Below are 57,671 nucleotides of genomic sequence, written 5' to 3'. Positions count from 1 at the left end.
AAAGTGCTTAGAAAGCTTGAAGCCATGCTGATTGTGATGAATCAGGATACCTTGCTTCTCGTATCGGGAACAGGCGAGGTGATCGAACCAGATGACGGCATTCTCGCGATTGGATCAGGAGGCAATTACGCTTTGGCAGCCGGAAGAGCTTTGAAAAAGCATGCCGGTGAAAGCATGTCTGCAAGTGAGATTGCTAGAGCCGCGTTAGAAACAGCAGGCGAAATTTGTGTTTACACGAACGATCAAATCATACTGGAAGAGCTTGAATAGAAAGGACTTGAGGCGCATGGAAAAAAATCCGTTAACACCAAGACAGATTGTAGATCGGTTAGACCAATATATTGTCGGTCAGCAAAACGCGAAAAAAGCTGTCGCCGTGGCATTAAGAAACCGCTATAGAAGAAGTCTTCTGGATGAAAAGCTGAAGGACGAGGTCGTTCCGAAAAACATTTTAATGATGGGGCCTACCGGCGTTGGAAAAACTGAAATTGCCAGACGTATCGCCAAGCTTTCAGGTGCGCCATTTATTAAAATTGAAGCAACAAAATTCACCGAAGTCGGCTATGTAGGCAGGGATGTTGAATCAATGGTCAGAGACCTTGTGGAGACGTCCGTTCGGCTTATAAAAGAAGAGAAAATGAATGAAGTAAAGGAGCAGGCAGAAGAAAATGCCAACAAACGCATTGTTCGTCTGTTAGTTCCTGGGAAGAAAAAACAATCAGGCGTGAAAAATCCGTTTGAAATGTTTTTTGGCGGCAGCCAGCCGAATGGTGAAGATGAGGCAGAGAGTCAGGAAGAAGCAAACATTGAAGAAAAAAGAAAACGCATGGCGCATCAGCTGGCTTTAGGAGAGCTTGAAGACTACTATGTAACAGTAGAAGTCGAAGAGCAGCAGCCTTCTATGTTTGATATGCTGCAGGGCTCGGGTATGGAGCAGATGGGCATGAACATGCAGGACGCATTGAGCGGACTAATGCCAAAGAAAAAGAAACGGCGCAAAATGACCGTCAGAGAAGCCAGAAAAGTCCTGACAAATGAAGAAGCAAGCAAACTCATTGATATGGATGAAGTCAGCCAGGAAGCTGTTCAGAGAGCAGAAGAGAGCGGCATTATCTTTATCGACGAGATTGATAAAATTGCAAAAAACGGCGGCGCGTCATCCTCTGCCGATGTATCAAGGGAAGGCGTTCAGCGGGACATTCTCCCGATCGTTGAGGGTTCTACTGTTGTCACTAAGTATGGATCAGTAAAAACAGACCATGTGTTATTTATTGCAGCAGGAGCGTTTCATATGGCCAAACCATCTGATTTGATTCCTGAGTTGCAGGGGCGTTTCCCGATTCGTGTAGAACTGAGCAAACTGACGGTAGACGACTTCGTGAGAATTTTGGTTGAGCCGGATAATGCGCTGCTGAAACAATACCAGGCTTTATTGCAGACAGAAGGTATATCTCTTGAATTTTCTGACGAAGCTATTCATAAGATTGCTGAAGTTGCTTATCATGTGAACCAGGACACAGATAATATCGGTGCGAGACGCCTTCATACAATACTTGAACGTCTATTAGAAGATCTGTCGTTTGAAGCTCCTGATGTAACAATGGAGAAAATAACGATTACACCACAGTATGTCGAAGAAAAGCTCGGAACGATAGCCAAAAACAAAGATTTAAGTCAATTTATATTGTGAAAAATTTAATAAGAGGAATGTTTAGGAGGATTATTTATCATGGCTTTATTACAAAAAACAAGAATTATTAACTCCATGCTGCAGGCTGCAGCAGGAAAACCGGTAAACTTCAAGGAAATGGCGGAGACATTGCGGGATGTAATTGATTCCAATATTTTCGTTGTAAGCCGCCGAGGCAAACTCCTTGGATATTCTATTAACCAGCAAATTGAAAATGATCGTATGAAAAAAATGCTTGAGGATCGCCAATTCCCTGAGGAATATACAAAAAATCTGTTTAATGTCCCTGAAACATCTTCTAACTTGGATATTAACAGTGAATATACTGCTTTTCCCGTTGAGAACAGAGACCTGTTCCAAGCTGGTTTAACAACAATTGTACCGATTATCGGAGGCGGAGAAAGATTGGGAACACTCATTCTTTCACGTTTACAGGACCAATTTAATGACGATGATTTAATTCTTGCTGAATATGGTGCTACGGTTGTTGGAATGGAGATCCTGAGAGAAAAAGCAGAAGAAATCGAAGAGGAAGCAAGAAGCAAAGCTGTCGTGCAAATGGCTATCAGCTCTCTTTCTTATAGTGAGCTTGAAGCGATTGAACATATTTTTGAAGAGCTTGACGGAAACGAAGGTCTTCTCGTTGCAAGTAAAATCGCAGATCGCGTCGGCATTACCCGCTCTGTTATTGTGAACGCACTCAGAAAGCTGGAAAGTGCGGGTGTTATCGAGTCAAGATCATTAGGAATGAAAGGTACGTATATCAAAGTTCTTAACAACAAATTCCTAATTGAGTTAGAAAATCTAAAATCTCATTAATGACAGAAAGAACCCCTTAAAAAGGGGTTCTTTTTTATACTCAAATAAAGGAAATTGATAAGCTTTATTTCCTGGGTTTAAAGTCTTTCTTTGTAATAATTTTAATAAAGCTTACAATTATCTTCAAAAAAACTCAAAAATGTCGAAAATAATAAAGAAAAAACAGAAATTCTGCTATTTTCAGGCTTATATCAAAGCGGGAAACATAGTTCAAATAATCTAGGACTATATACCTAGTTATAAAATAGATAATTGTGAGCACATTTTTTTACACGATCTTCATAGACTTTATGCCTGTTATTTCTTACAATAAGCATATAGTTTTACAATTCTCGACAAGGATATTGAGGGTGAAAAAAACTGAAATGGAGGTAAGTGGATTTGGGCTTATTTTCTGGAACGATACAAAATCTTGAAAATGCCTTGAGCAGAGCGGATATTAAGCAAAAAGTCATAACTAATAATATCGCTAATATAGATACACCGAACTATAAGGCAAAAAAAGTTTCTTTCCAAAATTTATTAGATCAAGAATCCTCTCGTCTTGATGCGATAAAAACAGACTATCGTCATGTTGATTTTTCTGATACTGATTCGAATTATTCAATCGTAACAAGCAAGAATACATCGTATCAGCAAAATGGAAACAATGTTGATGTTGACAAAGAGATGACAGAATTAGCGCAAAATCAAATCAACTATCAAGCTTTAGTTGAAAGAATGAACGGCAAATTTAATTCGCTGAAGACCGTATTAACAGGAGGAAAATGATGACAGCTTTTCATAGCTTAAACGTTTCAGCATCAGCTTTAACTGCTCAGCGTGTCAGAATGGACGTGGTGTCGTCTAACTTGGCTAATATGGATACGACAAGAGCTAAGCAGGTGAACGGAGAGTGGGTGCCTTACAGAAGAAAAATGGTTTCTCTTCAGTCAAAGGGTGAATCGTTCTCTTCTATTCTCAATTCACAGATGAGCGGAAGCGGCAATGCTGGAAGCGGTGTGAAAGTTTCAAAAATCACAGAAGATGATTCGAATTTTAATCTTGTTTATGATCCGACAGACCCTGATGCAAATGCTGAGGGATATGTACAAAAGCCTAATGTTGATCCATTAAAGGAAATGGTTGACCTTGTCAGCAGCACCAGATCATACGAGGCGAATGTCACTGCGATGAATGCCACAAAGGGAATGCTGATGAAGGCGTTAGAAATCGGAAAGTAAGGTGAATGAATGTGATTAATGCAATTTCTCCTTTTCAGGTTCAAAATACTCAAAACACTCAAAATGCAACAAATCAAGTAAACAATAGCCAAAAAACAGATTCTTCAAATCAAACAAGCTTTTCGGAGCTTTTAAAAAACTCTATTAGTTCGTTAAATGAGTCCCAAATAGCTTCTGACAACATGACTAATGCCTTAGCTGCAGGAAAAGATGTAAATCTTGATGAGGTCATGATAGCCGCTCAAAAAGCAAGCATCTCTCTGACGGCTGCAACAGAGTTCCGCAATAAAGCTGTGGAAGCGTATCAGGAGATTATGAGAATGCAAATGTAGGGGGTCTGACGATTAAGAGAAAGAGTGGAATGACCGGGGGTTAACATGAATCGTACTCTAATGCAAATGAAAAACAAAACGAGTGAGTTTTGGAAAAACAGATCTAAATCACAAAAGATTTTAATGGTTAGTGCTTTAGCGGCAGTTATTATTCTTGGAATTATTATTAGCGTTTTTGCTTCAAGCACAAAAATGGCGCCGCTGTACAAAGATTTGTCTGCCGAAGAAGCAGGCAAAATCAAAGAAGAGCTGGATGCGAAAAAAGTGCCGAACGAACTTTCGAATGGCGGTACAGTGATTAGCGTTCCGGAGGACCAGGTTGATTCATTGAAAGTCCAGCTGGCTGCGGAAGGACTGCCTAAAACCGGATCGATTGACTATTCATTTTTTGGGCAAAATGCCGGGTTTGGTTTGACAGACAATGAGTTTGATATGGTGAAAGTGAAAGCCACACAGACAGAACTGTCAAATTTGATCAATGAAATGGACGGTATCAAAAATTCAAAAGTAATGATTAACCTCCCGAAAGACGCTGTGTTTGTCGGTGAGGAGCAATCTGCAGCATCTGCATCAATCGTTCTGCAGATTCAGCCGGGCTATACACTTGATCAAAGCCAGATCAACGGATTGTATCATCTGGTATCGAAAAGTGTGCCGAACTTAAAAGAAGATAACATTGTCATCATGGACCAAAATTCTACATACTACGACAAATCAGACAGCGATGCAGGGTCCTACGCGGATAGTTATTCTTCACAGCAGGGAATTAAGTCCCAAGTTGAAAAAGACATTCAAAAACATGTTCAGTCACTGCTTGGAACGATGATGGGACAAGATAAAGTCGTTGTCTCCGTTACAGCGGACATTGATTTCACGAAAGAAAATCGTACAGAAGATATAGTCGAACCTGTTGATAAAGAAAACATGGAAGGCATTGCAGTCAGCGCGGAAAAGGTATCTGAAACATACCAGGGTGACGGTGCAGCCAATGGCGGAACCGCCGGAACCGGGGACGAGGATGTAACTAATTATCAAGCTGACGGTGAAAATACCGAAAGTGGGAACTACGAAAAAAGCAGTAATAAAATCAATTATGAAGTGAACAGAATCCATAAAGAAATCGCTGAAAGCCCATATAAAATCAGAGATTTGGGGATTCAAGTCATGGTAGAGCCGCCTGATGCCAAAAACACAGCGTCGCTATCAACTGAAAGACAGGATGATATACAAAAAATCCTTTCAACTGTTGTCAGAACATCACTGGATAAGGACGCAACACAAAACCAGAACCTTTCTGATCAAGATATTAATAATAAAATTGTGGTCTCCGTTCAGCCGTTTGACGGAAAAGTCAATTTGGATACAAATACGGAGAAATCATCTGGTATCCCGCTATGGGCATATATCGTAGGCGGTGTTTTAATCGCAGCGATCATCGTTCTCATTATTATGCTTGTCAGAAAGAAACGAGCGCAAGAGGATGAATATGAGGAGTATGAATATGAGGTTCCTCAAGAACCGATTAATCTGCCTGATATCAACGAAGAGGAAAATGAAACAGCGGAAACAGTCAGACGAAAACAGCTTGAAAAGATGGCGAAAGACAAGCCGGAAGATTTTGCAAAACTGCTGAGAAGCTGGCTGGCCGAGGATTAGGAGGAATTAGAAATGGCGAGACGTGATCAAGATAAGCTTACAGGAAAACAAAAAGCAGCCATTCTCATGATTTCCTTGGGGTTAGACGTGTCAGCTTCTGTATATAAGCACTTAACCGATGAAGAAATTGAAAGGCTTACCCTGGAAATATCAGGTGTTCGAAGTGTCGATCATCAAAAAAAGGATGAAATTATAGAAGAATTTCATAATATAGCCATTGCGCAAGATTATATTTCTCAAGGCGGTCTAAGCTATGCGAGACAAGTTCTTGAGAAGGCGCTTGGTGAGGACAAGGCGGAAAACATTTTAAACAGGCTGACTTCTTCTTTACAGGTTAAACCGTTTGATTTTGCCAGAAAAGCAGAGCCTGAACAAATTTTGAATTTTATACAGCAAGAGCATCCGCAGACGATGGCTTTAATCTTGTCTTATTTAGATCCTGTGCAAGCTGGGCAAATTTTATCGGAGCTGAATCCTGAAGTGCAGGCTGAGGTCGCGAGAAGAATTGCGGTCATGGACAGAACGTCACCAGAAATTATTAATGAGGTGGAACGGATTCTTGAACAAAAATTATCTTCTGCATTTACTCAGGATTATACACAAACAGGCGGAATTGAAGCTGTTGTGGAAGTGTTAAACGGGGTAGACAGAGGAACAGAGAAGACGATCTTGGATTCATTGGAAATTCAGGATCCCGATCTTGCTGAAGAAATTAAAAAGCGTATGTTTGTCTTTGAAGACATTGTTACACTTGATAACCGCGCCATTCAGAGAGTCATTCGCGATGTTGAGAACGACGATCTGCTCCTTTCATTAAAGGTTGCGAGCGAGGAAGTCAAAGAAATTGTATTCAGCAATATGTCCCAGCGTATGGTTGAAACCTTCAAAGAAGAAATGGAATTTATGGGCCCTGTACGTTTGAAAGATGTAGAAGAGGCTCAATCAAGGATTGTAAGCATCGTCAGAAAGCTTGAAGAAGCCGGTGAAATTGTAATAGCAAGAGGCGGAGGGGACGATATTATTGTCTAATATCATTAAACAAGAATCATCTTTTTCTCCACAAAAGGAAAGAAGAAAACTCTCTATACAAGAGGTGCGTATCGAGCATTCTCACCTTTTGCAGGCCGAAGAGCAGCCAGAAGCGCTTATGGCCAGAGTGAAAGAAGAAGCTGACCGGATTTCTCAGCAGGCCAACAGCCATATAGAAAATATTCGCCGCCAAATTGAACAGGAAAAAAATGAATGGGCTGCTGAAAAACAAAAGCTTATCGAGGAAGCAAAAGCTGAGGGCTTTGAACAAGGTGTGGCATTAGGCAAAGCAGAGGCGCTTCAGCAGTATGCTGAGCTGATCGACCAAGCGAACAGCATAACTAAAATGTCCAGAAAAGCTGTTGAGGATAAGCTTGAAGATGCTTCTGAAGAAATCGTTGAGCTTGCCGTTGCACTGGCTAAAAAAGTATGGCAGCAAAAATCTGATGATAAAGAGGCGTTTCTCCTGCTGGTGAAAGAGGTTGTAAACGAAGTAAAGGAATATGACGATATATCAATATATGTGGATCCATATTACTACGAGACGGTTTATCAGCAAAAAGATGAAATCCTGCAGCTTCTTTATAAAGAATGCCGGCTTGGCATATATGCTGATGAAAAAGCTCAAAAAGGATCCTGTTATGTAGAAACTCCTTTTGGCAGAGTAGATGCCAGCGTAGACACTCAATTAATGCAATTGAAAGATAAACTTCTGACAGCGCTGGAAGCGGGTGCAGCTGAATGAAGACACAGAGTCTGATCGATTGTATAGAAATAACGGACTCGTATAAACGATACGGAAAAGTGAAACGGGTGATCGGCCTGATGATTGAATCAAAAGGGCCTGCTAGCTCAATTGGCGACGTGTGCCTGATTTATGCAAAAGGGCAATCCGGTAAAGTCATTAAAGCTGAGGTTGTCGGCTTCCAGGAAGAAAATATTTTGCTTATGCCTTACTTAGAGGCTGCAAGCATTGCGCCCGGCAGTATTGTAGAAGCCACTGGTGAATCTCTTCGGGTTAAAGTGGGAGCTGGACTGATTGGACAGGTCATTGATGCTTTTGGTGAGCCGCTTGACGGAAAACTGCTGCCGAAAGGGCTATCGCCTGTATCGACAGAGCAATCACCTCCCAACCCGATGAAACGGCCGCCTATCCGGGAAAAGATGGGTATCGGGGTCAGATCAATCGATAGCTTGCTGACAGTCGGTAAAGGCCAGCGGATAGGGATTTTTGCTGGGAGCGGTGTCGGTAAAAGCACATTAATGGGGATGATCGCCAAGCAGACAGAGGCTGACTTAAACGTCATTGCACTTGTCGGGGAACGCGGACGTGAGGTTCGTGAATTTATTGAAAAAGATCTGGGAGAAGAAGGGCTGAAACGATCGATTGTAGTTGTGGCCACCTCAGATCAGCCAGCATTAATGAGATTGAAAGCGGCATATACAGCGACAGCTATTGCTGAGTATTTCCGCGATAAAGGCCAAAATGTCATGTTTATGATGGACTCTGTTACAAGGGTGGCAATGGCGCAGCGTGAAATTGGGCTGGCTGCCGGAGAACCACCGACGACAAAAGGCTATACACCTTCTGTGTTCGCTATTTTACCTCGTTTATTAGAACGAACGGGTGCAAATGAATACGGAACCATTACAGCGTTTTATACGGTATTGGTAGACGGGGATGACATGAATGAGCCGATTGCTGACACTGTTCGCGGTATTTTAGACGGACATATTGTATTGGACAGGGCGCTTGCCAACAAAGGCCAGTTTCCTGCAGTTAATGTGCTGAAAAGCATCAGCAGGGTGATGTCAAACATATCGACAAAACAACACCTAGACGCAGCAAATAAATTCCGTGAACTTCTATCGACATATCAAAATTCAGAAGATCTCATTAATATTGGAGCTTACAAAAGAGGATCCTCCAGGGAAATTGATGAAGCGATACAATTTTACCCGCAGCTTATTCAATTTTTAAAACAGGGAACGGACGAATCAGCATTATTGGAAGAAAGCATTGCGGCATTAACTAGTTTGACAGGAAATGAGGAATAAACGTGGCCTATCAATTTAGATTCCAAAAGCTGCTGGAACTAAAAGAAAATGAGAAAGATCAATCCTTATCAGAGTATCAGCAATCAGTTTCTGAATTTGAAAATGTTGCTGAAAAATTATATGAGAATATGAGCAAGAAGGAATTGCTTGAACAAAATAAGGAAAAGAAATTAAAAAGCGGCATGAGTGTACAGGAAATGAGGCATTACCAGCAATTTGTCTCAAACCTTGATAATACGATTTATCACTATCAAAAACTTGTCATGATGAAAAGAAATCAAATGAATCAAAAACAAGAAATTTTAACAGAGAAAAATATAGAAGTGAAAAAGTTTGAAAAAATGCGTGAAAAACAGTTTAAAATGTTTGCTCTTGAAGACAAAGCTGCAGAGATGAAAGAAATGGACGATATTTCGATCAAGCAGTTTATGATTCAAGGCCATTAGGAGCGAATGTAATGTCCGGCAAAAAGAAAGAATCAGGTAAGTTCCGTTCGGTTTTGCTTATCGTTATCCTCCCGCTGATGTTTCTTTTCATCGCAGGGGGGATTGTTCTTTGGGCTGCTGGTGTCAATGTCTTAAAGCCGATACAGGAAGCTGCGGCAAAAACGCCGGTTCTTAAAGAATTGGTTCCTGAAGCCGAAAATACTAAAGACACAGCATCAAGTAAGGATAGCAGTAATACAGCAGCTCTCGAAAAGACGATTAAGAATCAAAAAAGTGAAATCAGTATATTGAATAAAGATTTAGAGACGAGTAAATCTGAAATCGACAGGCTCAACCAAAAGATCCGCTCACTGGAAAAGACGGCGGAAGATCAAAAAAAGTCGTCAGAAAATAATAATGAAGGAACATCAGGTTCGAATTCATCTTCTAAGGATGACAAAGTGATTAGTGTTTATAAAAGCATGGACAGCGGAAAGGCTGCTAAAATTATTACCCAATTAAAGGAGCAAGAAGCGCTGAAAATATTGAATGGTCTAAGCAAAAAGCAGCTTGCTGACATATTGGCGAAAATGACTCCTGAGCAAGCGGCAACCTATACAGAAAAAATTGCTGCCAGCCAAGAATAGGGGGAATTAAAGGTGAAGCTGCTTGAATTGGCGGGACCTTTGCTGCAAACCACAGCGGGACCTGCGGCTAAAAGCCTGAAAAATAACCAGGGAGTTTTTCAAAACTGGCTGATGTCTGAGGCTGGATTGAAGGAAATCTCAGAAGAAGGAAAGGGAACTCCTAATTCCAGCGACCAGCTTTTGGCAGATTCGCTTAAAAAGATCAGTGATTGGCTAAAAGCAAGTCCCGAGGATCAGGACAAACAACACGCTGAACTTCTGCAAACATTAAGCAAACTAACAGGAATGCAGTTGGATACAACTGCTCAGCAAATGCTGGAGAACTTGTTGCAGACAGTTGAACTAAAAATGTCCGGCGGGACGGATGAATTACTTTCAGAAGCAGGGAAAATCATTTCAGAAGGTAAAACAGCCCTGGATGCCAATGATTCTGCTGCTGACACTAATGGAGAACTGAAGTCTGATACAGAGCAATCAAATCAAGAGAATGAAGGATCTGAGGACAAGAAAGAACTTATCGTTCTCCAGGTGTTCATTAGTCAGCTGCTGGAAGGGAATAAGCTGGCTGAACGCGGGAATGGCAATGAAGCTCATGTTGTTTATCAGAATGGAGATCAATTTCTTTCTTCTCTTGAAAAAAAAGGCGTATCTCAGCAGCTTATTCAGGATCTTAAACAGCAAATATTCACTAAAGATGAATCGAGCTCAAAACTTTACTCGATGACAGCGTCAGAGCTGAAAAGCTTTCAAAGCTTAATGGAACAAATGTCTATGCTTCCTCAAAAAGGGACTAAAGAATGGAATGTAGCAGAAAGTCAGCTGAAAGCTTTCTTGTTAACGAAATCATCCGAATCATCGCAAGACTTTGGAAAGCGTGTCCTCGCACCGCTCCCGCAAAGTTCATCCAGCAAACGTGCTTTGGATGTATCAGGAAGTATTCAGCCTGTAGATAGTAAATCAGGGCTCCACATGCTCTTTTCAGGGTATCGGGGCATTGGAGGAGTTCAAACATTTGATCTGCATCAGCTCTCATCAGATTTACCGACCGCAGAAACCAAAACGGTGGCTGATCAAGTGATCAATGCGTGGAAGCAGATGAAATATACGCCTTTCGGCAGATCGACGGGAAGTTTCACCATTCGGCTGAACCCCGAACATTTAGGATTTGTCACGATCAAGCTGACAAATGAAAATGGGATGTTCCAGAGTAAAATTATTGCATCTAGCCAATCAGCAAAAGAACTGCTTGAACAGCATCTTCCTCAGCTCAAGCAATCATTGCCGAATATGGCTGTCCAAATTGACCGTTTTACTCTCCCGGTTCAGAGCGCAGATCAGCCGATATACGGCCAGCTCTCAGATGAACAGAAACAGCAGCAAGAGGGGCAGAAACAGCAAAGACAGAAAAAACAATCAACTGATTTTGACGATCTGCTCGATGAAGTGTCGATGGTTGAAATGGAGGAAGAAGAATGACTTCTATAAGTTCAGAATATAAACTGCCTGAAAAAACGAACACTGTGTCGACTAACAACAGCAGCTTGGGGAAAGATGAGTTTTTAAAAATATTAATGACCCAAGTCCAAAACCAAGATCCGCTCAACCCGGTTGATGATAAAGAATTTATCAGTCAGATGGCGACTTTTTCGAGTCTGGAGCAAATGATGAATCTGAACACTACAATGACTCAATTCGTCGAAAAACAAGATCCGTTTACCACATACCTAGACTGGATGGGCAAAGAAGTTTCTTGGACTGCTGACGGAGGTGCAACAGAAAAAACAGGCACGGTAAGCTCAGTAAAGCAGTCAAAAGGAAAATATTATCTCGTTCTAAGTGATGGTACTGAAATCAGTCCGTCGCATGTGTTGTCTGTAGAACAATCTTCTAAATAAAAAATCTGGAGGAATACATTATGTTACGTTCACTTTATTCTGGAATCAGCGGTATGAAAAACTTTCAAACAAAGCTTGACGTTATTGGTAACAACATTGCCAATGTGAATACAGTTGGTTTCAAAAAGAGCCGTGTTACCTTTAAAGATATGGTAAGCCAAACGATTGCCGGCGGTTCTGCGGCTGGAGGGGCAATTGGAGGTACGAACTCTAAGCAAATCGGTTTAGGTTCATCTTCTGGCACAATTGATACAATTCATTCAACAAGTGCGACACAAAACACAGGAAGAACACTTGATTTAGCGATTGACGGAGACGGTTACTTTAGAATTGATACAGGCGACGGAACGGCTTATACAAGAGCAGGAAACTTCTATTTAGATAATACCGGAACACTGGTTACCGGTGATGGCTACCATGTGTTAAATATGACTGGGGGCACAATTCAAATTCCTACTGATGCACAAAGCTTCAGCATTGGTTCTGATGGAAAGGTATCAATCGTTGATGCAGGCGGTAAGACTCAAGACGGCGGGCAAATCGGGATTGTTACATTTGCAAACAGTGACGGTTTGGATAAAATCGGAAATAACTTGTATCGAGAATCTTTAAACTCTGGAACGGCGAGTGCAGCTAACCAGCCTGGTGATGGGGGTACAGGTTCCCTTAAATCAGGGTTTCTCGAAATGTCTAACGTTGATTTAACTGACGAATTTACTGAAATGATCGTTGCCCAGCGCGGATTCCAATCAAACTCGAAAATTATTACAACATCTGATGAAATCCTTCAAGAACTGGTTAACCTTAAACGTTAAGGAGGGAGGGGAGGCGAGTAATCGCTTCTCCGCTGTTTTATGATTAAAGTAACCCGTTTGAATGGGCAGCCCTTTACACTGAATGCGCTATTTATTGAACAGATTGAATGCTTTCCGGATACTACAATCACTCTGTCAAATGGTAAGAAGTTTGTAGTAAAAGAAGATGAAGAAGCTGTTCTGGAAAGGATCGCATCTTTCTACCGAAACATACAAATATTTTCAATGGATCAAGGAATAGAGGAACCGGAATGAAGAAAAAATTAATGATCATTTTACTAATTATTCTTATCATAATTGGTGCTCTCGGTGCTGCGGCTTATTTTGTTCTAGGCGGTAAGTCCGAAAAAAGTGAAGCGAAAAAAAGTATTGATGAAATCGTTGCATCTTCTGTTGATGTAGAAGAGATCACAACAAATTTAAAGTCTGATAATATTATCCGTCTTGCTATTAAACTTGAAACTGATTCTGATAAATCAAAAGAAGAGCTTGAGAAACGTGACTTCCAAGTGAAGGATGCAGTAATATCACTGCTGGCAGATACGAATGCTGATGAGATTGAGGGAGACAAGGGAAAAGAAACCTTTAAGAAGGAACTAAAAGATAAAATAAATAGCTACCTCCAAGAAGGAAAAGTAGAAAAAGTGTATATTACCTCCTTTAATCTGCAATAAAGCATAATTTGACAGAATACGGAGGTGAGGAAAATGTCAGGAGAAGTTCTCTCCCAAAATGAAATAGATGCACTGCTTTCTGCAATATCAACTGGTGAAATGGATGCTGAAGAGCTGAAAAAAGAAGAAAAGGAGAAGAAAGTAAAGGTCTATGATTTCAAACGTGCGCTGCGTTTTTCTAAGGATCAGATCCGCAGTTTAACGAGAATTCATGACAATTTTGCAAGACTTCTTACTACTCACTTTTCTGCTCAGCTCAGAACCTATATTCACATATCTGTCAGTTCTGTTGACCAGGTCCCGTATGAGGAATTTATCAGATCCATCCCGAACATGACGATTTTGAATCTGTTTGATGTCCATCCGATGGAAGGCAGAATTATGATGGAGGTTAACCCGACGATTGCTTATACGATGATGGATCGCGTCATGGGCGGTATTGGCATCAGTCATAATAAGGTGGACAGCTTGACAGAAATTGAAACAAAAATCATTTCTAATTTATTTGAAAATGCACTGGGGAATTATAAAGAAGCTTGGCAGTCAATTGCTGATATTGAACCGGAAATGACTGAGTTTGAAGTGAACCCGCAATTCGTTCAGATGGTATCCCCTAATGAAACAGTCGTGGTCATCTCACTCAATACCCAAATCGGTGAAATCAGCGGTGTCATTAATCTCTGTATTCCGCATATCGTCCTCGAGCCGCTCATACCGAAGCTTTCAGTCCACTATTGGATGCAATCAGATAGAAATGAGCCAAAGCCTGAGGAAACAAAGTCGCTTGAAAAACGTATCATGACAGCACAAATACCTGTCGTGGCCGAGCTCGGCACATCTGAACTGACAATAGAAGAGTTTTTAAGTTTAGAAGTCGGAGACTGCATAACTTTGGACAAATCAGTCACGGATCCTCTTACTGTATTGGTCGGAGATAAGCCGAAATTTTTAGGACAAGCCGGCCGGGTGAATCGAAAACAGGCAGTGCAAATTTTAGATCACGACATAAGAGGTGAACAAGATGGAGAATAATAGATTATCTCAAGATGAGATTGACGCGCTTCTTAATGGCACTGGCAGCACGCTGGATGAGCCAGAGGTTCTGGAAGTACATGACTTATCGGAAATGGAGCGTGATGCGATCGGTGAAATTGGAAATATTTCATTCGGCAGTTCTGCGACAGCACTATCAACACTTTTAAATCAAAAAGTCGATATTACGACTCCAAGCGTAACTGTCATTCCTAGAAGTAAAATCAGCGATGCGTTTCCTGAACCGTATGTAGCGATTGAAGTGAATTATACGGAGGGCTTCAGCGGCAGCAATCTGCTGGTCGTGGAACAAAATGACGCGGCGATCATTGCTGACTTAATGATCGGTGGAGACGGAAAAGGCGCGGACCCTTCACTGGGTGAAATCCATTTAAGTGCGGTTCAAGAAGCAATGAACCAAATGATGGGATCTGCAGCCACATCAATGTCTACTGTATTCAGTAAAAAAATTGATATTTCACCGCCTCGGGTTGAACTGCTCGATGTCACTGAAGAAAAGGGAACAGACCGTATTCCTGATGATGAAATGCTGGTGAAAGTTTCTTTTAACTTAAAGGTGGGAGAATTAATAGATTCCAGCATTATGCAGCTTTACCCACTGACATTTGCAAAGGATTTAATTTCAAGCCTTATGAACTCAGGAAGTGCAGAGGAAGACACAACGCCGCTGCCTAATGTTACATATGAACAGCCGAAGGAGCCTGTGACGCCAGAGCCGCGCATTGAACCGCAGCAACAGCAACCACAACAGCCGCCGAAAAGGCAGGGAACAGCGAAAAAAGCAGCACCAGTTCAGGTTTCACCGGTTGAATTTTCCGCTTTTGATCCAAACGAGGCTTCGCAAGCTCCTATTAACAATCTGGATATGCTTTTGGATATCCCGCTTTCGATTACTGTTGAGCTTGGCAGAACGAAGAGAAGCGTAAAAGAGATTTTGGAGCTTTCTGCCGGAAGTATTATTGAGCTTGATAAATTAGCCGGTGAGCCGGTAGATATTTTAGTTAATCAGCGTATCGTTGCCAAAGGTGAAGTCGTAGTGATTGAAGAAAACTTCGGAGTACGAGTCACTGACATTTTAAGCCAGGCAGAGCGCATTAATAATTTAAAATAACGAAACACAAGGAGAGAGATAGATTATGGCACACAGAATTTTAATTGTAGATGACGCAGCATTTATGCGAATGATGATTAAAGACATTTTGGTGAAAAACGGTTTTGAAGTAGTAGCGGAAGCTGAAAATGGAGCACAAGCAGTAGAAAAATATAAAGAGCATTCTCCTGATCTTGTTACGATGGATATCACGATGCCGGAAATGGATGGTATTTCTGCATTAAAAGAAATTAAACAAATTGATGCACAGGCAAGAATCATTATGTGCTCAGCTATGGGACAGCAATCGATGGTTATCGATGCCATTCAGGCCGGTGCTAAGGATTTCATCGTAAAACCTTTCCAGGCAGACCGGGTGCTTGAAGCAATTAACAAAACATTAAGTTAAAGGGTGTACGACTGTTGAAAAAGAGTCAATATTTCATTGCTTTTATTTGTTTTTTCGTTTTATTCAGTGTACATCCGATTGCTGCTGACGCGGCAGACTCTGATAATTCAACTGTAAACGAATGGTTTCAAAAAAAAGATGAAAAAAATGCAGATAAGTCAGAGCAAAAGGAAGAAAAAACAACACAAACTGCTGATGAGACGGAGGGAGCGGCTGCTCCTTCTGTTTCAGCTTTTGATTTTGTGAAGATGATTTTCGCTTTACTGTTTGTTATCGTGCTGATTTACGCGCTGGTTAAGCTGATGAACAAAAGAAATCGGCTCCTCAAGCCTTTTCAATATGTTGAAAATATTGGCGGCACATCGGTCGGACAAAACAGGTCAATCCAATTGGTCAAAGTCGGAAACAGCGTGCTCGTCGTCGGCGTAGGGGAAACAATCCAGCTGCTGAAAGAAATTGAGGATGAAAAAGAGATTGAAGTCATTCTCAGCCAGCATGAAGAGGCGATGTCAAGCAAAATAGAGTGGCAAAAGCTTGTGAAGCCGCTGAAGGGATCTGAGAATCAGCCGCAGCAGAAACTGCCTTCATTTTCAAAAGCATTGAAAGAGCAGCTTGAAGAGTTAAAACAAAACCGTTCTGAAGGAAAGAAGAAAGGCCCACGTCATCATGAATGAGTTTATAAATATTTTCAGTTCAAGCGATCCGGAAAACGTAAGTTCAACTGTTAAATTACTATTATTGTTAACTGTATTTTCAGTGGCGCCTGGAATATTGATTCTTATGACTTGTTTTACTCGCATCGTCATTATACTGTCATTTGTCAGGACTTCACTGGCGACGCAGTCTATGCCGCCAAACCAGGTTCTTATCGGGCTGGCGCTGTTTTTAACGTTTTTTATTATGGCTCCTACTTTTTCAGAGATTAATAAAGAAGCGCTGACGCCATTGATGGACAACAAAATCAGCTTGGACGAAGCGTATACAAAAGCTGAGGAACCGATTAAGGAATTTATGAGTAAACACACAAGGCAGAAGGATTTGGCGCTGTTTATGAATTACGCGAAAATGGATAAACCCGAATCATTAAAGGATATTCCGCTCACAACAATGGTTCCCGCTTTTGCCATATCGGAGCTCAAAACAGCGTTTCAAATAGGTTTTATGATTTTTATTCCATTTTTAATTATAGATATGGTAGTGGCGAGCGTTTTAATGTCAATGGGAATGATGATGCTCCCTCCAGTTATGATTTCTCTGCCCTTTAAAATATTACTTTTTGTTTTAGTAGACGGCTGGTATTTAATTGTGAAATCTTTGCTTCAGAGCTTTTAGGGTAGGTGCTAAACGTGAGTTCAGAATTTGTAATTTCTATGGCGGAAAAAGCCGTATACGTAACACTGATGATCAGCGCGCCATTGCTGGCTATTGCTTTACTGGTCGGTTTAATCGTCAGCATCTTTCAGGCGACAACTCAAATACAGGAACAGACTCTGGCGTTTATTCCGAAAATCGTGGCGGTTCTTCTGGCCCTGATTTTTTTTGGACCATGGATGCTATCGACCATTCTTTCATTTACAACAGAGCTGTTTTCTAATTTAAATCGTTTTGCAGGGTAATGTAGCGATGAATTCGATTATTGATTTATTTCCTGCTTTTTTATTGGTTTTTATTAGAATCTCTGCTTTTTTTGTAACGATTCCGCTTTTCGGACACCGGAATGTGCCAGCTGTTCATCGTATTGGATTTGCTTTTTTTCTCGCGGTTATTTGTTTCAGCACCATTGATAAGCCTCCCTCTTTGGAGATAGATGGGCAATATATGCTCCTGGTGTGTAAAGAAGCTTTGGTTGGTCTTTGTCTAGGCTTAATCGCTTATATGATGATTGCCGCAGTTCAGATTGCCGGCTCTTTTATAGATTTTCAAATGGGATTTTCAATTGCGAACGTTATCGATCCGCAAACCGGTGCACAAAGTCCGCTGATCGGGCAGTTTATTTATACGATGGCACTTTTGTTTATGCTGAGTGTCAATGCCCACCATTTGCTGCTGGACGGCATTTACTACAGCTTTCAATACATTTCAGTTGATCAGGCGTTTCCGAATTTCGGCGATGAAAAGTTTGCTTATTTTATAGCGAAAAGCTTTAATGCAATGTTTATTATCGCTTTTCAAATGTCAGCTCCGGTGGTGGCCAGTTTGTTTCTTGTTGACTTAGCATTAGGCATCGTGGCTCGAACTGTTCCGCAATTAAACGTATTTGTGGTCGGTCTGCCTTTAAAGATCGCTGTCAGTTTCATCATGCTCATTTTTTGTATGTCCGTTATCTTCGTCGTTGTTCGGAATGTCTTCAGTTTAACGATTGAAACGATGCGGAATCTTTTAGCATTGGTCGGTGTTTCTTAATGAAGCAGCTTAGAATTGACCTGCAGTTTTTTGCGGGAGAAAAGACTGAAAAAGCCACTCCGAAAAAACGAAAGGATACACGAAAAAAAGGGCAGGTAGCAAAAAGCTCGGATGTCAATACTGCGGTTTCTTTACTAGTAGTTTTCCTTTCGCTTATTGCGATTGGCCCGTATATGAGAGATAAGCTTCTGTCATTTATAGAAACATTTTATACCGATTCGCTCACAATGAAGCTCTCTGAATCAAATGTCCATACACTGTTTATCAGTTTATTGAAAGATACGGGCATGATCCTAGCACCGATTTTGCTTGTCGCTCTTGTTGCAGGGGTCGTAAGCAACTATATGCAGGTTGGGTTCTTGTTTTCTGCTGAAGTCATACAGCCTAAGCTTGAAAAATTGGACCCGATCAAAGGCTTTAAACGAATATACAGTATGAGGGCGATTGTAGAGCTGATTAAATCCATATTGAAAATTGCAGTTGTCGGTTTTGCGGCATTCGCTGTGCTTTGGCTGCATTACGGAGAAATTCTCCGGCTCCCGCTTCTGACACCCGAAGAGGCACTTTCTTTTGTTTCAAAACTCACCCTGTGGATGGGACTGAGCGGTGCAGGAGCTTTGTTGATTCTTGCGGGACTCGATTATTTATATCAGCGATTTGACTATGAGAAAAATATCAAAATGTCAAAACAAGATATAAAAGATGAGTACAAAAAATCTGAAGGTGACCCGATTATCAAGTCTAAAATTAAGCAAAGACAGCGGGAAATGGCGATGAGGCGGATGATGCAGGAAGTTCCAAAAGCAGATGTCATTATCACAAACCCGACTCACTATGCGATTGCCCTGAAATATGATGAAGAAAAAATGGACGCTCCTTATATTGTTGCAAAAGGTGTTGACCACCTGGCGTTAAAAATCAGGAAAATTGCTAAAGAGCATGATGTCATGATGGTAGAAAACAGACCGCTTGCCCGTGCGTTATATGATCAGGTGGAAATCGACCAGGCAGTGCCGGAAGAATTTTTTAAAGTCTTGGCAGAAATTCTGGCCTACGTATATAAGACAAAACAAAAAGTATATTGAATTTTTCGATTTAAAAGGAGAGAAAAAACAGCATGTCAACAAGAGATTTATCCGTTTTAATAAGTGTGGTCCTCATTGTGGCGATGCTGGTGATTCCATTTCCTCCATGGCTGTTAAGTATTTTAATCATTATAAATATTTCTCTTGCGTTGATCGTGCTTCTCACCACAATGAATATGCAGGAAGCGCTTCAGTTTTCGATTTTTCCGTCACTGTTGCTGCTTTTAACCCTATTTCGTTTGGGCTTGAACGTCTCAACTACCCGTTCGATTCTTTCACATGGTGAAGGAGGAAAAGTCGTCGAGACTTTCGGAAATTTCGTTGTCGGCGGAAATGTATTAGTTGGACTTGTCGTATTTATCATCCTGATTATTATTCAGTTTATCGTCATTACGAAAGGTGCTGAACGTGTTTCCGAAGTGGCAGCAAGGTTTACGCTGGACGCAATGCCTGGGAAGCAAATGAGTATTGATGCTGATTTAAACGCAGGGATGATTACCGAACAGGAAGCGAAGCACCGCCGCGAAAAAGTGGCAAGAGAAGCAGACTTTTATGGAGCAATGGACGGTGCCAGTAAATTTGTAAAAGGCGACGCGATAGCCGGAATCATTATCGTGCTGATCAATATAATATTCGGTATCGTGATTGGAATGCTTCAGCAAGGCATGTCCATTCAAGAGGCCGCTTCGCACTTTACGATGCTGACTGTGGGCGATGGAATTGTTTCGCAAATTCCGGCGCTGTTAATTTCTACAGCTACGGGGATTGTCGTAACAAGAGCTGCCTCTGAAGGAAACTTAGGGCATGACATTACAGGCCAGCTATTTGCTTATCCAAAGCTTTTATACGTCGCAGCAGCTACGATTCTGCTTCTTGGTATCTTCACTCCGATTGGCATCTTTCTGACGGGACCGCTTGCAGGGCTGCTTGCTTTCGGCGCTTATACGCTATCTAAATCAGGCAAGGAAAAAGAAGAAGTGGACGAGATTCTCGAGGAAGAGGCTGAGGTTGATGAGCTAAAAAGCCCTGAAAGTGTTGTTCAGCTTCTCCACATAGATCCGATAGAATTTGAGTTTGGGTATGGTCTGATACCGCTTGCTGATGCCAATCAGGGCGGTGATTTATTAGACCGAATTGTGATGATTCGCCGTCAGTTAGCCCTGGAACTCGGGCTTGTCATTCCTGTTGTGCGCATCAGAGACAATATAGCGCTGCAGCCTAATGAATACCGATTAAAAATTAAAGGAAACGAAGTAGCAAAAGGCGAGCTGCTGCTTGATCATTATTTAGCAATGTCGCCAACGCCTGAAGACGATCTCATTGAAGGGATTGAAACAGTGGAGCCGTCATTCGGATTGCCGGCAAAATGGATTAGCGAATCGGTAAAGGATGAAGCTGACATGCTTGGCTATACAGTTGTCGATCCTGCTTCAGTTGTTTCAACCCATATTACGGAGAAAATTAAGCAGCATGCCCATGAATTGATCGGAAGACAGGAGACGAAACAGCTGATCGACCATTTAAAAGAAACGTACCCGGTCCTCGTGGAAGAGGTTACGCCAAATCCATTGTCTGTCGGTGATATTCAGAAGGTGCTGGCTAAGCTTTTAAGAGAAAAGGTTTCAATCCGAAATTTAGTAACGATCTTTGAAACGCTTGCTGATTATGGAAAACTGACAACAGACTCTGATCTTTTAACAGAGTATACAAGACAAGCGCTGGCTAAACAAATTACAGCCCAGTTTGCCAAAGAAAATGAAGTGTTGAAGGTTGTTACTTGTTCGGGCCGTGTAGAAAAGGCGATAGCAGACGGTGTACAGCAAACGGAACACGGGAATTACTTGTCGCTTGAACCAGATATTTCAGAAAGTATTGTGCGCTCTGTCGCTAAAGAAGCCGAACAGCTCTCATTACGTCAGGAAACTGCGATACTTCTTTGCTCGCCGCCTGTCAGAATGTATGTGAAGCAGCTTCTGGAACGATATTTCCCTGATCTTCCGGTACTCTCCTATAACGAACTTGAGGCGAATGTTGAGGTACAAAGCATTGGAGTGGTGGATATTTAATGAAAATAAAAAAATTTACTGCTGCTTCAATGCAAGAAGCGGCACTTCTCATCAGAAAAGAGTTAGGTAATGAAGCGGTCATCTTAAATTCGAAAAAAATTAATAAGCGAAAATGGTTTGGGCTCATCAACAAGCCTGCTGTTGAAGTAATAGCCGTATTGGATCAAGACTTTCTTGAGAAAAGAGCCACCCAGAATACAGCTGAGCCGAAACAAACATTAAAAACTCCGGTCAGCAGTCCGAAAATAGAGGAGCGGACATATCCCCCTCAATTTCCGGCGCAACATGAGCCGGGTGATTTTTCAGCTTATCAATCTGTACTTCCTGAGCCGCTGCGAAAAGCAGAAAAGCTATTACAAAAAACGGGGATTAAAGAGTCAACGAAGACGAGCGCTTTGAAGAAATTACTGCGCTGCTCTGTGGAAGCGGGCGGTCTGACGGAAGAAAACGTGGTCGGCAAACTTGAGGATATACTATGCGGTACACTGCCTTCAGCGGATAAGTGGCAGGAGCCTATTCATTCAAAGTATATCGTTCTGTTTGGTTCAACGGGGGCAGGTAAAACAACAACGCTGGCTAAGCTCGCAGCCATATCTATGCTTGAAAAACAGAAGAAAATCGCTTTCATTACAACAGATACGTTTCGGATTGCAGCTGTTGAACAGTTGAAAACATACGCCGAACTGCTGCAGGCTCCTCTGGAAGTTTGCTATACAAAAGAAGAATTCCAGCAGGCGAAAGAGTTATTTTCTGAGTATGATCATGTGTTTATTGATACAGCCGGAAGAAACTTCAAGGAGCAGCAATACATTGATGAATTGAAAGAAACGATTCCTTTTGAGGGCAGCATTCAGTCATTTCTCGTTTTATCCGCTACTGCAAAATATGAAGATATGAAGCACATTGTCAAACGGTTTTCATCCGTCCCTGTCAATCAATTTATTTTTACAAAAATAGATGAAACTGCTTCCCTAGGTTCTGTATTTAATATACTGGCAGAATCAAAAATAGGTGCCGGGTTTATAACAAACGGCCAGAATGTGCCTGAGGATATTCAGACTGTATCCCCTCTTGGTTTTGTAAGGATGCTTTGCAGATGAAGAGATTTGACCAAGCAGCAACTTTACGGGCGAAAATGGAAAAGCGTCAGCGCGTTCTGCCAATGGTTTATTCACAAAAAGCGAAGACACTTGCTGTCATCAGCGGCAAGGGCGGTGTTGGAAAATCCAATATTACCTTAAATATGGCCCTTGCACTGCAGGACAAAGGTAAGAAGGTACTGCTCATCGATCTTGATATCGGGATGGGGAACATTGATATATTAATGGGAAATTCGTCGTCAGCCACAATTATCGATGTATTGACCGATCGTAAACCGTTAATGCAGTCATTATCCGCTGGACCAAAAGGTTTGCGGTATATATCAGGAGGAACCGGTCTGGATGTAATGTTTCAGCTGGATCAGAGACAATGGACGTTATTCGCCAATGAGCTTTCTTATGCGCTAAGCCAGTTCGATTATGTACTGTTTGACATGGGAGCGGGATTATCAAAAGATCAGTTGCCTTTTATTTTATCGGCAGAAGATATTTTGGTCATCACAACTCCCGAACCTACTGCTATCATGGACGCATACAGCGCTGTCAAGTATTTGGTGTTGACAGAAAATAAGCTTTCAATGAAGGTCGCTGTCAACCGGTGCCGTGATCAAAAAGAAGGGCTGAACGCTTTTACCCGCCTTTCCCGTACAATTCATATGTTTTTGGATGTTCAGGTTCAGTTTGCTGGTTCCGTTTCTGACGATCCGATCGTGAGCAAAGCAGTTGTCGAACAGGTTCCTTTTTTCATAAAAAGTCCTCAGGCAAAAGCCAGCCGGTCAGTCCGTCTTTTAGCGGACGCCTTGTTTGAAAGAGAAGAAACAAGACACAAAGAAGACAAACAGACATTTATAGAGAAATTATCTTCTTTTTTAATGAGGAGGGCTTAATTTGATTCGTGTGCTTGTAGTTGATGATTCAGCTTTTATGAGAAAAATGATAAGTGATTTTCTAACCGAGGAAAAGCAGATAGAAGTAATCGGAACTGCGAGAAACGGAGAAGAAGCGCTTAAGAAGATTGAATTACTAAAGCCGGATGTTGTTACTCTTGATGTTGAAATGCCGGTCATGAATGGGACAGACACACTGCGCAAAATTATTGAGATTTATAACTTGCCGGTCATTATGGTGTCAAGCCAGACCGAAAAAGGAAAAGAGTGCACAATTAATTGTTTAGAGATCGGTGCCTTTGATTTCATTACAAAGCCATCAGGCTCTATATCTCTGGATTTGTACAAAATTAAAGAACAATTGGTTGAGCGTGTCGTCGCTGCCGGACTTTCCGGCCAGCGGAAACATCCAGTGTCACAGGCGGTCCGGCCTGAGCCTATCGTGCGGCATGTGAAGCCTGAATTAAGCAAACCGAAAAACGGCACGGGCAGACAAATTGTATGCATCGGCACGTCGACAGGCGGCCCAAGGGCGTTACAAAAGGTGATACCGAAGCTTCCTAAGGATTTGAACGCGCCAGTGGTTGTTGTTCAGCACATGCCCGAAGGCTTTACTGCTTCTTTGGCTGAGCGGCTCAATCATTTATCCGACATTCAAGTAAAAGAAGCAAAAGATGGTGAAGCAGCTCTTAATGGCTGTGTCTACATAGCGCCGGGCGGTAAAAACATATCCGTTATCAAAAGCAGCGGAGGACTTCAGATCGTGCTTGATAATCTCGATACGCCGAGCCGTCATAAACCATCAGCTGATTATTTATTCCGTTCTGTCGGTAAACTGGCAGACTATGAAAAAGTGGCTGTTATCATGACCGGAATGGGCAGTGACGGCACTGCTGGCTTAAAGGACATGCTTATGGGCGGCAATGTGAAAGCCATTGCGGAGTCTGAAGAATCTTGTGTCGTATATGGGATGCCGAAAGCAGCTGTTAAAGCGGGCCTCATTCATGAGATTAAACATGTGGAAGATATCGCAGCATCCATCACAAGCTGTGTGAAAAAAGAGAGGGTGTGATTCAAATGGATATGAATCAGTATTTAGATGTCTTTATTGATGAGAGTAAAGAACATTTACAAACATGTAATGAAAAGCTTCTCCTTTTAGAGAAAGACCCGACTGACCTTCAGCTCGTGCATGATATATTCAGGGCTGCCCACACGTTAAAAGGGATGAGCGCAACGATGGGCTATACGGATTTAGCGCATCTCACTCACTTACTTGAAAACGTGCTGGATGCAATTCGAAACGGGGACATGGCAGTTACCTCAGATTGGCTGGATATTTTGTTTGAAGCTCTGGATCACCTGGAAGCAATGGTTCAGTCTATTATTGATGGCGGGGATGGTAAAAGAGATATCTCAGAAGTGAGTGCCAAGCTTGATGTGAATGGTGCGCACGCTGAAATGGCTGCCTCGGCGGAACCTGCAGAAGCACAGAGTTCAGCATCTGATTGGGAATATGACGAATTTGAACGGACTGTCATACAAGAAGCGGAGGAGCAAGGTTTCAAACGTTATGAAATCAAGATTTCTCTTAATGAAAACTGTATGTTAAAAGCAGTTCGTGTCTATATGGTGTTTGAAAAACTTAATGAAGTCGGAGAAGTAGCCAAAACAATTCCAAGTGCAGAAGTGCTTGAAACAGAAGATTTCGGTACTGAATTTCAAGTTTGTTTCTTAACACATCAATCAGCGGAAGAAATTGAGCAATTAATCAATGGCGTGTCAGAAATTGAGCATGTTGAAATCATTCAAGGGGCTCCTTTAACATCAGCTGAAAAGCTGGAAGAATCTAAGCCGGAGGATTCACCAGCAGCTGTACCTGCGAAGCAGGAGAAACAAAAACAGCCTGCTAAAAACGATGAACAGGCGAAGCATACAGCCGGCGGATCTAAAACAATTCGTGTCAACATTGACAGACTTGATTCTTTAATGAACTTATTTGAAGAGCTTGTCATTGACCGAGGGCGTCTCGAGCAGATTGCAAAAGAGCTTGAGCACAATGAACTGACCGAAACGGTTGAACGAATGACGAGAATTTCCGGAGATTTGCAATCAATTATTCTTAATATGAGAATGGTTCCTGTCGAAACCGTTTTTAACCGTTTCCCAAGAATGATTCGCCAGCTTCAAAAAGAGCTGAATAAAAAAATCGAACTCTCGATCATCGGTGCGGAAACTGAATTGGATCGAACAGTGATTGATGAAATCGGAGATCCTCTCGTTCACTTGATCAGAAACAGTATTGATCATGGCATCGAGTCACCGGAAACACGGTTGGAAAAGGGGAAACCGGAATCAGGTAAAGTTGTGCTTAAAGCGTACCACAGCGGCAACCATGTCTTTATCGAAGTCGAGGATGACGGTGCAGGCCTTAATCGCAAAAAAATCCTTGAAAAAGCGCTTGAACGCGGGGTCATTACGGAAAAAGAAGCTGAAACCTTAGGAGACAATGAAATTTACGAGTTAATCTTTGCTCCAGGGTTCTCAACTGCCGATCAAATTTCTGATATCTCCGGCCGCGGTGTCGGACTTGACGTTGTGAAAAATAAACTGGAATCTCTTGGCGGTTCAGTCAGTGTAAAATCTGCAGAAGGCCAAGGTTCACTATTCAGCATCCAGCTTCCGCTCACCTTGTCCATAATTTCAGTTCTGCTGATCAAATTGGAAGAAGAGACATTTGCCATTCCGATTTCTTCTATTATCGAAACGGCAGTTATTGACAGAAAAGACATTTTGCAAACGCATGACCGTGAAGTGATTGACTTTAGAGGGCATATTGTCCCTGTCGTTTATTTAAAAGACGAATTTAAAATAGAGGATACAAAACAAGATGCCGAACAGCTCCATATCATTATCGTGAAAAAAGGCGATAAACCTACTGCATTTGTGGTGGACTCCTTTATTGGCCAGCAGGAAGTTGTGCTGAAATCACTCGGAGATTATTTAACAAACGTCTTTGCAATTTCCGGAGCTACTATTTTAGGAGACGGAGAAGTAGCGCTCATTATTGATTGTAATGCATTGATTATTTAACCATTCGAGGAGGTGTCTCACATGACTGCAGAAATTAAAACAGGCGAAAAAATGATTGTCTTTATGGTAAATGGAAAAGAATATGCCATTTCCGTCACTCAGGTGAAATCAATTGAAAAATGGCAAAAGCCAACGAGAGTGCCTGGCGTCGAACCCTATATTTGCGGGGTAATCAATTTGCGCGGGGTAGTGACTCCGGTTATTGATTTACGAAAGCGCCTGAATTTGCCAGAGTATGAAATTACCGATGAAACACGAATTATCATTATTGCTTATCGTGATACTGAAATCGGCTGGATAGTAGATGAAGCGAATGATGTGATTACCGTACACGAAAGTGAAATCGAATCCGCTCCAGAAAGCATCCAGAAAGATACGGATGTGTCGATCGAACAGATTGTGAAACAAGAGAACAGGCTCTTAAATATTATTGATGCGAACGCGGTTTTGGATAAAGAATCATCTCAGTCCGCTGTGCCCGATCAAGCTTAATCTTAAAGGGGTTATGACATGAGTATTTTTAATGTAATCAAAGAAGAGCAGATGGACATTTTGCGGGAAGTCGGCAATATTGGCGCCGGCCACTCCGCCTCTGCAATGGCCCAGCTGTTAAATAGAAAGATAGATATGGAAGTCCCGTTTGCAAAGCTGTTATCTTTCGATGAGCTTGTCGATTTTTTCGGCGGCGCCGAGATGCCGGTTGCAAGCATCTTTTTAAGAATGGAAGGCGACTTAACGGGCTCGATGTTCTTTATAATGCCTTTTTATCATGCGGAGCAGTTTATCAGAGAGCTGATTGGAAACCCCGATTTTGATATAGAGGACTTAGGCGAAGATCATATGAGCTCATCCGCTTTGCATGAACTGGGCAATATTTTAGCAGGATCATATTTAACGGCATTGGCGGATTTGACGAAACTCCAGCTTTATCCCAGTGTTCCTGAAGTTTCATTAGATATGTTCGGAGCTGTGATCAGCGAAGGGCTGATGGAGCTCAGCCAGGTTGGAGAACACGCTATTGTTGTGGATACGTCAATTTTTGACCAAAGCCATCAGCAGGAGCTGAAAGCGCATATGTTTATGCTGCCGGACTATGATTCATTTGAAAAGCTCTTTGTCGCCTTGGGTGCATCATTATGAGTACAACTGAGGCTGTTGTTGTAAAGGTTGGAATAGCTGACGTAAAAATCGCCCGCTTCCCGGACACCATCCGGACCTCTGGTTTGGGCTCCTGTGTCGGACTGGTGCTTTATGATAAAGATAAGCAAACGGCGGGGCTTGTTCATGTTATGCTGCCTGATTCAACATTATCGAAAACTGCCGAACTCAATCGGGCTAAGTATGCTGACACCGCCGTGAAGACCACGATTGATATGCTGGTAGAAGCAGGATGCCGGAAATTTGCTTTAAAAGCAAAGCTTGCCGGCGGATCAGAGATGTTTAAATTTAAATCGACAAATGATTTGATGAAGATCGGACCGAGAAATGTATTAGCGATAAAGGAACAGCTGTCTTTATATAATATTCCTATTGTTAGTGAAGATACGGGCGGCTCAAGCGGCCGGACGATAGAATTTGAACCGAAGTCCTGCATGCTGCATATTCGAACTGTTAAACAAGGTGAAAAAACGATTTAATTAAGGTATTAGGGGGATAACAATGCAATCCTTGAATTATGAAGATCAGGTGCTTTGGACGCGCTGGAAAGAGTGGAAAGATCCTAAAGCCGGTGACGATTTAATGCGCCGTTACATGCCGCTTGTTACATATCATGTAGGCAGAATTTCTGTCGGGCTGCCGAAATCCGTGCATAAAGACGATCTTATGAGCCTTGGTATGCTTGGTTTATATGATGCCCTTGAAAAATTTGACCCCAGCCGGGACTTAAAATTTGATACCTACGCCTCGTTTAGAATTCGCGGCGCAATCATAGACGGGCTTCGTAAAGAAGATTGGCTGCCCAGAACCTCACGTGAAAAAACAAAGAAGGTTGAAGCAGCAATTGAAAAGCTTGAACAGCGCTATCTTCGGAATGTATCGCCCGCAGAAATCGCAGAGGAACTCGGAATGACGGTACAGGATGTCGTGTCAACAATGAATGAAGGTTTTTTTGCAAATCTGCTGTCAATTGATGAAAAGCTCCATGATCAAGATGACGGTGAAAACATTCAGGTCATGATCAGAGATGACAAAAATGTCCCGCCTGAAGAAAAGATTATGAAGGATGAATTGATTGCACAGCTTGCCGAAAAAATTCACGAACTCTCTGAAAAAGAACAGCTGGTGGTCAGCTTGTTCTACAAAGAGGAATTGACATTGACAGAAATCGGACAAGTATTAAATCTTTCTACGTCCCGCATATCACAAATCCATTCAAAGGCACTATTTAAATTAAGAAATCTGCTGGAAAAAGTAATTCAATAAATGAATTTCATGGTTAGCGAGTGAAAAACATGTCAACACTATTATGGCTTTTAAGCTTTACGCTCCACGGCGTTCTTCTGTACGCTGTCATTATTCTGTATACAAGGCTCGCGGCTGTGAAAGAAACAGAAAAACAGCAAAAGAAGATACTTGAAGAGACAGAGAACACCCTGGCGGCATTTCTTCTTGAATTAAAAGAAGAAAATGAGAAACTGATAGAAAACACCGGTCCCCCTACAAGGCAAGCAAAAGAAGGGACCCAAAAGCCAGACTTTCAGCACTTTGAAAACGATTCAGAGCAGGATGCAGTTCAGGAAGAAGAGCATCTTCCAGAACACATTGAAGATCTGATTACTGAGGTTGAGCGTCAGGAAGAGAGCGTAAACAGTGATGTACCATCATTTGAAGACCAGGTCATAGAATTATATGAGCAGGGATATTCGGCCAGTCAGATAGCTCAAAAGCTGAAGAGCGGAAAGACAGAAATCGAGCTATTTTTAAAATTTCGCTCCAAAGGTGTAAAGGATTCTTGATTGTCGGATAAAGCTGTGTTATATTATGTCTTGGTGTTAAATACACACGCTTAACGATTTATGCAGAGGGTGCTGCAGGCGGCAGTTCTGCACAAAAATGACCTAAGCGGAGGAAAAAAACCATTATATTAGGAGGAAATAACATGTCAGTCATTTCTATGAAGCAATTGCTTGAAGCTGGTGTTCACTTCGGTCACCAAACACGCCGTTGGAACCCAAAAATGAAGCGTTACATTTTCACGGAGCGTAACGGAATCTACATCATCGACCTTCAAAAAACAGTTAAAAAAGTAGAGGAAGCTTACAACTTCACTAAAAATCTTGCTGCTGAAGGCGGAAAAATCCTTTTCGTCGGAACAAAAAAACAAGCTCAAGATTCTGTTAAAGAAGAAGCTCAACGCTCTGGCATGTACTATGTCAACCAACGCTGGTTGGGCGGTACATTAACAAACTTTGAAACAATTCAAAAACGTATTAAACGTCTTAAAGACATTGAAAAAATGCAAGAAAACGGTACGTTTGATGTACTTCCTAAAAAAGAAGTCGTTCAATTGAAAAAAGAATTAGAGCGTCTTGAAAAATTCCTAGGCGGAATTAAAGATATGAAGGATCTTCCTGATGCATTATTCATCATCGATCCTCGCAAAGAGCGCATCGCTGTTGCGGAAGCTCGCAAATTAAACATTCCTATCATCGGTATCGTAGATACTAACTGTGATCCAGATGAAATCGATGTTGTAATCCCAGCGAACGATGACGCTATCCGCGCTGTTAAACTTCTAACTTCTAAAATGGCAGATGCAATCTTAGAAGCGAAGCAAGGCGAAGAAGAAGCGGAAGTTGCTGAAGAAACTGCACCAGAAACAGAAACAACAACTGCGTAACCTATTCAAAAGGTGATAAGAGGGACTGCCTTTTATCACCTTTTTTCAAGAAAATGTGTAATATACATACTCTTGTTTTAACATATAAGGAGGAATACAAATGGCAATTACTGCACAGCAAGTAAAAGAACTGCGTGAAAAAACTGGCGCGGGCATGATGGATTGTAAAAAAGCGTTAACTGAAACTGGCGGAGATATGGACAAAGCAATTGACCTTTTAAGAGAAAAAGGGATTGCGAAAGCAGCGAAAAAAGCTGACCGTATCGCAGCAGAAGGTTCTACTCTTATTAAAACTGACGGCAACAAAGGTGTTATCCTGGAAGTAAACTCTGAAACTGACTTCGTTGCGAAAAACGAAGGCTTCAAAGAGCTTCTTAACACGTTAGCTGACCACCTTCTTGCAAATGCTCCTGCAGATGTTGAAGAAGCGATGGGTCAAAAAATGGAAAACGGTTCTACTGTTGAAGAATACATCACAAGTGCAGTTGCTAAAATTGGTGAGAAAATCACTCTTCGCCGCTTTACAGTTCTTACAAAAGACGACAGCTCTGCATTCGGTGCTTATCTCCACATGGGCGGCCGCATCGGCGTATTAACTGTTCTTAACGGTACAACTGACGAAGAAACTGCGAAAGATATCGCAATGCACGTTGCTGCGGTTAACCCTCGTTACATTTCTCGTGATCAAGTATCTGAAGAAGAAACAAACCACGAGCGTCAAATCTTAACTCAGCAAGCCCTTCAAGAAGGCAAACCTGAAAACATCGTAGCGAAAATGGTTGAAGGCCGTCTGAACAAATTCTTCGAAGAGATTTGCCTTTTAGACCAAGCTTTCGTTAAAAACCCAGATGAAAAAGTAAAACAAGTTGTTGCAGCGAAAAACGCAAATGTTCAAACTTTTGTCCGCTATGAAGTTGGAGAAGGTATCGAAAAACGTCAAGAAAACTTTGCTGAAGAAGTAATGAACCAAGTGAAAAAATAATGGTGAAAAGATTTCGCGGCCAGGTCGCGTCTTTTCAGGCAGTATAGGGGACACACTTTGTGTTCCCTATTTTTAAAACTATATTTACAAACCTTTTTTTCTCTTGCATAATAGAAAACGGCAATGTTTACACTTGGAGGTTATCATGGAAAAACCAAAATACAAACGTATCGTATTAAAGCTTAGCGGGGAAGCATTGGCAGGAGAACAGGGAAACGGAATTAACCCGACTGTCATTCAATCCATTGCAAAGCAAGTGAAAGAAATCGCTGAGCTTGAAGTCGAAGTGGCTGTTGTAGTAGGCGGCGGCAACTTATGGCGCGGAAAAACAGGAAGTGACCTGGGCATGGACCGTGCAACGGCTGACTATATGGGAATGCTGGCGACAGTGATGAATTCGCTTGCGCTTCAAGACAGCTTGGAAACACTCGGAATCCAGTCCAGAGTGCAAACATCCATTGAAATGAGACAAGTTGCTGAACCGTACATAAGAAGAAAAGCGATACGCCACTTAGAGAAAAAACGTGTCGTTATTTTCGCTGCGGGCACAGGAAACCCATATTTCTCAACTGATACGACAGCTGCACTGCGGGCTGCTGAAATTGAAGCAGACGTTATTTTAATGGCTAAAAATAATGTTGACGGTGTGTATAATGCTGATCCTAGAAAAGATGAATCAGCTGTTAAGTATGAGTCACTATCTTATCTTGACGTTCTGAAAGACGGCCTGGAAGTCATGGATTCAACAGCGTCATCTTTATGCATGGACAATGACATTCCGCTTATCGTCTTTTCTATTATGGAAGAAGGAAATATCAAACGTGCCGTTATCGGTGAATCAATCGGAACGATCGTGAGGGGGAAATAACGTGTCAAAAGAAGTATTAACTCAAACAAAAGAAAAAATGGAAAAAGCAATTGCCGCTTATCAGCGCGAATTGGCTACTGTACGTGCAGGCCGAGCAAATCCATCTTTATTAGATAAAGTAACGGTTGAATATTACGGAGCACAGACACCTTTAAATCAGCTGTCTTCTATTAACGTGCCTGAAGCTCGTATGCTGGTCGTTACGCCATACGACAAAACAGCAATCGGCGATATCGAGAAAGCGATTTTAAAAGCTGATTTAGGCCTTACGCCAACTAGTGACGGCAATATGATTCGTATTGCGATTCCGGCATTAACAGAAGAAAGACGGAAAGAATTAGTGAAAGTTGTAAAAAAATATGCTGAAGACGCAAAAGTAGCTGTCCGTAACGTCCGCCGTGATGCTAACGATGATCTCAAAAAACTTGAGAAAAACGGAGACATTACTGAGGATGAACTGCGTGCTTCAACAGAAGACGTTCAAAAACTGACAGATGAATATGTGTCAAAAATTGACAGTGTCACAAAAGACAAAGAAAAAGAAATCATGGAAGTTTAATGAAAAACTATGTACAATAGATAATAGTGAAAAGACCCTCTCATGTTTACAGGGGGTTTTTTTGTTAATACTGTTGATTACATTGGTTATCAGCAGGGAATGCAACCTTTTTGGGTGACGGAGGAATCTCATGCTCAACATACTCAAAAATTGGAAGAATCAGCAAACTGCGGCTTCCAACTTAGAACGTTATACAAAAGAAGACATACTTAAGGGAGAAATTCCTGAACACATCGCCATTATCATGGATGGAAATGGCCGTTGGGCTAAAAAACGCTCTCTTCCCCGAATTGCAGGCCACCATGAAGGGATGAAGGTAGTAAAAAGTACAACAAAGCTTGCGAATGAACTAGGTGTCAAAGTATTGACATTGTATGCATTTTCAACAGAAAACTGGAAGAGGCCGAAAATGGAAGTCGATTTTTTAATGAAGCTTCCGGAAGAATTTTTAAATACGTATCTTCCAGAGCTTGTGGAGGAAAATGTACAGGTTCGGATCATTGGAGATGAAACAGCTTTGCCGGCGCACACATTACGTGCGATTGAAAAGGCTGTACGGGATACGGCGCAAAACGACGGAATGATCCTCAATTTTGCTCTCAATTATGGAGGACGTACTGAAATTGTCACCGCTGCAAAATCACTCGCGGAAAAAGTGAAGGAAGGCTCCTTGAATATTGAAGACATCGATGAATCGCTTTTTTCTAATTATTTAATGACTGAATCTTTGCAGGATCCTGAACTTTTAATTCGAACGAGCGGTGAGATTAGACTGAGTAATTTTATGCTATGGCAGGTTGCCTACAGCGAATTTGTGTTTACTGATGTCTTGTGGCCTGACTTTAAAGAAGATCACTTCTTACAGGCGTTAGGAGAATTTCAGCAGAGGGGCCGGAGGTTTGGCGGAATTTAGAGGATGGTGGACATGAAACAAAGAATTTTGACAGGTGTTCTGGCAGCAATTGTATTTTTATTTTTGGTTATTGTCGGGAATTTGCCGTTCACCATATTAATTTATGCTATGGGCAGTGTAGCGCTTTTTGAACTTTTACGGATGAAAAAGCTGAAGCTGGTTTCACTGCCGGGTTTGATCAGTCTTTTATTATTATGGATGTTCTTATTGCCAAGCCAGTATTCGTTTTTTGAAGCGAACGGCATTTCAAAAATGGAAATTGCTTTGTTCGCGGTACTGCTTTTGCTGACTTACACAGTGTTGGTGAAAAACACCTTTACCTTTGATGAAGTCGGATTTATTACGCTTGCAACAATTTACATCGGAATGTGTTTTCATTATTTTATAGAAATCAGAAATCTTGACCAGTACGGGTTAACATACATTTTTTACGCGTGTGTTGTCATTTGGTCCACTGATTCCGGTGCATATTTTGTCGGGAAATCGATTGGGAAGCGAAAACTGTGGCCTGAAATCAGTCCGAATAAAACAGTGGAAGGATTTGCAGGCGGAATTGTCATCGCACTTATACTCGCGACGATTTTTCAGCTTGTTGTACATCTTCCGGTCCCGTATATCTATCTGCTGTTGATCACGCTGTTTTTATCTGTTTTCGGACAACTTGGGGATTTAGTGGAATCCGCCTTAAAAAGACATTACGATGTTAAGGATTCTGGAAAGATTCTTCCCGGGCATGGCGGTATCTTGGACCGTTTCGACAGTTTCTTGTTTGTCATGCCTTTCTTGTACTTTCTGCTTGCCCTTTTTTCATAAAAAAGTCTAATATGAATATAAGGCTGATCATGCAGCAAAAAGAATAGGAGTAGTGGCACTTTGAAAAATATTTGTCTTTTAGGAGCAACAGGATCAATCGGCGAACAGACACTTGACGTATTGCGTACACATCAAGATCAATTTCAGCTGGTATCTATGTCGTTTGGCAGAAATATTGATAAGGCCGTTCCAATGATAGAGGCCTTTAAGCCGAAGTTTGTCTCTGTCGGTGATCTGGATACATATCATAAATTAAAACAAATGTCTTTCTCTTTTGAATGCCAGATTGGGCTGGGAGAAGAAGGGCTGATAGAAGCAGCAGTGATGGAAGAGGTTGACGTTGTGGTCAACGCCTTACTCGGAAGCGTTGGCCTTATCCCGACGTTAAAGGCAATTGAACAGAAAAAAACAATTGCGCTTGCAAATAAGGAAACTCTTGTCACTGCAGGGCATATAGTAAAAGAACATGCTAAGAAATACGATGTTCCGCTGTTGCCTGTTGACAGTGAGCATTCAGCAATTTTTCAAGCTCTCCAAGGCGAACAGTCTAAAAATATTGAACGCCTCATCATCACGGCGTCCGGCGGAAGCTTTCGGGACAAGACGCGAGAGGAGCTCGAATCAGTAACAGTTGAGGATGCATTAAAACACCCGAATTGGTCAATGGGTGCAAAAATTACAATTGATTCGGCTACAATGATGAATAAGGGATTAGAGGTGATCGAGGCACATTGGCTTTTCGATATACCATATGAACAAATTGATGTGGTTTTACATAAGGAGAGCATCATCCATTCAATGGTTGAGTTTCATGACAAAAGTGTGATCGCGCAGCTTGGCACGCCTGATATGAGGGTTCCAATTCAATATGCGCTCACCTATCCTGACCGGTTGCCTTTACCAGATGCGAAAAGGCTTGAATTATGGGAAATCGGCAGCCTTCATTTTGAGAAAGCTGATTTTGACAGGTTCCGATGCTTACAATTTGCTTTTGAATCAGGTAAAATAGGAGGAACAATGCCGACAGTCTTGAATGCGGCAAATGAAGTAGCTGTCGCTGCCTTTTTAGCTGGCAAGATACCGTTTTTGGCTATTGAAGACTGTATCGAAAAGGCACTATCCCGCCATCAGATTATAAAAAAACCGAGTCTGGCGGACATTCAAGAAGTGGACAAAGATACCCGGGGATACGTCAATTCAATACTCACATAAGGTGGTATGTTCGTGAATACAGTTATAGCGTTTATCATTATTTTCGGAACGCTCGTTTTCTTCCATGAACTGGGCCATTTATTGCTTGCCCAAAGAGCGGGGATTCTCTGCCGTGAATTTGCAATCGGCTTCGGTCCAAAGATTTTTTCTTTCAAAAAAAATGAAACAGTTTATACGATCAGGCTGCTTCCGGTCGGCGGGTTTGTCCGCATGGCCGGCGAAGATCCGGAAATGATTGAGGTGAAACCCGGTTACACGGTCGGCCTTCTGTTTAATAAAGAAGATCAAGTTGAGAAAGTCATCATCAATCAAAAGGAAAAATACCCGGATGCTTTAGTCATTGAAGTGGAAACCGCGGATCTAGAGCATGACATGAAGATCACCGGCTATGAACAAGGGAAAGAGGATGAGCTTTCCAGCTTCACTGTCAGCGAAACTTCTTTTTTCATAGTAGATGGAGAAGAAGTACAGATCGCGCCGTATAATCGCCAATTTGGTTCCAAACCTGTGTGGCAGCGAATTAAAGCGATTGCTGCAGGGCCGATTATGAACTTTATTTTAGCTTACGTCATTTTAGTAATGCTTGGGCTGATTCAAGGCGTACCGTCAAATGAGCCTATGCTCGGGCAGCTGACGGACAATGGACGGGCGGCCGAAGCAGGGCTAAAAGAAGGGGATTACATCCAAAGCATTAACGGAGAGAAAATGAGGTCTTGGACTGACATTGTCTCTGCTGTAAAAGAAAACCCGGAAAAAGAAATGGACGTTGCAGTAAAAAGGGATAACAAAACGCTTCATATTTCAGTGACTCCGGAAGCTGTTAAAGATGAGAACAAAAAAACAATCGGACGCTTCGGTTCCTATGCGCCGACTGAAAAAGGCGTTCTCTCAGCAGTTGCTTACGGTGCGACATCAACAGTTGATGTCACCAAAGCCATTTTAACCAACTTAAGCAAATTGGTGACAGGCCAATTTAAACTTGATATGCTGTCAGGCCCTGTCGGCATATATGATATGACAGACCAAGTGGCAAAAACAGGGTTAGTGAACTTATTCCAGTTTGCGGCGTTTTTAAGCATTAACCTTGGTATTGTCAACCTGCTTCCGATTCCGGCACTAGACGGAGGAAGATTGTTATTTCTATTTATTGAAGCGATTCGGGGCAAACCGATTAACAGAGAAAAAGAAGCATTCGTTGTGTTTATCGGGGTAGCTTTCTTAATGCTTCTTATGCTGGTCGTCACATGGAACGATATCCAGCGGCTGTTCTTGTAAACGAAAAGTAAATCAATCAGAGGTGCGAAGAAATGAGACAAAGTTTGACGCTTATTCCTACGCTCCGTGAAGTTCCAGCTGATGCCGAAGCAAAAAGTCATCAGCTTCTTCTGAGAGCAGGATTTATCAGACAGAATACGAGCGGGGTATACAGCTATATGCCTCTTGCGTATAAGGTGATTCAAAACATTCAGCAGATTGTTCGTGAAGAAATGGAGAAAATTGATGCCGTAGAAATGCTTATGCCCGCATTACAGCAGGCGGAGACATGGCAGGAATCAGGCAGATGGTATACGTATGGCCCTGAACTGATGAGACTGAAAGACCGTCATGGCCGTGAATTTGCTTTAGGGGCAACGCATGAAGAAGTTATCACTTCACTTGTTCGCGATGAGGTTAAATCCTATAAGCGTCTCCCTCTGACACTGTATCAAATTCAGTCTAAGTTCAGAGATGAAAAGCGTCCTCGCTTCGGTTTGTTAAGAGGCCGCGAATTTATAATGAAGGATGCGTATTCTTTTCATGCATCTGAAGAAAGCCTGGATGAAACGTATCAAAAAATGTACGAGGCCTATTCTAATATTTTTGCCCGCTGCGGTATTAATGTAAGGCCTGTTATTGCCGATTCAGGTGCAATGGGAGGAAAGGATACGCACGAGTTTATGGCGCTTTCTGCGATCGGAGAGGATACGATTGCGTATTCTGATGAATCACAGTATGCAGCGAATATCGAAATGGCTGAAGTTCTTTATCAAGAAGTCCCTTCTAATGAAGAGCCTGAAGCTTTAGAAAAGGTCCATACCCCTAACGTGAAAACAATCGAAGAACTGACTGCGTTTTTACAGGTTTCCGCTGAAGACTGCATTAAATCAGTATTGTTTAAAGCAGATGACCGTTTTGTCTTAGTGCTTGTAAGAGGAGATCATGAAGTTAACGATATTAAAGTGAAAAACTTGCTTCAAGCAGAAGTTGTGGAACTTGCTTCACACGAAGAGGTTATTCAGCAGCTTGGAACAGAGCCAGGCTTTGTCGGCCCTGTCGGTGTTAAACAAGAAGTTGAAGTTTATGCCGATCTTGCTGTGAAAGCAATGGTTAATGCTATTGCTGGTGCGAATGAAGGAGATCATCATTATAAAAATGTCAACGTGAACCGTGACGCGCAAATTAAAGAATTTGCTGATCTTCGATTTATTAAAGAAGGTGACCCATCACCAGACGGCAAGGGCACGATCCGTTTTGCGGAAGGAATCGAAGTCGGACAAGTCTTTAAGCTCGGAACACGCTATTCAGAAGCGATGAATGCGACATACTTAGATGAAAACGGACGCGCGCAGCCAATGCTGATGGGCTGTTACGGAATCGGTGTGTCAAGAACGCTGTCTGCTATTGCTGAACAGCATCATGACGAAAAAGGATTAATTTGGCCAAAAAGCGTTGCGCCGTACGATCTTCATATTCTTGCTTTGAACATGAAAAACGATGGGCAAAGAGAGCTAGCAGAAAAGCTGTATGCTGATTTAAAAGCGGAAGGCTATGAAGTGCTCTATGACGATCGTGCTGAGCGCGCCGGCGTAAAATTTGCTGATTCAGATTTAATCGGCCTTCCAATCCGCATCACAGTCGGAAAACGGGCTGACGAGGGAATTGTCGAAGTGAAAATCCGCAAAACAGGTGAGTCAACTGAGATTTCAGTAGACGAATTATCTGCATTTATCAGCAAGCAGTAATCACCATAACGATTTATCAAAAAACATGTTAAAATAGAAATAATAGAAGGTACCTCATTGCCTGAGGTACCTTCACTTATGATGTTTTTAGGGAGGGATACTGTCTGAATGGAACAGTTATCAGTCAACAGAAGGCAGTTTCAAATTCTTCTGCAGCAGATTAATATGACAGATGATACCTTCATGACATACTTTGAAGATGGCGAGATTAAAAAGCTGACGATACACAAAGCCTCTAAGTCTTGGCATTTTCATTTTCAATTTAAATCTTTGCTGCCTTTTCAAATATATGACACATTAACAACGAGGCTGACGCAATCGTTTGCTCACATTGCAAAAGTGACATCTTCAATTGAAGTGCAAGATACAGAGGTCACCGAAAGTCTTGTACAAGACTACTGGTCACGCTGCATTGAAGAACTGCAAGGCATTTCGCCGCCGATTATCAGTCTCTTAAACCAGCAAAAACCGAAACTGAAGGGCAATAAACTGATTGTCAAAACAAAAACAGATACGGAAGCGGCTGCTCTTAAGAACAAATACAGTTCCATGATTCAAGCGGGCTACCGTCAATTTGGTTTCCCGGACCTTCAGCTAGATGCTGAAATATTTATATCCGAGCAAGAAGTTCAAAAGTTTCGGGAACAAAAGCTTGCAGAAGACCAAGAGCGGGCCATGCAGGCGCTGATTGAAATGGAGAAGAAAGATAAAGAAAGTGATGAAGAACAAGCGCCATCAGGCCCTCTTGTTATCGGCTATCAAATTAAAGATAGCGAAGAAATCCGGACACTTGACAGCATCATGGACGAAGAACGGAGAATTACGGTTCAGGGTTATGTATTTGATGTGGAGACCAGAGAGCTGAAAAGCGGACGCACGCTGTGCATCTTCAAAATTACAGACTACACAAATAGTATCTTAATCAAAATGTTTGCACGTGAAAAAGAAGATGCGGCACTGATGAAGTCTCTGAAAAAAGGAATGTGGGTAAAAGCACGCGGAAGCATTCAAAATGACACTTTTGTCAGAGATCTTGTCATGATCGCAAATGACGTTAATGAAATAAAGGCGAAAACCCGTGAGGACACGGCACCAGAAGGAGAAAAAAGAGTGGAATTGCATCTTCATTCCCCAATGAGCCAAATGGATGCTGTTACGGGTATCGGAAAGCTTGTCGAACAGGCGAAAAAATGGGGGCATGAGGCCATCGCTTTGACTGACCATGCTGTCGTCCAATCCTTCCCTGATGCATATTCTGCCGCCAAAAAGCATGGGATTAAAATGATTTACGGGATGGAAGCGAATCTCGTGGATGATGGCGTGCCAATTGCTTATAATGCCGCACATCGTCTGCTCGAAGAAGAAACATATGTTGTTTTTGACGTAGAGACGACGGGGCTGTCTGCTGTATACGATACCATCATTGAGCTGGCTGCAGTAAAAGTAAAAGGCGGAGAAATTATTGATAAATTTGAGGCGTTTGCAAACCCGCATCGTCCGCTTTCCGCCACAATCATAGAGCTGACCGGCATCACTGATGATATGCTTCGCGACGCTCCGGATGTTGTAGATGTAATTAGAGAGTTTAGAGAGTGGGTCGGCGATGATATCCTTGTCGCCCATAATGCAAGCTTTGATATGGGGTTCTTAAATGTAGCCTATAAAAAGCTTCTTGAAGTCGAAAAAGCCAAAAATCCAGTTATTGATACGCTTGAGCTTGGCCGTTTTCTCTATCCGGAATTTAAGAACCACCGGTTGAACACACTTTGTAAAAAGTTTGATATCGAACTCACCCAGCATCACCGTGCAATTTACGATACTGAGGCAACCGCTTATTTGCTTCTGAAAATGCTGAAAGACGCAGCTGAAAAAGGTATTCAGTACCATGATGAGCTGAATGAAAATATGGGTCAGTCCAATGCTTATCAAAGATCAAGACCGTATCATGCAACTTTACTTGCCGTGAACAGCACGGGGCTTAAAAATTTATTTAAGCTTGTGTCACTTTCTCATATTCATTATTTTTACAGAGTGCCTCGCATTCCAAGATCTCAGCTTGAAAAATACAGGGAAGGGCTTCTGATCGGTTCTGCCTGTGACAGGGGAGAGGTTTTTGAGGGAATGATGCAAAAATCGCCTGAAGAGGTGGAAGATATCGCGTCATTCTATGATTACCTTGAGGTTCAGCCGCCAGAAGTGTACCGTCACTTGCTGGAGCTTGAACTGGTCCGCGATGAAAAAGCGCTGAAAGAAATCATTGCGAATATCACGAAACTGGGTGAAAAGCTTAATAAACCGGTTGTAGCCACGGGGAATGTTCATTACTTGAATGATGAGGATAAAATCTACAGAAAGATTTTAATATCCTCACAAGGCGGGGCCAATCCGCTAAACAGGCATGAGCTGCCGAAAGTGCATTTTAGAACGACAGACGAAATGCTTGAAGCTTTTTCTTTCTTAGGCGAAGAAAAAGCGAAGGAGATCGTAGTCACCAATACCCAAAAGGTTGCTTCTTTAGTTGATGACATCAAGCCGATTAAAGATGACTTGTATACACCGAAAATCGAAGGCGCCGATGAAGAGATCAGAGAAATGAGCTATCAGCGCGCAAGAAGCATTTACGGGGAAGAGCTTCCTGAAATTGTCGAAGCGCGGATTGAAAAAGAGTTAAAGAGTATCATTGGCCACGGATTTGCTGTTATTTACTTGATCTCTCACAAACTTGTAAAACGTTCACTAGATGACGGGTATCTCGTTGGTTCCCGTGGTTCCGTAGGATCTTCATTAGTTGCGACGCTTACTGAGATTACTGAGGTAAACCCGCTGCCGCCGCACTATGTTTGTCCAGAGTGCCAGCATTCTGAGTTCTTTAATGACGGTTCTGTCGGTTCCGGTTTTGACCTGCCTGATAAGACATGCCCTCATTGCGGAACGGCTTTGAAAAAAGACGGCCACGATATCCCGTTTGAAACGTTCTTAGGATTTAAAGGGGACAAAGTACCTGATATTGATTTGAACTTCTCAGGGGAATATCAGCCGCAGGCACACAATTACACAAAAGTATTGTTCGGGGAAGACAATGTGTATCGTGCAGGAACAATAGGCACAGTCGCAGAAAAAACTGCTTACGGTTATGTAAAAGGCTATGCCGGAGACAATAACCTTCACATGCGCGGGGCCGAAGTTGATCGGCTTGTACAGGGATGTACAGGTGTTAAACGCACGACTGGTCAGCACCCTGGGGGGATTATCGTAGTTCCGGATTATATGGATATTTATGATTTTTCACCGATACAGTTCCCGGCAGATGCCACGGGTTCAGAATGGAAAACGACTCATTTTGATTTCCACTCCATCCATGATAACCTGTTAAAACTCGATATTCTCGGACACGATGACCCGACCGTCATTCGGATGCTTCAAGACTTAAGCGGAATTGACCCGAAAACGATTCCAACGGATGATCCGGAAGTAATGAAGATCTTCCAGGGAACCGAATCACTCGGTGTGACAGAAGAGCAGATCGGCTGCAAAACGGGCACCCTTGGAATTCCTGAATTCGGAACCCGGTTTGTCCGTCAGATGCTTGAAGATACAAAGCCGACAACGTTTTCCGAGCTCGTTCAGATTTCAGGCTTGTCTCACGGAACTGATGTATGGCTCGGCAATGCGCAAGAGCTCATCCACAATAATATTTGTGAGCTGAGTGAGGTTATCGGCTGCCGTGATGACATTATGGTTTATTTAATCTATCAAGGCCTTGAGCCGTCCCTTGCCTTTAAAATCATGGAATTTGTGCGTAAAGGAAAAGGGCTGACGCCTGAATGGGAAGAAGAAATGAAAAATAACAATGTCCCAGACTGGTATATTGATTCTTGTAAAAAGATTAAATACATGTTCCCGAAAGCCCACGCCGCAGCTTATGTATTAATGGCTGTCCGCATTGCTTACTTTAAAGTGCATCACGCGCTATTATATTATGCGGCTTATTTTACAGTTCGCGCAGACGACTTTGATATCGATACAATGATTAAGGGTTCTACAGCTATCAAAGCAGTAATGGAGGATATTAACTCTAAAGGGCTTGACGCTTCACCGAAGGAAAAAAACCTTCTCACTGTTTTAGAGTTAGCGCTTGAAATGTGTGAGAGAGGCTATTCATTCCAAAAAGTCGATTTATACCGCTCCAGCGCTACAGAGTTTATTATTGACGGCAACAGTCTTATCCCGCCGTTTAACTCCATACCTGGATTAGGAACGAACGCTGCATTGAACATTGTAAAGGCTCGTGAAGAAGGCGAATTCCTCTCAAAAGAAGATTTGCAAAAGAGAGGGAAAGTGTCGAAAACGATTTTAGAGTATCTAGATCGTCACGGCTGTCTGGAATCACTGCCTGATCAAAACCAATTGTCACTGTTCTAACAAGGAAAGCAGAATTTCTCCTGGAAATTCTGCTTCTATGCATACATAAGCGAAAAAAGTGCCATCGTAACATTAGAGTTTCTGTCATTTGCTTAGGTATGAAGGTAAGCGTATATCCATTTGCAATAAAAATATGGTTATGGTATAGTTTTATTGGAAATGCTAACGATTACCGAGGCAAAGAGTGGGGAAACCCGCTCTTTTGTATTGAACAAGAGAATTTTGTCTCGACATGTTCATCGTTTACTTTTTAGCCCCTGCTCTTTTGAAGCAGGGTTTTTATGCAGAGTGACGAGACGAATATGAGATCGACAGCACAAGGAGGAAGAACATGAGCAAAAAAGTGACTGACACCGTTCAAGAAATGGCTCAGCCAATCGTAGACAGCCTTCAGCTGGAACTCGTTGACATTGAATTTGTCAAAGAGGGTCAAAGCTGGTTCCTTCGCGTGTTTATTGATTCCGATGACGGTGTGGATATTGAGGAATGTGCCAAAGTAAGCGAAGCTTTAAGCGAAAAGCTTGATGAGGTAGACCCAATCAGCCAAAATTACTTTCTTGAAGTCTCATCTCCAGGAGCTGAGCGTCCGCTAAAGAAAAAAGCCGATTTCGAAAAATCACTAGGAAAAAACGTGTACATTAAGACGTATGAGCCTATTGAAGGCGTGAAAGTGTTTGAAGGTGAACTGGCTGAATTTGATGGACAAACAGTGACAGTTGAGATCACGATCAAAACAAGAAAGAAACGGATCAATATTCCGTATGACAAGATAGCTAATGCAAGATTAGCTGTTACATTCTAATGAATACAAATGTTTTAAGGGGGGAGACCGTTAAATGAGCAGTGAATTATTAGATGCTCTCACGATTCTTGAAAAAGAAAAAGGCATCAGTAAAGAAATTATCATTGAAGCAATCGAAGCTGCGTTAATTTCTGCTTATAAGCGGAATTTTAATCAAGCGCAAAATGTACGGGTGGATTTAAACCGTGAAACTGGCTCCATCCGTGTATTTGCAAGAAAAGATGTCGTTGACGAAGTATACGACCAAAGACTAGAGATCTCTATTGAAGAGGCGCAGGGCATCCACCCGGAATATATGGTCGGCGACGTCGTCGAAATCGAAGTAACACCTAAGGATTTCGGGCGTATAGCTGCTCAAACAGCGAAGCAGGTCGTTACACAGCGTGTGCGCGAAGCTGAGCGCGGTGTGATTTATTCTGAATTTATCGACCGTGAAGAAGACATCATGACAGGTATCGTCCAGCGTCTGGACAATAAGTTTATTTACGTGTCTTTAGGAAAAATAGAAGCCTTGCTGCCTGTTAATGAGCAAATGCCAAATGAAACCTACAAGCCTCATGACCGCATTAAGGTATATATCACAAAAGTAGAGAAAACGACGAAGGGCCCGCAGATTTATGTGTCAAGAACACATCCAGGCCTGTTAAAGCGTTTGTTTGAAATTGAAGTGCCTGAAATTTATGATGGAACTGTCGAGCTGAAATCTGTTGCCAGAGAAGCCGGCGACCGTTCAAAAATTTCTGTCCGCACCGATGATCCTGACGTGGACCCTGTCGGCTCATGCGTAGGCCCTAAAGGCCAGCGTGTTCAGGCGATCGTCAATGAATTAAAAGGTGAAAAAATTGACATTGTCAACTGGTCCAGTGATCCTGTAGAATTTGTCGCGAATGCACTCAGCCCTTCGAAAGTGCTGGATGTCATCGTAAATGAAGAAGAAAAAGCGACAACTGTTATTGTTCCTGATTACCAGCTGTCTCTGGCGATTGGCAAAAGAGGACAAAACGCACGCTTAGCTGCTAAACTGACAGGCTGGAAGATTGATATTAAGAGCGAAACGGACGCGAGAGAACTTGGAATCTATCCGAGAGAACTTGAAGAAGAAGACGATGAGCCGCTCTTTACGGAGCCTGAAACTGCTGAATCGGATGAATAAGAGGTGACCTTAGGTGAATAAACACAAGAAGATCCCGTTACGCAAATGTGTAGTGACTGGTGAAATGAAGCCTAAAAAGGAACTGATCCGAGTTGTACGTTCGAAAGAAGGCGAAATCTCAGTAGACCCGACCGGAAAAAAGAACGGACGGGGTGCTTATTTAACGCTTGATAAAGAGTGCATCTTAGCAGCAAAAAAGAAAAACACTTTGCAAAATCAATTTCAATCACAAATCGATGACCAGATTTTCGAAGAATTGCTGGAGCTGGCGGAAAAGGTGAAAAAATAAAATGTCTGGAATGGAATGGTTTCCCTTGCTGGGTCTGGCCAATCGAGCTCGTAAGGTCGTGTCAGGCGAGGACTTGGTAATTAAAGAAATCAGGAATGCGCGTGCAAAGCTTGTCCTGCTTACAGAGGATGCATCTTCTAACACAGCGAAAAAAGTAACTGACAAGTGCAATTATTATAAAGTCCCTTATAAAAAAGTCGAGAGTCGCGCGGTTCTTGGACGCTCTATCGGTAAAGAAGCCCGTGTCGTTGTCGCCGTCACTGACCAAGGTTTTGCGAATAAGCTGATCAGCTTGCTCGATTAATATTTTTGGGGGTGAACGAATGGCTAAAATGAGAGTATACGAATATGCAAAAGCGTTAAATGTTTCAAGTAAGGAAATTTTGACCGCACTGAAAAACATGGATTTAGAAGTGAATAATCACATGGCCATGCTTGAAGAAAAGGCCATTAAACAGCTTGATGCCAAATATAAAAAAGGCGGCGCAGCCGCTAAATCTCAAAAGCCTGCAGAAACGAACAAAAACAAACAGCCGCAAGGGATTAATCAGCAATCAGCTGGAAATCAACCAAATAAAATTCGAGACGGAAAGAAGAATGACGTGCAGAATAATCAATTTAACAAAAACAAGAAAAATAACAACAACAAAAAAAATAAACGCAACAACAACAATAAAAACCAATATCAGCAAAAGCCTGTAAAGCCGAAAAAAGAGCTTCCTGAGAAAATTACGTTCTCCGGTACTTTAACTGTCGGTGCACTGGCTGAAGAGCTTGGCAAAGAGCCTTCAGAAATTATTAAAAAGCTGATGCTTCTTGGTGTAATGGCTACCATTAACCAAGAGCTTGATAAGGACACAATTGAACTCATTGCATCAGAATATGGTGTAGAAACAGAAGAAGTTATTGTGCTTGAGGAAACAGAATTGGAGAAATACGAAGAGCCTGATAATGAAGAGGATCTTGAAATTCGTCCTCCTGTCGTGACGATCATGGGTCACGTTGACCATGGGAAAACGACGCTTCTTGACAGCATCCGTAAAACGAAGGTTGTTGAAGGAGAAGCAGGCGGAATCACTCAGCATATCGGTGCTTACCAAATTGAAGAGAACGGCAAAAAAATTACGTTCTTGGATACTCCGGGACACGCCGCATTTACAACAATGCGTGCACGCGGTGCAGAAGTAACTGATATTACAATTCTCGTTGTAGCTGCCGATGACGGTGTAATGCCGCAAACAGTAGAAGCGATTAACCATGCAAAAGCAGCTGAGGTTCCAATTATCGTTGCTGTGAATAAAATTGATAAAGAATCCGCAAATCCTGACCGTGTAATGCAAGAACTGACGGAATACGGACTTGTCCCTGAAGCCTGGGGCGGAGAAACGATTTTTGTGCCTCTTTCCGCTTTAACTGGAAAAGGCATTGATGAACTCGTTGAAATGATTTTGCTTGTCAGTGAGGTAGAGGAACTGAAGGCGAATCCGAACCGTCAGGCAAAAGGAACCGTTATTGAAGCAGAACTTGATAAAGGCAGAGGATCAGTTGCGACATTGCTCGTACAGACTGGAACACTGCATGTCGGAGATCCGATCGTAGTCGGCAATACTTTTGGCCGTGTCCGTGCAATGGTCAACGACATTGGACGCCGCGTGAAAACTGCCGGCCCGTCAACTCCGGTTGAAATTACCGGTCTGAACGATGTCCCTCAAGCGGGAGACCAATTCCTTGTCTTTAAAGATGAAAAAACAGCACGTTCTGTCGGGGAAGCACGTGCTGCGAAACAGCTTGAAGAGCAGCGCAGTGATAAAGCGAAGCTCAGTCTTGATGACTTATTCGAGCAAATTAAACAAGGTGATGTAAAAGACATCAACCTCATCGTAAAAGCTGACGTTCAAGGATCTGCTGAAGCTTTAACGGCTGCACTTCAGAAAATTGAAGTGGAAGGCGTTAAAGTGAAAATCATCCATACCGGCGTTGGCGCGATTACTGAATCTGACATTATCTTGGCATCTGCTTCCAATGCAATAGTTATTGGGTTTAATGTGAGACCGGACGGAAATGCTAAGAGTACGGCTGAAGCTGAAAATGTAGATATTCGTCTTCACCGTATCATTTACAAAGTAATTGACGAGATTGAAGCTGCCATGAAAGGTATGCTAGATCCTGAATATGAAGAAAAAGTAATTGGTCAAGTAGAAGTGCGCCAAACATTCAAAGTATCTAAAATTGGTACAATTGCCGGCGGATATGTTACTGAAGGAACTATTACGCGCGACAGCGGTCTCCGTTTAATTCGTGACGGCGTCGTCATCTTCGAAGGCGAAGTAGACGTTCTGAAACGCTTTAAAGATGATGTGAAAGAAGTTTCACAAGGCTATGAATGTGGTATTACAATTAAGAAATACAATGACATTCGTGAAGGTGACATCCTTGAAGCGTTTGTCATGCAGGAAATTGAAAGAACGTGATCGGATTTGCGGAGTGTGAATGCATCATTTATGATGCGGGATCACTAAAAGAAAAGCGTGCCGTTCTGAAGCGGATCTTAACCAGGGTTCAAAATAAGTTCAATGTTTCGATTTCGGAGATTGGCTATCAGGACACTTGGCAAAGAACCAGCTTCGGAATCGCCGCTGTTTCTTCCTCTCGCGTTCAAACAGAAAAAGAGCTGCAGCGTGTTTTGGCGTTTATCGACTCTTTTCCTGAAATTGAACGGACGATCACTAGAACAGAGTGGTTTTAACTTAGAGGTGATTGAATTGAGTATGAGAGCAAACCGTGTCGGCGAGCAAATGAAAAAAGAACTCGGTGATATTATCAGCCGCAAGCTGAAGGACCCGAGAATTGGTTTTCTGACAGTAACGGATGTACGTGTATCAGGTGATTTACAAATTGCAAAGGTGTATATCTCGGTTCTCGGTGACGAGAAAAAACGGGAGGAAGCGCTGAAAGGGCTGGCAAAGGCGAAAGGATTTATCCGTTCTGAAATCGGCAGCCGCATCAGACTTCGAAAAACGCCTGAAATTGAATTTGAGTTCGATGAATCAATCGATTACGGAAATCGTATCGAAACACTGATTCACGAATTACATTCAGAGAAACCATCTGAATAAAAATGGAGAGGATAGGCGTATATCGTCTGTCCTCTTTTCTGCGTTTTTAGAGAAAAAAGCTTAAAAGAAGGAGTGAAAGACAAATGGTTAACGGAGTTCTCCTTTTACATAAACCTGTTGGCATGACATCGCACGACTGTGTCATGAAGATCCGAAAACTGTTAAAAACAAAAAAAGTAGGACATACGGGAACGCTCGATCCTGAAGTGTCAGGGGTGCTTCCGATTTGTGTAGGAAGGGCCACAAAAATTGTCGAATACTTAACTGAAAAGTCAAAAACGTATGATGCGGAAATAACGCTTGGCTTTTCAACCACAACAGAGGATCAGACTGGCGAAACGGTTGAAAGAAAGCCTGTCAAACAAGACATTGATAAAACGGAAGTAGAAAAGGTGTTAAACAGTTTAAAGGGAAAACAAGAACAAATTCCTCCTATGTATTCCGCTGTAAAAGTAAATGGCAAAAAATTATACGAGTACGCCAGAGCAGGGATTGAAGTAGAACGTCCAAAACGTATGATTACCATTGAAGACATTGAGCTGACGACAGGGATTAAGCATAGCGAAGAAACAGCGAGTTTCCGGTTTACAGTGACATGCTCAAAAGGCACCTATGTAAGGACGCTGGCGGTCATGATTGGAGAAAAGCTTGGATATCCGGCTCATATGTCTCATTTAATCCGGACGGCATCCGGAGATTTTTCCCTCGACGAATGCTTTACCTTCGATGAACTGGAAGCACAAGCCCAATCCGGAACCGTGGAAGAGCATACAGTTCCTATTGAACGTGCGCTCAATCATTTGCCGAAATGGATCATAAGTGATACATTAGCTAAGAAAGTAGAAAATGGGGCTTTGCTTGAGACGCCCGAGCAGTTTTCTGAGATGACAAGTGAAGACCGAATTGCCGTCTTTACTGAATCCGGAACCTGTTTGGCGATCTATTTCCCCCATCCTGCAAAAAAAGGGCTGTTAAAGCCGGCAAAAGTATTGATGCAAAAAAGCGAACAATAGAAAAAAGGTGACCGTTCTGTGAAGACGATACATATTACACATCCTCATCATTTAATAAAAGAGGAGCAAGCAAAATCAGTGATGGCGTTAGGCTATTTTGACGGCGTTCATCTCGGGCATCAAAAGGTAATCGGCACAGCGAAGCAAATAGCCGAAGAAAAAGGCCTGGCACTTGCTGTAATGACCTTTCATCCCCATCCTTCTCACGTTTTAGGAAGGGATAAGGAGCCGAAGGATCTGATTACGCCTCTTGAAGACAAAATAAACCAAATTGAACAATTAGGCACAGAGATTCTGTATGTCGTTAAATTTAATGAAGTGTTTGCTTCTCTTTCTCCTAAGCAGTTTATCGACCAGTATATCATCGGCCTTAATGTGCAGCACGCAGTGGCAGGCTTTGACTTTACGTATGGCAAATACGGCAAGGGAACCATGGAGACCATGCCGGATGATTTAGACGGAAGAGCTGAGTGCACAATGGTAGAAAAATTAACGGAGCAGGATAAAAAAATCAGTTCTTCGTATATCCGTACCGCGCTTCAAAACGGTGATGTGGAATTGGCGAAAGTCCTGCTTGGACAGCCTTATTTTATAAAAGGAATTGTCATTCACGGTGATAAAAGAGGGCGGACCATCGGGTTTCCGACAGCCAATATCGGTTTAAATAACAGCTATATCGTTCCTCCGACGGGTGTATATGCCGTAAAAGCGGAAGTGAACGGCGAAGTCTATAATGGCGTTTGCAATATCGGCTATAAGCCGACGTTCTATGAAAAACGTCCGGAGCAGCCTTCAATTGAGGTTAATCTGTTTGATTTTGATCAGGATGTATACGGAGCCGCTATAAAAATTGAATGGTATAAACGGATTCGGAGCGAGCGGAAATTCAATGGCATCAAAGAATTAACAGAGCAAATTGAGAAAGATAAGCAGGAAGCCATTCGTTATTTCAGCAATTTGCGGAAATAACATGCAACGCACACAAATTTTATTCTAAAATATTTGCATATAGGCCCGATTTTTAGTATGATAGTTTTCGTAGTCTTAAAACCATTGCTTGGCAATCCGAAGTCACCGACGGTTGCTAGGTAACTGGGGCTAAATATGATTTGGAGGTGAAACAGGATGGCAATTACTCAAGAGCGTAAAAACCAACTCATCAATGAGTTCAAAACACACGAATCTGATACTGGATCTCCAGAAGTTCAGATCGCTATCCTAACTGACTCAATTAACAACTTGAACGAGCATTTACGTACTCACAAGAAAGACCACCACTCACGTCGCGGTCTTCTTAAAATGGTAGGTAAGCGTCGTAATCTTCTTACGTATCTACGTAATAAAGACGTAACTCGTTACCGTGAGTTAATTAACAAACTAGGCTTACGTCGATAATCGTAAAAAGCGGGAGGATTCCCGCTTTTTTATCGTATTAAAGCGAAAATTCTTATAACAAATCATTGAAATCCTTTTACATACTACTTTGACATTGATATGTTCAATTCATTTCGTTCATAATAGGAGTAATTGATTATTTCACACAACGAAGAGAGGAGTTCGTAATCGTATGGGACAAGAAAAACATGTCTTTACCATAGATTGGGCCGGAAGAACGCTTACCGTTGAAACCGGCCAGCTTGCCAAACAGGCAAACGGTGCTGTGATGATCCGCTACGGTGATACAGCAGTGCTTAGTACAGCAACCGCTTCAAAAGAACCAAAACCGCTTGATTTCTTCCCGCTTACTGTAAACTATGAGGAAAGATTATATGCGGTAGGGAAAATTCCGGGCGGATTTATTAAAAGAGAAGGACGTCCGAGTGAAAAAGCGGTTCTTGCCAGCCGCCTAATCGACCGGCCGATCCGTCCTTTGTTTGCCGATGGATTCCGTAATGAAGTTCAAGTCATCAGCATTGTCATGAGTGTTGACCAAAACTGCTCTTCAGAAATGGCTGCCATGTTCGGTTCATCTCTAGCCCTTTCTGTATCGGATATTCCGTTTGAAGGCCCGATTGCAGGGGTTACTGTCGGACGCATTGATGATCAGTTTATCATTAATCCGACAGTCGATCAGCTTGAGAAAAGTGACATCAATCTTGTCGTTGCCGGCACGAAAGATGCCATTAACATGGTAGAAGCGGGAGCGGATGAGGTTCCTGAGGAAACCATGCTTGAGGCCATTATGTTCGGCCATGAAGAGATTAAACGCCTGATTGCATTCCAAGAAGAAATTGTCGCAGCAGTCGGCAAAGAGAAATCTGAAATTACGCTCTTTGAAATTGATGAAGAGCTTAGCGAAAAAGTAAAAGCTTTAGCAGAAGAGGATTTGCTGAAAGCTATCCAAGTTCATGAAAAGCATGCCCGCGAAGATGCCATTAATGAAGTGAAAAACGCAGTTGTGGCAAAATTCGAGGATGAAGAGCATGACGAGGAAACCATCAAACAAGTCAAACAGATTCTGTCCAAGCTTGTTAAAAACGAAGTGCGCCGCCTGATTACTGAAGAGAAAGTTAGACCGGACGGCCGCGGTGTCGATCAAATCCGCCCGCTTTCTTCAGAGGTCGGCCTCTTGCCAAGAACGCACGGATCAGGTCTCTTTACAAGGGGACAAACGCAGGCCCTCAGCGTATGTACGTTAGGTGCTCTGGGAGATGTGCAAATCCTTGACGGCTTAGGTGTAGAAGAGTCGAAACGGTTTATGCATCACTACAACTTCCCGCAATTCAGCGTTGGGGAAACAGGACCAATGCGCGGACCGGGACGCCGTGAAATCGGACATGGAGCACTGGGTGAGCGTGCGCTTGAGCCAGTTATTCCGTCTGAAAAAGACTTCCCTTACACAGTCCGTCTTGTATCAGAAGTGCTTGAATCAAACGGTTCCACGTCTCAAGCAAGCATTTGCGCAAGCACACTTGCAATGATGGATGCCGGTGTGCCAATTAAAGCGCCAGTTGCGGGTATTGCAATGGGGCTTGTCAAATCAGGTGAACACTACACGGTTCTGACTGATATTCAAGGCATGGAAGATGCGCTTGGAGATATGGACTTTAAAGTAGCCGGAACGGAAAAAGGCGTAACGGCACTGCAAATGGACATTAAAATCGAAGGTCTTTCCAGAGAGATTCTTGAAGAAGCGCTTCAGCAAGCGAAAAAAGGAAGAATGGAAATTCTCAACAGCATGCTTGCGACTTTAAGCGAATCAAGAAAAGAGCTTTCTCAATATGCGCCTAAGATTTTAACAATGGCCATTAATCCTGATAAAATCCGCGATGTCATCGGGCCAAGCGGAAAACAAATCAATAAAATCATCGAAGAAACCGGTGTTAAAATTGATATTGAACAGGACGGCACAATCTTTATTTCTTCAACAGATGAAAGCAGTAACCAAAAAGCGAAAAAAATCATCGAAGACCTTGTCCGAGAGGTTGTAGTCGGCCAGCTTTACCTAGGTAAAGTAAAACGAATCGAAAAATTCGGGGCTTTCGTTGAAATTTTCAGCGGAAAAGACGGCTTGGTGCACATTTCAGAGCTTGCGCTTGAACGCGTAGGAAAAGTTGAAGATGTTGTGAAAATCGGAGACGAGATTCTTGTCAAGGTCACTGAAATTGATAAACAAGGACGAGTCAATTTGTCCCGTAAAGCGGTGCTCCGTGAAGAGAAAGAAAAAGAAGAACAACAATCTTAAATGAAAACATAAAAGGAGCCTGGGAGACCCGGCTTCTTTATTTTGAAGCTTTTAAAACGCAGGCGGGTTCTACCTTGTCCTTCACCTTCATAATGTGAGGTGAGGGGGGACAGAACATGTACAAAAGATTTGTACCGTTTGCCGTTTTTCTATTTCTTTTTTTTGTCTCATTTGAGATGATGAATAATCCGCACACACTTGATTACATAGGGGCAATGAAAAAAGATACGGTGACTGTCACGGCGTCCAAAGACCCGTTGTATGAAGAATTGCTTCAAAAAGCGCCGGAGTATGAAGTCAAGCCCCAGGATGCCAGAATAGATAAGGTGTGGAAAAGCATTCCCGGCTATAATGGATTGAAGGTCAATATTGAAAAATCATATAAAAAAATGAAAAAGCACGGCGAGTTTCGGGAAAGCGATCTGGTGTACAGCCAAGTAAAACCAAGCGTTCATCTGGAATCTCTTCACCCAGAACCTATTTATAAAGGAAATCCTGACAAACCGATGGTGGCTTTTATAATTAATGTGGCATGGGGAAACGAATATTTGGAAAAAATGCTCCCTGTTCTGCAAAAGCACCAAGTTAAAGCTACGTTCTTTTTAGAAGGCAATTGGGTGAGCAATAATGAACAGCTCGCTAAGAAGATTGCGGAAGACGGACATGAAATCGGAAATCATTCATACAATCATCCGGATATGAGCAAACTGACTACAGGAAGAATTTCCGAGCAGCTCGACAAGACAAATAAACAAATAGAACAAACGACCGGCGTTAAGCCAAAGTGGTTCGCTCCGCCGAGCGGAAGTTTCCGAAAAGCGGTTGTCGACATTGCAGCTGAGAGACAGATGGGAACAGTCATGTGGACAGTTGATACGATCGATTGGCAAAAACCGGCTCCGTCTGTGCTTCAAACGAGAGTGTTAAGCAAGATACATAATGGTGCCATGATTTTAATGCATCCGACTGACCCAACGGCGGAAAGTCTTGAAGCGCTGATTATAAAGATTAAAGATAAAGGATACGCGCTTGGAACAGTCACTGAACTGATGGATGAAACCAGACTGTTGAAGTAACAGATGCAGGCAGCTTGTCTTTGAATAGGAGGAACAAATTTGATAAAACGATATACGTGTCAAAATGGTGTAAGAGTTGTGCTGGAAAATAACCCGACAGTCCGTTCTGTTGCGATCGGCGTATGGATCGGTACAGGTTCGCGGCACGAAACGCCGGAGATAAACGGGATTTCTCACTTTTTAGAGCACATGTTCTTTAAAGGGACGAGCACAAGATCTGCACGCGAGATAGCAGAATCTTTTGATCGTATTGGCGGTCAGGTCAATGCGTTTACTTCAAAGGAATATACCTGCTACTATGCAAAGGTGCTTGATGAGCATGCAAATTACGCGCTGGACGTATTAGCAGATATGTTCTTTCATTCAACGTTTGATGAAAACGAGCTGAAAAAAGAGAAAAATGTAGTGTATGAAGAAATTAAAATGTACGAAGATGCGCCGGACGACATTGTGCATGATTTACTGAGCAAAGCCACTTACGGCAATCATTCTTTAGGGTATCCAATTCTTGGCACGGAGGAAACACTTGCTTCCTTTAACGGCGACTCCCTCAGACAGTACATGCATGATTATTATACGCCGGACCGAGTGGTGATTTCGGTAGCGGGCAATATATCTGACAGTTTTATCAAAGATGTGGAAAAATGGTTCGGGTCATACGAGGCGAAAGGCAAAGCGACAGGTCTTGAAAAACCCGAGTTCTACACGGAAAAACTGACGAGAAAAAAAGAAACAGAGCAGGCTCACTTATGTCTCGGATTTAAAGGCCTTGAGGTTGGCCATGAACGCATTTATGATTTAATCGTCCTGAATAATGTGCTCGGTGGCAGTATGAGCAGCCGGCTGTTCCAAGATGTCCGTGAAGATAAAGGCCTTGCTTATTCTGTTTACAGCTATCATAGCTCTTATGAGGACAGCGGAATGCTTACCATTTACGGCGGAACGGGTGCAAATCAGCTTCAGCAGCTGTCAGAAACAATCCAAGAAACCCTTGCCACATTAAAACGAGACGGCATTACCTCAAAAGAGCTGGAGAACAGCAAAGAGCAAATGAAAGGAAGCTTGATGCTGAGCTTAGAAAGCACAAACAGCAAAATGAGCCGAAACGGGAAAAATGAACTGCTGCTCGGCAAACATAAAACATTAGATGAGATCATCAATGAATTAAACGCCGTGAACTTAGAGCGTGTCAACGGCCTTGCCAGACAGTTGTTTACTGATGATTATGCACTGGCACTCATCAGCCCTTCCGGCAATATGCCGTCCTAAAAAAAGGAAATGCCTGCCCCGAAACGGGGCAGGCATTTTTTTATTTTTTTGATCATACATAGTACAAGGGGGGTGACAGACATGCGGCTCAGTGAATTATCAGGAAAGGAAATTGTAGACATCAAAAGAGCTGAACGGCTGGGAGTGCTCGGCCAGACCGATTTAGAAATCAATGAACAGGATGGCCAGATTACAGCGCTCCTCATTCCGACAGTTAAGTGGTTTGGTTTGAGAAAACACGGTCATGACATTCGTGTCCCCTGGCATCATATTCAAAAAATCGGTTCAGATATGATCATATTAGACGTACCTGAGGAAATGTCTCCTCGACAAGAGTAAATGAAAAAGGCCCAAAATGGCTATGGTGCGGGCTCTAAAGGTAATTCCTGAAACATCGGCTTCGGCAGCCGATGTTTTTTTATATGTAAAAAACGCATGTTTTAATTCACCGGTATTTCCTTTTGAACATAAGATGAAGGGGAGCTTAACAACTAGAGATCCAGTATATACAAAGAAGGTGAACGTTTAGAATGTTAACCGGATTGAAGATTGCAGTTATCGGCGGTGACGCTAGACAGCTCGAAATTATAAGAAAGTTCACTGAACAGCAGGCTGACATCTATCTTGTCGGTTTTGACCAATTGGATCACGGTTTTACCGGAGCAGTAAAATGCAATATTGATGAAATTCCTTTTCAGCAAATAGACAGCATCATTCTTCCAGTATCTGCGACAACGGGAGAAGGTGTCGTTTCGACTGTATTTTCAAATGAAGAGGTTGTGTTAAAACAGGAGCATCTCAACAAAACGCCTGCACACTGTGTCATTTTCTCAGGGATTTCTAACGCCTATTTAGAACACATTGCAGCTCAAGCAAACAGAAAACTTGTTAAGCTGTTTGAGCGGGATGACATTGCGATATACAATTCGATTCCGACAGTAGAAGGAACGATCATGCTGGCGATTCAGCATACGGATTATACGATACACGGATCTCAGGTAGCCGTTCTCGGTCTGGGACGCACCGGAATGACGATAGCCCGCACATTTGCTGCGCTCGGAGCGAATGTAAAAGTGGGAGCAAGAAGTTCAGCGCATCTGGCGCGTATTACCGAAATGGGACTCGTTCCTTTTCACACCGATGAGCTGAAAGAGCATGTAAAAGATATAGATATTTGTATCAATACCATACCGAGCATGATATTAAATCAAACGGTACTTTCTAGCATGACACCAAAAACCTTAATATTGGATCTGGCCTCACGTCCCGGGGGAACGGATTTTAAATATGCCGAAAAGCAGGGGATTAAAGCACTTCTTGCCCCAGGTCTTCCAGGGATTGTCGCTCCTAAAACAGCCGGGCAAATCCTTGCAAATGTCTTAAGCAAGCTTTTGGCTGAAATACAAGCTGAGGAGGGGAAATAAGCATGTCGTCATTAAAAGGAAAAAGAATCGGGTTTGGGCTGACCGGATCACATTGCACATATGAAGCCGTTTTCCCGCAGATTGAGGCACTGGTCAACGAAGGGGCTGAAGTCCGTCCGGTTGTCACATTTAACGTGAAATCGACAAATACCCGATTTGGAGAGGGCGCAGAATGGGTCAAAAAAATTGAAGAACTGACCGGATATGAGGCCATTGATTCGATTGTAAAGGCAGAGCCCCTTGGGCCGAAGCTGCCTCTTGACTGCATGGTCATTGCTCCTTTAACAGGCAATTCAATGAGCAAGCTGGCAAATGCGATGACAGACAGTCCGGTGTTAATGGCGGCAAAAGCGACAATCCGAAACAATCGGCCGGTGGTTCTTGGCATCTCGACAAATGATGCTCTCGGTTTAAACGGAACCAATTTAATGAGACTAATGTCAACAAAAAATATCTTTTTTATACCATTCGGGCAAGACGATCCATTTAAAAAACCGAATTCAATGGTGGCCAAAATGGATCTGCTTCCGCAAACGATTGAAAAGGCGCTATTGCATCAGCAGCTTCAGCCAGTTCTAGTTGAGAATTATCAGGGAAATGACTAAATTTACAGAAAATCTTTCCCAAACTAAAAAATTCGGTCATCACCCGCATATTCTATGGTAAAATAAAACGTAAAATCATAGTCAAATCAATTCAATGATGCTGATTGGCGGAAGGAGTTTTACAGATGGGAAGAGGTTTACACGTAGCTGTTGTCGGAGCGACAGGAGCTGTAGGGCA

At 42.4% G+C, this 57,671-nt stretch carries 62 protein-coding genes (2 of these 62 running past the window's edge); all 62 read left to right on the top strand.

Annotated features, from left to right (window positions below; all coding sequences use genetic code 11):
* On the top strand, nucleotides 1–270 hold the end of the coding sequence (gene clpQ / locus MOB98_RS06600) for an ATP-dependent protease subunit ClpQ (RefSeq protein WP_003238555.1). The gene continues 276 nt to the left of window position 1, outside the view; only the last 270 of its 546 coding nucleotides appear in the window; the start codon falls outside the window, past its left edge; it ends in the stop codon at nucleotides 268–270.
* A gap of 16 nt (nucleotides 271–286) precedes the next feature.
* On the top strand, nucleotides 287–1,690 hold the full coding sequence (hslU, locus tag MOB98_RS06595; RefSeq protein WP_419900966.1) for an HslU--HslV peptidase ATPase subunit: 1,404 nt from the start codon (nucleotides 287–289) through the stop codon (nucleotides 1,688–1,690).
* Nucleotides 1,691–1,729: 39 nt separating this feature from the next.
* The gene (gene codY / locus MOB98_RS06590; protein WP_003220850.1) at nucleotides 1,730–2,509 is read left to right on the top strand and encodes a GTP-sensing pleiotropic transcriptional regulator CodY; all 780 of its coding nucleotides are present in this window, start codon (nucleotides 1,730–1,732) and stop codon (nucleotides 2,507–2,509) included.
* Nucleotides 2,510–2,890: 381 nt separating this feature from the next.
* Complete coding sequence (gene flgB / locus MOB98_RS06585) at nucleotides 2,891–3,280, top strand: flagellar basal body rod protein FlgB (protein ID WP_268360742.1); 390 nt, start codon at nucleotides 2,891–2,893, stop codon at nucleotides 3,278–3,280.
* Nucleotides 3,280–3,732 carry a flagellar basal body rod protein FlgC gene (flgC, locus tag MOB98_RS06580; protein ID WP_268360743.1) on the top strand — a complete coding sequence of 151 codons (453 nt, stop codon included), beginning with the start codon at nucleotides 3,280–3,282 and terminating at the stop codon, nucleotides 3,730–3,732. The genes flgB and flgC overlap by 1 nt, the downstream gene beginning before the upstream one ends.
* 11 nt (nucleotides 3,733–3,743) lie before the next feature.
* Complete coding sequence (gene fliE, locus MOB98_RS06575) at nucleotides 3,744–4,064, top strand: flagellar hook-basal body complex protein FliE (RefSeq protein WP_268360745.1); 321 nt, start codon at nucleotides 3,744–3,746, stop codon at nucleotides 4,062–4,064.
* Between the two features lie 45 nt (nucleotides 4,065–4,109).
* Nucleotides 4,110–5,720: a flagellar basal-body MS-ring/collar protein FliF gene (gene fliF, locus MOB98_RS06570; protein ID WP_268360746.1), complete on the top strand. Its 1,611-nt coding sequence runs from the start codon at nucleotides 4,110–4,112 to the stop codon at nucleotides 5,718–5,720.
* A 12-nt stretch (nucleotides 5,721–5,732) separates the two neighbouring features.
* The gene (gene fliG / locus MOB98_RS06565) at nucleotides 5,733–6,749 is read left to right on the top strand and encodes a flagellar motor switch protein FliG (protein WP_014663967.1); all 1,017 of its coding nucleotides are present in this window, start codon (nucleotides 5,733–5,735) and stop codon (nucleotides 6,747–6,749) included.
* Nucleotides 6,742–7,494: a flagellar assembly protein FliH gene (gene fliH, locus MOB98_RS06560; RefSeq protein WP_268360747.1), complete on the top strand. Its 753-nt coding sequence runs from the start codon at nucleotides 6,742–6,744 to the stop codon at nucleotides 7,492–7,494. Before fliG ends, fliH begins: the two co-directional genes overlap by 8 nt.
* Nucleotides 7,491–8,807 (top strand): flagellar protein export ATPase FliI, encoded by a 1,317-nt coding sequence (fliI, locus tag MOB98_RS06555; protein ID WP_268360749.1) that lies wholly within the window; start codon nucleotides 7,491–7,493, stop codon nucleotides 8,805–8,807. The genes fliH and fliI overlap by 4 nt, the downstream gene beginning before the upstream one ends.
* Nucleotides 8,808–8,809: 2 nt before the next feature.
* The gene (gene fliJ / locus MOB98_RS06550) at nucleotides 8,810–9,253 is read left to right on the top strand and encodes a flagellar export protein FliJ (RefSeq protein WP_268360750.1); all 444 of its coding nucleotides are present in this window, start codon (nucleotides 8,810–8,812) and stop codon (nucleotides 9,251–9,253) included.
* An 11-nt stretch (nucleotides 9,254–9,264) separates the two neighbouring features.
* Nucleotides 9,265–9,879 carry a MotE family protein gene (locus MOB98_RS06545; RefSeq protein WP_268360752.1) on the top strand — a complete coding sequence of 205 codons (615 nt, stop codon included), beginning with the start codon at nucleotides 9,265–9,267 and terminating at the stop codon, nucleotides 9,877–9,879.
* A gap of 12 nt (nucleotides 9,880–9,891) precedes the next feature.
* On the top strand, nucleotides 9,892–11,355 hold the full coding sequence (locus MOB98_RS06540) for a flagellar hook-length control protein FliK (protein ID WP_268360753.1): 1,464 nt from the start codon (nucleotides 9,892–9,894) through the stop codon (nucleotides 11,353–11,355).
* Nucleotides 11,352–11,774, top strand: coding sequence for a flagellar hook assembly protein FlgD (gene flgD, locus MOB98_RS06535; RefSeq protein WP_268360754.1), 423 nt, complete (start codon nucleotides 11,352–11,354; stop codon nucleotides 11,772–11,774). Before MOB98_RS06540 ends, flgD begins: the two co-directional genes overlap by 4 nt.
* Before the next feature lie 20 nt (nucleotides 11,775–11,794).
* Nucleotides 11,795–12,589, top strand: coding sequence for a flagellar basal body rod protein FlgG (gene flgG / locus MOB98_RS06530; RefSeq protein WP_268360755.1), 795 nt, complete (start codon nucleotides 11,795–11,797; stop codon nucleotides 12,587–12,589).
* 39 nt (nucleotides 12,590–12,628) lie between these two features.
* Nucleotides 12,629–12,844, top strand: coding sequence for a swarming motility protein SwrD (swrD, locus tag MOB98_RS06525; protein WP_268360757.1), 216 nt, complete (start codon nucleotides 12,629–12,631; stop codon nucleotides 12,842–12,844).
* A complete protein-coding gene (fliL, locus tag MOB98_RS06520) occupies nucleotides 12,841–13,263 on the top strand; it encodes a flagellar basal body-associated protein FliL (protein ID WP_019258401.1) in 423 nt (140 codons plus the stop codon). The genes swrD and fliL overlap by 4 nt, the downstream gene beginning before the upstream one ends.
* A 33-nt stretch (nucleotides 13,264–13,296) precedes the next feature.
* On the top strand, nucleotides 13,297–14,295 hold the full coding sequence (gene fliM, locus MOB98_RS06515) for a flagellar motor switch protein FliM (RefSeq protein ID WP_003220879.1): 999 nt from the start codon (nucleotides 13,297–13,299) through the stop codon (nucleotides 14,293–14,295).
* Complete coding sequence (gene fliY / locus MOB98_RS06510) at nucleotides 14,285–15,427, top strand: flagellar motor switch phosphatase FliY (protein ID WP_268360758.1); 1,143 nt, start codon at nucleotides 14,285–14,287, stop codon at nucleotides 15,425–15,427. The genes fliM and fliY overlap by 11 nt, the downstream gene beginning before the upstream one ends.
* Before the next feature lie 25 nt (nucleotides 15,428–15,452).
* The gene (gene cheY / locus MOB98_RS06505) at nucleotides 15,453–15,815 is read left to right on the top strand and encodes a chemotaxis protein CheY (RefSeq protein WP_003220882.1); all 363 of its coding nucleotides are present in this window, start codon (nucleotides 15,453–15,455) and stop codon (nucleotides 15,813–15,815) included.
* A gap of 14 nt (nucleotides 15,816–15,829) precedes the next feature.
* Entirely contained in the window at nucleotides 15,830–16,489 is a 660-nt protein-coding gene (fliZ, locus tag MOB98_RS06500; RefSeq protein ID WP_268360759.1) for a flagella biosynthesis regulatory protein FliZ, read from the top strand.
* Nucleotides 16,482–17,147 carry a flagellar type III secretion system pore protein FliP gene (gene fliP / locus MOB98_RS06495; protein WP_268360760.1) on the top strand — a complete coding sequence of 222 codons (666 nt, stop codon included), beginning with the start codon at nucleotides 16,482–16,484 and terminating at the stop codon, nucleotides 17,145–17,147. The genes fliZ and fliP overlap by 8 nt, the downstream gene beginning before the upstream one ends.
* Nucleotides 17,148–17,161: 14 nt before the next feature.
* A complete protein-coding gene (gene fliQ / locus MOB98_RS06490; RefSeq protein ID WP_014113798.1) occupies nucleotides 17,162–17,431 on the top strand; it encodes a flagellar biosynthesis protein FliQ in 270 nt (89 codons plus the stop codon).
* Nucleotides 17,432–17,438: 7 nt separating this feature from the next.
* On the top strand, nucleotides 17,439–18,218 hold the full coding sequence (gene fliR / locus MOB98_RS06485; RefSeq protein ID WP_268360761.1) for a flagellar biosynthetic protein FliR: 780 nt from the start codon (nucleotides 17,439–17,441) through the stop codon (nucleotides 18,216–18,218).
* A complete protein-coding gene (flhB, locus tag MOB98_RS06480; RefSeq protein ID WP_268360763.1) occupies nucleotides 18,218–19,303 on the top strand; it encodes a flagellar biosynthesis protein FlhB in 1,086 nt (361 codons plus the stop codon). Before fliR ends, flhB begins: the two co-directional genes overlap by 1 nt.
* 32 nt (nucleotides 19,304–19,335) lie before the next feature.
* Entirely contained in the window at nucleotides 19,336–21,369 is a 2,034-nt protein-coding gene (gene flhA / locus MOB98_RS06475; protein WP_268367017.1) for a flagellar biosynthesis protein FlhA, read from the top strand.
* Nucleotides 21,369–22,469 carry a flagellar biosynthesis protein FlhF gene (gene flhF, locus MOB98_RS06470; RefSeq protein ID WP_268367016.1) on the top strand — a complete coding sequence of 367 codons (1,101 nt, stop codon included), beginning with the start codon at nucleotides 21,369–21,371 and terminating at the stop codon, nucleotides 22,467–22,469. Before flhA ends, flhF begins: the two co-directional genes overlap by 1 nt.
* Complete coding sequence (flhG, locus tag MOB98_RS06465; RefSeq protein ID WP_268362160.1) at nucleotides 22,460–23,356, top strand: flagellum location/number ATPase FlhG; 897 nt, start codon at nucleotides 22,460–22,462, stop codon at nucleotides 23,354–23,356. Before flhF ends, flhG begins: the two co-directional genes overlap by 10 nt.
* A gap of 1 nt (nucleotide 23,357) precedes the next feature.
* Nucleotides 23,358–24,428 carry a protein-glutamate O-methylesterase CheB gene (gene cheB, locus MOB98_RS06460; protein WP_268362132.1) on the top strand — a complete coding sequence of 357 codons (1,071 nt, stop codon included), beginning with the start codon at nucleotides 23,358–23,360 and terminating at the stop codon, nucleotides 24,426–24,428.
* Nucleotides 24,429–24,433: 5 nt separating this feature from the next.
* Entirely contained in the window at nucleotides 24,434–26,449 is a 2,016-nt protein-coding gene (cheA, locus tag MOB98_RS06455) for a chemotaxis protein CheA (protein WP_268362135.1), read from the top strand.
* Between the two features lie 21 nt (nucleotides 26,450–26,470).
* The gene (gene cheW / locus MOB98_RS06450) at nucleotides 26,471–26,941 is read left to right on the top strand and encodes a chemotaxis protein CheW (RefSeq protein ID WP_014113806.1); all 471 of its coding nucleotides are present in this window, start codon (nucleotides 26,471–26,473) and stop codon (nucleotides 26,939–26,941) included.
* Between the two features lie 18 nt (nucleotides 26,942–26,959).
* A complete protein-coding gene (cheC, locus tag MOB98_RS06445; protein WP_268362137.1) occupies nucleotides 26,960–27,589 on the top strand; it encodes a CheY-P phosphatase CheC in 630 nt (209 codons plus the stop codon).
* Nucleotides 27,586–28,086, top strand: a complete 501-nt coding sequence (gene cheD, locus MOB98_RS06440; protein ID WP_268362140.1) for a chemoreceptor glutamine deamidase CheD — start codon at nucleotides 27,586–27,588, stop codon at nucleotides 28,084–28,086. The genes cheC and cheD overlap by 4 nt, the downstream gene beginning before the upstream one ends.
* Nucleotides 28,087–28,108: 22 nt before the next feature.
* On the top strand, nucleotides 28,109–28,873 hold the full coding sequence (gene sigD / locus MOB98_RS06435) for an RNA polymerase sigma-28 factor SigD (protein WP_268362143.1): 765 nt from the start codon (nucleotides 28,109–28,111) through the stop codon (nucleotides 28,871–28,873).
* A gap of 29 nt (nucleotides 28,874–28,902) precedes the next feature.
* Nucleotides 28,903–29,406, top strand: a complete 504-nt coding sequence (locus tag MOB98_RS06430; protein ID WP_268362145.1) for a DUF6115 domain-containing protein — start codon at nucleotides 28,903–28,905, stop codon at nucleotides 29,404–29,406.
* 143 nt (nucleotides 29,407–29,549) lie between these two features.
* On the top strand, nucleotides 29,550–30,290 hold the full coding sequence (gene rpsB / locus MOB98_RS06425; protein WP_003220918.1) for a 30S ribosomal protein S2: 741 nt from the start codon (nucleotides 29,550–29,552) through the stop codon (nucleotides 30,288–30,290).
* Between the two features lie 100 nt (nucleotides 30,291–30,390).
* Nucleotides 30,391–31,272 carry a translation elongation factor Ts gene (tsf, locus tag MOB98_RS06420; RefSeq protein WP_268362148.1) on the top strand — a complete coding sequence of 294 codons (882 nt, stop codon included), beginning with the start codon at nucleotides 30,391–30,393 and terminating at the stop codon, nucleotides 31,270–31,272.
* 145 nt (nucleotides 31,273–31,417) lie between these two features.
* A complete protein-coding gene (pyrH, locus tag MOB98_RS06415; protein WP_003220923.1) occupies nucleotides 31,418–32,140 on the top strand; it encodes a UMP kinase in 723 nt (240 codons plus the stop codon).
* A 1-nt stretch (nucleotide 32,141) separates the two neighbouring features.
* Entirely contained in the window at nucleotides 32,142–32,699 is a 558-nt protein-coding gene (frr, locus tag MOB98_RS06410) for a ribosome recycling factor (RefSeq protein WP_268362150.1), read from the top strand.
* Nucleotides 32,700–32,829: 130 nt separating this feature from the next.
* Nucleotides 32,830–33,612, top strand: a complete 783-nt coding sequence (locus tag MOB98_RS06405) for an isoprenyl transferase (RefSeq protein WP_268362152.1) — start codon at nucleotides 32,830–32,832, stop codon at nucleotides 33,610–33,612.
* 3 nt (nucleotides 33,613–33,615) lie between these two features.
* On the top strand, nucleotides 33,616–34,425 hold the full coding sequence (cdsA, locus tag MOB98_RS06400) for a phosphatidate cytidylyltransferase (protein WP_268362154.1): 810 nt from the start codon (nucleotides 33,616–33,618) through the stop codon (nucleotides 34,423–34,425).
* A 60-nt stretch (nucleotides 34,426–34,485) separates the two neighbouring features.
* Nucleotides 34,486–35,637 (top strand): 1-deoxy-D-xylulose-5-phosphate reductoisomerase, encoded by a 1,152-nt coding sequence (dxr, locus tag MOB98_RS06395; RefSeq protein WP_268362155.1) that lies wholly within the window; start codon nucleotides 34,486–34,488, stop codon nucleotides 35,635–35,637.
* 6 nt (nucleotides 35,638–35,643) lie between these two features.
* Nucleotides 35,644–36,912 carry an RIP metalloprotease RseP gene (rseP, locus tag MOB98_RS06390; protein WP_268362157.1) on the top strand — a complete coding sequence of 423 codons (1,269 nt, stop codon included), beginning with the start codon at nucleotides 35,644–35,646 and terminating at the stop codon, nucleotides 36,910–36,912.
* Between the two features lie 32 nt (nucleotides 36,913–36,944).
* The gene (proS, locus tag MOB98_RS06385) at nucleotides 36,945–38,639 is read left to right on the top strand and encodes a proline--tRNA ligase (protein WP_268367015.1); all 1,695 of its coding nucleotides are present in this window, start codon (nucleotides 36,945–36,947) and stop codon (nucleotides 38,637–38,639) included.
* Between the two features lie 108 nt (nucleotides 38,640–38,747).
* A complete protein-coding gene (locus MOB98_RS06380) occupies nucleotides 38,748–43,061 on the top strand; it encodes a PolC-type DNA polymerase III (RefSeq protein WP_268367014.1) in 4,314 nt (1,437 codons plus the stop codon).
* Between the two features lie 331 nt (nucleotides 43,062–43,392).
* On the top strand, nucleotides 43,393–43,863 hold the full coding sequence (rimP, locus tag MOB98_RS06375) for a ribosome maturation factor RimP (RefSeq protein ID WP_268358440.1): 471 nt from the start codon (nucleotides 43,393–43,395) through the stop codon (nucleotides 43,861–43,863).
* Between the two features lie 34 nt (nucleotides 43,864–43,897).
* Entirely contained in the window at nucleotides 43,898–45,016 is a 1,119-nt protein-coding gene (nusA, locus tag MOB98_RS06370; protein WP_268358439.1) for a transcription termination factor NusA, read from the top strand.
* A gap of 13 nt (nucleotides 45,017–45,029) precedes the next feature.
* Nucleotides 45,030–45,305 carry a glucose-induced regulator RulR gene (rulR, locus tag MOB98_RS06365; RefSeq protein ID WP_010334283.1) on the top strand — a complete coding sequence of 92 codons (276 nt, stop codon included), beginning with the start codon at nucleotides 45,030–45,032 and terminating at the stop codon, nucleotides 45,303–45,305.
* Between the two features lies 1 nt (nucleotide 45,306).
* Entirely contained in the window at nucleotides 45,307–45,609 is a 303-nt protein-coding gene (locus MOB98_RS06360) for a YlxQ family RNA-binding protein (RefSeq protein ID WP_003220946.1), read from the top strand.
* Between the two features lie 19 nt (nucleotides 45,610–45,628).
* Nucleotides 45,629–47,776 carry a translation initiation factor IF-2 gene (gene infB, locus MOB98_RS06355; protein WP_268358438.1) on the top strand — a complete coding sequence of 716 codons (2,148 nt, stop codon included), beginning with the start codon at nucleotides 45,629–45,631 and terminating at the stop codon, nucleotides 47,774–47,776.
* Nucleotides 47,773–48,051 carry a DUF503 domain-containing protein gene (locus tag MOB98_RS06350; RefSeq protein ID WP_003220950.1) on the top strand — a complete coding sequence of 93 codons (279 nt, stop codon included), beginning with the start codon at nucleotides 47,773–47,775 and terminating at the stop codon, nucleotides 48,049–48,051. Before infB ends, MOB98_RS06350 begins: the two co-directional genes overlap by 4 nt.
* A 16-nt stretch (nucleotides 48,052–48,067) precedes the next feature.
* Complete coding sequence (gene rbfA / locus MOB98_RS06345) at nucleotides 48,068–48,421, top strand: 30S ribosome-binding factor RbfA (protein WP_009967251.1); 354 nt, start codon at nucleotides 48,068–48,070, stop codon at nucleotides 48,419–48,421.
* An 83-nt stretch (nucleotides 48,422–48,504) separates the two neighbouring features.
* Nucleotides 48,505–49,434: a tRNA pseudouridine(55) synthase TruB gene (gene truB / locus MOB98_RS06340; RefSeq protein ID WP_268358436.1), complete on the top strand. Its 930-nt coding sequence runs from the start codon at nucleotides 48,505–48,507 to the stop codon at nucleotides 49,432–49,434.
* A gap of 18 nt (nucleotides 49,435–49,452) precedes the next feature.
* Nucleotides 49,453–50,403 carry a bifunctional riboflavin kinase/FAD synthetase gene (gene ribF / locus MOB98_RS06335; protein WP_268358435.1) on the top strand — a complete coding sequence of 317 codons (951 nt, stop codon included), beginning with the start codon at nucleotides 49,453–49,455 and terminating at the stop codon, nucleotides 50,401–50,403.
* Between the two features lie 156 nt (nucleotides 50,404–50,559).
* Nucleotides 50,560–50,829 (top strand): 30S ribosomal protein S15, encoded by a 270-nt coding sequence (gene rpsO, locus MOB98_RS06330; RefSeq protein WP_003220957.1) that lies wholly within the window; start codon nucleotides 50,560–50,562, stop codon nucleotides 50,827–50,829.
* 172 nt (nucleotides 50,830–51,001) lie between these two features.
* Complete coding sequence (pnp, locus tag MOB98_RS06325) at nucleotides 51,002–53,119, top strand: polyribonucleotide nucleotidyltransferase (protein ID WP_268358433.1); 2,118 nt, start codon at nucleotides 51,002–51,004, stop codon at nucleotides 53,117–53,119.
* A 116-nt stretch (nucleotides 53,120–53,235) separates the two neighbouring features.
* The gene (locus tag MOB98_RS06320; RefSeq protein WP_268358431.1) at nucleotides 53,236–54,195 is read left to right on the top strand and encodes a polysaccharide deacetylase family protein; all 960 of its coding nucleotides are present in this window, start codon (nucleotides 53,236–53,238) and stop codon (nucleotides 54,193–54,195) included.
* A 39-nt stretch (nucleotides 54,196–54,234) separates the two neighbouring features.
* Entirely contained in the window at nucleotides 54,235–55,464 is a 1,230-nt protein-coding gene (locus MOB98_RS06315; protein WP_003238480.1) for a M16 family metallopeptidase, read from the top strand.
* A gap of 81 nt (nucleotides 55,465–55,545) precedes the next feature.
* On the top strand, nucleotides 55,546–55,803 hold the full coding sequence (locus tag MOB98_RS06310; RefSeq protein ID WP_003220966.1) for a YlmC/YmxH family sporulation protein: 258 nt from the start codon (nucleotides 55,546–55,548) through the stop codon (nucleotides 55,801–55,803).
* Between the two features lie 191 nt (nucleotides 55,804–55,994).
* Nucleotides 55,995–56,888, top strand: coding sequence for a dipicolinic acid synthetase subunit A (gene dpaA / locus MOB98_RS06305; protein ID WP_268358430.1), 894 nt, complete (start codon nucleotides 55,995–55,997; stop codon nucleotides 56,886–56,888).
* Between the two features lie 2 nt (nucleotides 56,889–56,890).
* On the top strand, nucleotides 56,891–57,493 hold the full coding sequence (gene dpaB / locus MOB98_RS06300; protein ID WP_268358428.1) for a dipicolinate synthase subunit B: 603 nt from the start codon (nucleotides 56,891–56,893) through the stop codon (nucleotides 57,491–57,493).
* Nucleotides 57,494–57,618: 125 nt separating this feature from the next.
* A protein-coding gene (asd, locus tag MOB98_RS06295) for an aspartate-semialdehyde dehydrogenase (protein ID WP_268358426.1) crosses the window boundary here: on the top strand, nucleotides 57,619–57,671 show its 5' portion. 988 nt of this gene lie beyond the right edge of the window; 53 of the gene's 1,041 nt are visible here — the first part of the coding sequence; its start codon is at nucleotides 57,619–57,621; the stop codon falls past the right edge of the window.

The organism is Bacillus sp. N13C7 (genome assembly GCF_026790065.1).
Lineage (GTDB): Bacteria > Bacillota > Bacilli > Bacillales > Bacillaceae > Bacillus.
This window is presented reverse-complemented; position numbering and strand designations above follow the sequence as displayed.

What these genes read in the sequence shown, in the direction of transcription:
- flhA (WP_268367017.1), top strand. Translation starts at nt 19,336, where the DNA reads ATGTCAACAAGAGATTTATCCGTTTTAATAAGTGTGGTCCTCATTGTG.
- cheA (WP_268362135.1), top strand. Translation starts at nt 24,434, where the DNA reads ATGGATATGAATCAGTATTTAGATGTCTTTATTGATGAGAGTAAAGAA.
- MOB98_RS06380 (WP_268367014.1), top strand. Translation starts at nt 38,748, where the DNA reads ATGGAACAGTTATCAGTCAACAGAAGGCAGTTTCAAATTCTTCTGCAG.
- flgG (WP_268360755.1), top strand. Translation starts at nt 11,795, where the DNA reads ATGTTACGTTCACTTTATTCTGGAATCAGCGGTATGAAAAACTTTCAA.
- codY (WP_003220850.1), top strand. Translation starts at nt 1,730, where the DNA reads ATGGCTTTATTACAAAAAACAAGAATTATTAACTCCATGCTGCAGGCT.
- MOB98_RS06405 (WP_268362152.1), top strand. Translation starts at nt 32,830, where the DNA reads ATGCTCAACATACTCAAAAATTGGAAGAATCAGCAAACTGCGGCTTCC.
- flgD (WP_268360754.1), top strand. Translation starts at nt 11,352, where the DNA reads ATGACTTCTATAAGTTCAGAATATAAACTGCCTGAAAAAACGAACACT.
- fliF (WP_268360746.1), top strand. Translation starts at nt 4,110, where the DNA reads ATGAATCGTACTCTAATGCAAATGAAAAACAAAACGAGTGAGTTTTGG.
- fliP (WP_268360760.1), top strand. Translation starts at nt 16,482, where the DNA reads ATGAATGAGTTTATAAATATTTTCAGTTCAAGCGATCCGGAAAACGTA.
- sigD (WP_268362143.1), top strand. Translation starts at nt 28,109, where the DNA reads ATGCAATCCTTGAATTATGAAGATCAGGTGCTTTGGACGCGCTGGAAA.
- flhB (WP_268360763.1), top strand. Translation starts at nt 18,218, where the DNA reads ATGAAGCAGCTTAGAATTGACCTGCAGTTTTTTGCGGGAGAAAAGACT.
- truB (WP_268358436.1), top strand. Translation starts at nt 48,505, where the DNA reads ATGGTTAACGGAGTTCTCCTTTTACATAAACCTGTTGGCATGACATCG.
- MOB98_RS06320 (WP_268358431.1), top strand. Translation starts at nt 53,236, where the DNA reads ATGTACAAAAGATTTGTACCGTTTGCCGTTTTTCTATTTCTTTTTTTT.
- cheY (WP_003220882.1), top strand. Translation starts at nt 15,453, where the DNA reads ATGGCACACAGAATTTTAATTGTAGATGACGCAGCATTTATGCGAATG.
- MOB98_RS06360 (WP_003220946.1), top strand. Translation starts at nt 45,307, where the DNA reads ATGTCTGGAATGGAATGGTTTCCCTTGCTGGGTCTGGCCAATCGAGCT.
- MOB98_RS06430 (WP_268362145.1), top strand. Translation starts at nt 28,903, where the DNA reads ATGTCAACACTATTATGGCTTTTAAGCTTTACGCTCCACGGCGTTCTT.
- flhF (WP_268367016.1), top strand. Translation starts at nt 21,369, where the DNA reads ATGAAAATAAAAAAATTTACTGCTGCTTCAATGCAAGAAGCGGCACTT.
- rimP (WP_268358440.1), top strand. Translation starts at nt 43,393, where the DNA reads ATGAGCAAAAAAGTGACTGACACCGTTCAAGAAATGGCTCAGCCAATC.
- fliR (WP_268360761.1), top strand. Translation starts at nt 17,439, where the DNA reads ATGAATTCGATTATTGATTTATTTCCTGCTTTTTTATTGGTTTTTATT.
- cheC (WP_268362137.1), top strand. Translation starts at nt 26,960, where the DNA reads ATGAGTATTTTTAATGTAATCAAAGAAGAGCAGATGGACATTTTGCGG.
- pyrH (WP_003220923.1), top strand. Translation starts at nt 31,418, where the DNA reads ATGGAAAAACCAAAATACAAACGTATCGTATTAAAGCTTAGCGGGGAA.
- fliL (WP_019258401.1), top strand. Translation starts at nt 12,841, where the DNA reads ATGAAGAAAAAATTAATGATCATTTTACTAATTATTCTTATCATAATT.
- cdsA (WP_268362154.1), top strand. Translation starts at nt 33,616, where the DNA reads ATGGTGGACATGAAACAAAGAATTTTGACAGGTGTTCTGGCAGCAATT.
- nusA (WP_268358439.1), top strand. Translation starts at nt 43,898, where the DNA reads ATGAGCAGTGAATTATTAGATGCTCTCACGATTCTTGAAAAAGAAAAA.
- fliG (WP_014663967.1), top strand. Translation starts at nt 5,733, where the DNA reads ATGGCGAGACGTGATCAAGATAAGCTTACAGGAAAACAAAAAGCAGCC.
- infB (WP_268358438.1), top strand. Translation starts at nt 45,629, where the DNA reads ATGGCTAAAATGAGAGTATACGAATATGCAAAAGCGTTAAATGTTTCA.
- hslU (WP_419900966.1), top strand. Translation starts at nt 287, where the DNA reads ATGGAAAAAAATCCGTTAACACCAAGACAGATTGTAGATCGGTTAGAC.
- rpsO (WP_003220957.1), top strand. Translation starts at nt 50,560, where the DNA reads ATGGCAATTACTCAAGAGCGTAAAAACCAACTCATCAATGAGTTCAAA.
- MOB98_RS06545 (WP_268360752.1), top strand. Translation starts at nt 9,265, where the DNA reads ATGTCCGGCAAAAAGAAAGAATCAGGTAAGTTCCGTTCGGTTTTGCTT.
- proS (WP_268367015.1), top strand. Translation starts at nt 36,945, where the DNA reads ATGAGACAAAGTTTGACGCTTATTCCTACGCTCCGTGAAGTTCCAGCT.
- fliI (WP_268360749.1), top strand. Translation starts at nt 7,491, where the DNA reads ATGAAGACACAGAGTCTGATCGATTGTATAGAAATAACGGACTCGTAT.
- pnp (WP_268358433.1), top strand. Translation starts at nt 51,002, where the DNA reads ATGGGACAAGAAAAACATGTCTTTACCATAGATTGGGCCGGAAGAACG.
- dpaA (WP_268358430.1), top strand. Translation starts at nt 55,995, where the DNA reads ATGTTAACCGGATTGAAGATTGCAGTTATCGGCGGTGACGCTAGACAG.
- fliM (WP_003220879.1), top strand. Translation starts at nt 13,297, where the DNA reads ATGTCAGGAGAAGTTCTCTCCCAAAATGAAATAGATGCACTGCTTTCT.
- dpaB (WP_268358428.1), top strand. Translation starts at nt 56,891, where the DNA reads ATGTCGTCATTAAAAGGAAAAAGAATCGGGTTTGGGCTGACCGGATCA.
- tsf (WP_268362148.1), top strand. Translation starts at nt 30,391, where the DNA reads ATGGCAATTACTGCACAGCAAGTAAAAGAACTGCGTGAAAAAACTGGC.
- rpsB (WP_003220918.1), top strand. Translation starts at nt 29,550, where the DNA reads ATGTCAGTCATTTCTATGAAGCAATTGCTTGAAGCTGGTGTTCACTTC.
- rseP (WP_268362157.1), top strand. Translation starts at nt 35,644, where the DNA reads ATGTTCGTGAATACAGTTATAGCGTTTATCATTATTTTCGGAACGCTC.
- cheW (WP_014113806.1), top strand. Translation starts at nt 26,471, where the DNA reads ATGACTGCAGAAATTAAAACAGGCGAAAAAATGATTGTCTTTATGGTA.
- flgC (WP_268360743.1), top strand. Translation starts at nt 3,280, where the DNA reads ATGACAGCTTTTCATAGCTTAAACGTTTCAGCATCAGCTTTAACTGCT.
- fliY (WP_268360758.1), top strand. Translation starts at nt 14,285, where the DNA reads ATGGAGAATAATAGATTATCTCAAGATGAGATTGACGCGCTTCTTAAT.
- cheD (WP_268362140.1), top strand. Translation starts at nt 27,586, where the DNA reads ATGAGTACAACTGAGGCTGTTGTTGTAAAGGTTGGAATAGCTGACGTA.
- swrD (WP_268360757.1), top strand. Translation starts at nt 12,629, where the DNA reads ATGATTAAAGTAACCCGTTTGAATGGGCAGCCCTTTACACTGAATGCG.
- MOB98_RS06310 (WP_003220966.1), top strand. Translation starts at nt 55,546, where the DNA reads ATGCGGCTCAGTGAATTATCAGGAAAGGAAATTGTAGACATCAAAAGA.